The sequence below is a fragment of the Pseudomonas sp. RA_35y_Pfl2_P32 genome (assembly GCF_963970735.1).
Lineage (GTDB): Bacteria > Pseudomonadota > Gammaproteobacteria > Pseudomonadales > Pseudomonadaceae > Aquipseudomonas.
This window is the reverse complement of sequence record NZ_CAXAQF010000013.1, coordinates 113,070-168,324: the sequence shown is the minus strand read 5'-3', so window position 1 is coordinate 168,324 and position 55,255 is coordinate 113,070. Positions and strand designations below refer to the sequence as shown.

Sequence of the window (55,255 nt, the reverse complement as noted above, 5' to 3'; positions counted from 1 at the left end):
AGGCGACAATGGCCCTGAATACTGGATGGGCCTGAAGAATTTTTACGCAATCACGCGTTATAACCGCAGCGTGATGTACGCCATGGCCGTACATCAGTTGTCTGAACAACTGGTCCAAGCACGGGGCGTCAAGTAATGCCGGCATTGCCAATCCGCAAACCCCTGAAGCTGGTGGCGTTCACCGCGCTGTCGATGCTGGTGGTCAGTTGTTCGACCAGCCGTGCGCCGCAACCGCAGAAAGCCCCAACCGCTGTCCGCGCTACGCCGGGGCTGGACATCAACCGGGCCCACAAGGACGGCGCACCGTGGTGGGATGTCGATGTGTCGCGCATTCCCGACGCCACGCCCACCCTGCACACCGGGAATTACAAGGCCAACCCCTATACGGTGCTGGGCAAGACCTACTACCCGATGCCCGAGTCCAAGCGGTATGTCGAGACCGGGACCGCGTCCTGGTATGGCACCAAGTTCCATGGCCAGAACACCGCCAATGGCGAGGTCTATGACCTGTACGGCATGAGTGCCGCCCACAAGACCCTGCCGCTGCCTGCCTATGTTCGGGTGACCAACCTGGACAACCAGCGCACGGTGGTGCTGCGGGTCAACGACCGTGGGCCGTTCTATTCCGACCGCATCATCGACCTGTCCTACGCCGCCGCGAAGAAGCTCGGTTATGCCGAGACCGGCACCGCGCGGGTCAAGGTCGAAGGTATCGACCCGCAAGAGTGGTGGGCGGCCAAGGGCCGGCCGGCACCGTTGATGCTCAATGAGCCGCAGATCGCGCAAAACAGCGGGCCGGTGATCACGGCCTCGACCGGTAAGGTCGAACAATGGACCCCACCGCCACAGCAGCACGCGGCAGCGGTCGTGCCGATGCAGATCAACGCTAAAAAAAACGCTTCGGTACAAGCCTCTGGCCAGTATCTGCAGGTGGGCGCGTTCGCCAACCCGGACGCTGCAGAGCTCCTGAGATCGAAGCTCAGCGGGATGGTGAGCGCCCCGGTGTTCATCAGCTCTATCGTGCGTAATCAGCAGACCCTGCATCGGGTTCGCCTGGGGCCTATCGGTTCGCCGGGTGAGATTACGCAAGTGCAAAACAGCGTGCGCCTGGCCAATCTCGGTTCGCCGAGCCTGGTGACGGCCGAGTAAGTAACACCTGATTCAAGGTTCGCTTGCGGTATTGGGGGGTGAACCTGAGTTGTTGGCTCGTAGTACAACAAAAGCCCGGCAAGGGTCAGTGAGTGAACAACCGAACACGCGACACCCCCAAGGCCTCGTGCCGTCAGGGTTGTCAGATTAGTTTTGCCCGCAAGGGCAGTTTCCATTAGCGATTTCGAGAGACGGATGAACATCACCACCTTTGCCAAACGCCTGTGCCTGCTAGTCCCGCTGCTCCTCTCGCCGTCCGCTTTCGCGGCCGAGATGATGCCGTCGTCACCACAACTGGCCGCCAAGTCCTACGTGCTCATGGACGCCAGCAGCGGCAACGTGCTGGTCGAGAACAACGGTGACCAGCGCCTTCCGCCAGCCAGCCTGACCAAGCTGATGACCGCGTACATCGCGACCCTGGAAATCCGTCGTGGCCAGATCGGTGAAAACGATCCGGTGACCGTCAGCGAAAACGCCTGGCGTACCGGCGGTTCGCGGATGTTCATCAAGGTCGGTTCCCAGGTGTCGGTCAGCGACCTGCTGCACGGCATCATCATCCAGTCGGGCAACGACGCCAGTGTTGCGCTCGCCGAGCACATCGCCGGCAGCGAAGACGCGTTCGCCGACATGATGAACAAGACTGCCGCCGAACTGGGCATGACCAACACCCACTTCATGAATCCGACCGGCCTGCCAAACCCTGAGCACTACTCGTCGGCTCACGACATGGCTATCCTGGCCCGCGCGATCATCCACGAAGACCCGGCTCACTACGCGATCTACTCGCAGAAAGAGTTCTTCTGGAACGGCATCAAGCAACCGAACCGCAACCTGCTGCTGTGGCGCGACAAGACGGTCGACGGTCTGAAAACCGGTCACACCGACGAAGCCGGCTACTGCCTGGTGTCATCGGCCGTACGTGATGGTATGCGCCTGGTCTCCGTGGTGTTCGGCACCAACAGCGACACCGCCCGTGCAGCCGAAACCCAGAAGCTGCTGACCTATGGTTTCCGCTTCTTCGAAACCCAGACCTTCTACCAGAAGGGCGCCGAGCTGGCCCAGGCTCCTGTCTGGAAGGGCACCACCAACCAGGTCAAGGCTGGCCTGGCCCAAGACCTGACCATGACCCTGCCAAAAGGCCAGCTGAAGAAGCTCGCCGCCAGCATGACCATGACCCCGCAACTGATCGCGCCAATCGCCAAGGGCGACGTGATCGGTAAAGTCGAAGTCAAGCTGGATGACAAGGTGGTGCACAGCGCCGACCTGATCGCGCTGGACGCCGTCGAGGAGGGTGGTATCTTGCGCCGCATGTGGGATAGCATCCGTCTATTCTTCTTCGGCTTGTTCAACTGATTGAGTGTGGACCTGCATGGCCCCGTTCCGACTCGGAGCGGGGCCATGTCCGTTGCCACGGCTTACGAGGCCGTTACGCCATGACAGATACAGAAGTAAAGGCGCCAAAGATCGAATTCCCTTGCGCGGATTACCCGATTAAGGTGATCGGTGACACCGGGGTGGGCTTCAAGGACAAGATCATTGCGATCCTGGAGAAACACGCCAGCGTAGACCACAAGTCCCTGGCCGAGCGCCAGAGTACCAATGGCAAGTACACGACCATCCAGCTGCACATCATCGCCACCGGTCAGGAACAGCTCTACGACATCAACAGCGAGTTGCGGGCTACCGGTTTCGTGCACATGGTGCTGTGATGACCGCACCGCTGGGCTTTCGCGAACTCGGCCAACTGGCTTACGAGCCGGTCTGGCAGGCCATGCAGCGTTTCACCAATGAGCGTGGCAGCGAGCGTGCCGACGAGATCTGGCTGGTCCAGCACTCGCCGGTGTTCACCCAGGGCCAGGCCGGCAAGGCCGAGCACCTGCTGCTGCCGGGGGATATCCCGGTGGTGCAGGTCGATCGCGGGGGCCAGGTGACCTACCACGGTCCGGGGCAGTTGGTTGCGTACCTGCTGCTGGACGTGCGCAAGCTGGGGTTTGGCGTGCGCGACCTGGTCAGCCGGATGGAGCGCTGCCTGATCGAGTTGCTGGCCAGCTATGGCGTCACTGCCGTGGCCAAGCCGGATGCACCGGGGGTCTACGTCAACGGTGCCAAAATAGCGTCTCTGGGACTGCGGATCCGCCACGGTTGCTCCTTTCATGGCCTGGCCCTGAATGTGGACATGGACCTTGAGCCGTTCCGACGGATTAACCCCTGTGGCTACGCCGGGCTGGCAATGACTCAGCTGCGTGACCATACAGGGCCGATAGAATTTGCCGAGGTAAGTGCCCGGCTGCGCGCGCAGCTCGTCAAACACCTCGACTATGCTGAGCAGACGACCCTAACGGGCGGAATCGACTGATATGACTACTGATGCAGTGCAAACCATGATCCCGACGCTGGATGTCACCGAGCGTGCGGCCCCGCGTGCCAAGGTTGAAGCCGGCGTTAAGCTGCGCGGCGCCGAGAAGGTTGCACGCATCCCGGTAAAGATCATTCCGACCACCGAACTGCCCAAGAAGCCCGACTGGATTCGCGTGCGCATCCCGGTTTCCCCGGAAGTCGACCGCATCAAGGCCCTGCTGCGCAAACACAAGCTGCACAGCGTCTGCGAAGAAGCCTCCTGCCCGAACCTGGGCGAGTGCTTCTCCGGCGGCACCGCAACCTTCATGATCATGGGCGACATCTGCACCCGTCGTTGCCCGTTCTGCGACGTCGGCCACGGCCGTCCGAAACCACTGGACGTCAACGAGCCGCAAAGCCTGGCCATCGCCATCGCCGACCTGAAACTCAAGTACGTGGTGATCACCTCGGTTGACCGCGACGACCTGCGCGACGGCGGTGCCCAGCACTTTGCCGACTGCATCCGCGAGATCCGCAAGCTGTCGCCGAATGTCCAGCTCGAAACCCTGGTCCCGGACTACCGTGGACGCATGGACGTGGCGCTGGCCATCACCGCGGCTGAGCCGCCAGATGTGTTCAACCACAACCTGGAAACCGTGCCGCGCCTGTACAAGGCTGCGCGCCCGGGTTCGGACTACCAGTGGTCGCTGACCCTGCTGCAGAAATTCAAGCAGATGATGCCGCACATTCCGACCAAGTCCGGCTTGATGCTGGGCCTGGGCGAAACCGACGAAGAAGTCATCGAAGTCATGAAGCGCATGCGCGAACACGACATCGACATGCTGACCCTGGGCCAGTACCTGCAGCCGTCGCGCAGCCACTTGCCGGTGCAGCGTTTTGTGCACCCGGACACCTTCGCCTGGTTCGCCGAGGAAGGCTACAAGATGGGCTTCAAGAACGTCGCCTCCGGCCCGCTGGTGCGTTCTTCGTACCACGCGGACGAGCAGGCCAAGCTGGTCAAGGCCGAGCTGATGTCGTCCTGACCGCTGTGTGAAAGACCAAGGGCCCGCAAGGTTAGCGCTTTGCGGGCTTTTTTTTAATCGGGTCATTGGGAGGAATCACGGATGACCACTCGCTCTACCGCCATTGCTGCGCCCCATACCGCGGTCCCGGCATTGCCCGCCGCAGGCCGCATCGCAGTCATTGCGCCAGCAGGTCCGGCAGCGCTGGACACCGAACAGGCGCTGCACTGGATGCGCACGCGTGGCTACTCGCTGAAGATCTATCCCGGGGTGCTGGAGAAGGACGGCTACCTGGCCGGCAGCGATGAGGTGCGCCTCAATGACCTGCACCAGGCGTTCAGCGACCCGGCGATCGACGCCATCCTGTGCCTGCGCGGCGGTTATGGCAGCCCGCGCCTGCTCGACCAGATCGACTACGAAATGCTGCGCCGGCATGCCAAGCCATTTGTCGGCTACAGCGACATCACCGCCTTGCACCTGGCCATCAGCCGCTATGCGGGGTTTGTCACCTTTCACGGGCCGATGCTCAATGCCGACCTGCTGGGGGGCAAGCAAGCGCCGACCGAGGCCTCGTTGTTCAGCCTGCTTAGAGGGCAGGTGACGGCCGGCAGTCGGCTGGCGCACCCGGTGGCCTATCCCTTGATGACTATCGAGCCAGGCATCGCCCAGGGGCGTCTGCTGGGCGGTAACCTGTCGATGATCGCCGCTACCCTGGGCACACCGTTCGAAATCGACGCCGACGGGATCATTCTGTTCATCGAAGACATCAACGAGCCGCTGTATCGCATCGACCGTTTGCTGACGCACCTGCGCCTGGCCGGCAAACTCAGCCGCTTACGCGGGGTGCTGGTGGGGGATGTGGCGGGGGTTGAAAGCGATGCCTTGGCGCGCCTGGTCAAGCAGACCTTCGCGCCGTTCGCCATTCCGGTGCTGGCCGGCTGGCGCAGTGGTCATTGCGACCCGAACCTGAGCTTGCCGATGGGAGCACTGGTGACGCTCGATGCAGGGGGCAAGAGCCTGGTGCTGGAGCAGGATGTGGTGGTCAGGCGCTAGAGGCCGACCAGACCGGTGTAGGAGCGAGCGTGCTCGCGATGGCGGTGCCTCAGGCATAATCGATGCTGAATGTTCTTGCCTCATCGCGAGCAAGCTCGCTCCCACAGGGATTCTGGGTGGTCGCAGATTTTGCGTACACCCACGAGATCTGTGGGAGCGAGCTTGCTCGCGATGGGTTCAACGGCTGCGCAAGGCGTCCAGCAGCTTGTGCGTCGGGTAGCCGTCCGCCGGCCAGCCAAACGACTGTTGTGCCGCGCGGATGGCTTTGCGGGTGTTGGCGCCGATGATGCCGTCGGGGTTGCCGGCGTCGTAGTTGTGGGTGCTCAGCAGGTTCTGCAATTCAATGCGCTCGGAGCGGCTCAGTGGCAGGTCATCCTTGGGCCATTGGCCGTTGATCCGGCCGCCACCGCTGAAGCGCTGGGACAACAGGTTGACCGCCAGGGCGTAGGAGGATGAGTTGTTGTACTTGAGCACCGCGCGGAAGTTGTCGAGGATCAGGAACGCCGGGCCACGGTAGCCGGCCGGCAGCAGCAGGGCCGCGGACAGTTGCTCGGAGCCGGCTGACACGCTGGCGCCGTTGGGCAGCTTGACGCCCAGTTGCGTCCATTCGGCGACGCTTTTACGAATCGCCCCGTCGGCCAGCGAGTAGTTGAAGCTGCTCGGCACCTCGACTTCAAAGCCCCACGGCTGGCCTTTCTGCCAGCCGGAGCTTTGCAGGTAGTGGGCGGTGGAGGCCAGCGCATCGGCCGGGCTGCCCCAGATGTCGCGACGCCCATCGCCATCGAAGTCCACGGCGTGGGTGTTGTAGGTGGTCGGGATGAACTGGGTCTGGCCCATGGCGCCAGCCCAGGAGCCGAGCATCTTCTCGGGGGCGATATCACCTTGTTGCAGAATCTGTAGCGCGGCCAGCAATTGCGCATGGGCAAAACCCGGGCGCCGGCCTTCGTAGGCCAGGGTCGCCAGCGAGCGGATCACCGACTTGTCGCCCTGGAAGCTGCCGAAGTTGCTTTCCATGCCCCAGACCGCAACCAGTACCTGGCGATCGACGCCGTAGCGCTGTTCGATGGCCGTCAGAGTCTCGGCGTATTGCTCCAGCAGCGCCTGGCCGCGGCGCACGCGCAAGGCTGACAGCGCGCCATCGAGGTATTCCCATACCGGGCGGGAGAACTCTGGCTGGCTGCGGTCGGCGCGGATCACGCTCATGTCTGGCGTAACGCCGGCAAAGGCGCGGTCGAACAGGCTCGGGCTGACACCGGCCGCGAGGGCGTCCTTGCGGAAGTTGGCCTGCCATTGCTCGAATGTCTGGGTGGGCTGGATCTCGAGGTTGTCGCCGTTCGGCACCACCGGCGCGACCATGGCCGGTGCGGTCGGGACAGGAGCGGTCTGAAGCGGTTGGGCGTCGGCGGCGGTTGGTTTTTCCGCGCAGGCGACAAGCAGAACGAGGCTTGTGGCAGCGATCAGTTGGCGCAGGTGCCAACGACGGGAAATACTAAAGGGCATGCACAGGTCCAGAGAATACGAATCAGGTGCCGACCTTAACATGTCGAGGGGGTGCTGCGCTTCACGCGGCCAGAAAGTAAGAAGCCTCCCAGCTTTTAGACTGGAAGGCTTCGCGGCGGTAGCTGCCTTTGCCCTTGGCCGGTTGTTCCTGGCGGCTGCGGAACAATGGCTGGGCGACGATGGATTTGGCCTTGTTGGGCCGCTGTTTTCTGCTCATGGGCGATTGACTCCAAGGGTGGGGGGGACGAGGCGAATCATCGGCTGAAGTGAGGGATCTGTCTAGTCCCTACAATATGTAGGACCTTTCGCGCGTGATCGCAAGCAGGACCTTACTCGGCAGGTAAGTTCAGGCGCTGGCCGGCCATCAGCAAGGACAGGCGGCTGAGGCTCATCCACGGTGAGCCCGCGGCCTGGCCCTTGATCTGCGCGTCGATGCGCTGCGCTTCGAGCAGCAGTTGCGCCCAGCGAGGCGCCGAGTAACGTTGCAGGGCCTTGCTCATCAGCGGTTTGCGTTTGTCCCAGACCGGTGGTCGGGCCTGGCTGAAGGCTTTGTCCAGCGGTACGCCCTGACTGTATTGCAGTGACAGGTTGGCCAGCAGGCGCAGTTCACGGGCCAGGGCCCAGAGAATCACCGGCGGTTCGACGCCCTCGCCACGCAAGCCTTCGAGCATGCGCAGGGCGTGGGCGGCTTCGCCGTTGAGGATCGCATCGGTGAGTCCGAACACGTCGAAGCGCGCGCTATCGGCCACGGCCGCTTGCACCGTCTCGACCGTGATCTGTCCGCCCTCAGCCATCAGCTTGAGTTTTTCGATCTCCTGGGCGGCTGCCAACAGGTTGCCTTCGACGCGGGCGGCAATCAGTTCAACGGCGTCCTGGCTGGCGCTGAGTCCGGCCTGGGACAGGCGTTGGCGAATCCACTGCGGCAACTGATTGGCGTCCACCGGCCAGATCTGCACGAACTGAGTCTGTGCGCCTTCGACCAGGGCCTTGCCCCATTTGGTTTTCTGCGCACTGCCGTCGAGCTTGGGCAGGCTGATCAGCAGCAAGGTATCTTCGGCCGGACGCGAGCAGTACTCCATCAGGGCCGCGGCACCCTTGTCCCCCGGTTTGCCGGACGGCAAGCGCAGTTCCAGCAGGCGTTTTTCGGCGAACAACGACATGCTGGCGCCGGCTTGCAGCAGCGTGCCCCAGTCAAAGCTGGCATCGGCGCTGAACACTTGGCGTTCGTCAAAACCTTGCTGGCGGGCAGCAGAGCGGATGGCGTCGGCGGCTTCCTGGCACAGCAACGGGTCATCGCCGCTGATGATGTAGACCGGCGCGAGGGCACCTTGCAGGTGTTTGGCGAGATGGGCGGGGGCGAGTTTCATAGGGCGGGGCAAACGGGGCGCACAGGCGCCCCGTAAGACTTACTCGGCAGGGACTTGCAGCGGCGACTGACGCGGGGTGTTCGCTTCAGCTTTCTGTGCCGCTTCCAGCGCATCGGCTTCGGCCTTGGCGCGGGCGTCGGCAGTCTGCTGCAGTTGATCCAGTTGGGTCGGAGTCAGCTGCTGCAGGCGCAGCATCATGCGCTGTACCAGGTCGCGACGCATTTCCTTGCGCGCTTCGTCTTCTTCCTGCACGGAGCCGGTGATGTTGCTGCCATCGTGCATGACCACCTTCTGCACCTGCAGTTTGTCGCTGATCAGCGACAGGTTGTTCTGGCCAACGATCTGGTAGTTCAGCACCGTGGTCAGCTCGTTCTCGGCGGTACGCCCGGCACCGGAGTAGCTCAGGCTGCGCTGGGTGGTCTGTTCGTCGGTGAACACCAGTTTGTACGGTGCGCCGTTTACCACGTTGACGCCGCTGCTTTGCAGGACCTGGCGCATCATGACCACGGTTTCGCCATAGGCGTTGCGCGCGCTCAGGTCGAGTTCCTTGATTGCCAGTTCGGTGGTGCCGGTGCCGCGCAGCTGGAAACCGCAGGCGCTCAGCAGGACCGCGAGGCCCATCACCAGCAGATTGCGTTTGATCATCTTGTTGCTCCCCTTGAAACCATGTGGGCCGCTATGGCGCCCGAAAGGTTTTATTCGGTGCCAGGCCGGGCCTGGCACCTGCTCCAATTAGCTGGCGACGATGTTGACCAGTTTCCCGGGTACCACGATCACTTTACGAATGGTCAGGCCGTCGACAAAACGCAGTACGTTTTCGTTGGCGCGCGCCGCAGCTTCGACCTCTTCACGGGTGGCGCTGGCCGGCATTTCGATCTGGCCACGCAGTTTGCCGTTGACTTGGATAACCAGGGTCAGGCTGTCCTGGACCAGGGCGCTGTCATCCTGCACTGGCCAGCCGGCGTCGATCACAGGATCGGCGTGGCCCAGTTGATGCCACAGCTCGTGGCTGATGTGCGGGGTGATCGGAGCCAACAGCAAGGTCACGGTTTCCAGGCCTTCGTGAACCAGGGCGCGATCTTGTGCGGTGCCTTGCGGGGCTTTTTCCAGCACGTTCATCAGCGTCATCACCTGGGCGATGGCGGTGTTGAATTTGTGGTTCTGGCCGACGTCGTGGCTGGCCTGCCTGATCGCCAGGTGGATCGAGCGGCGAATGGCTTTCTGCTCGTCGTTCAGGCCCGCGACGTCTACTTTGCCCGGCAGGCCCTGAGTGATGTGCGCTTGCGCCAGGCGCCAGACGCGCTTGAGGAAGCGGTGCGAGCCTTCGACACCGGAGTCGGACCATTCCGCGCTCATGTCAGGTGGCGAGGCGAACATCATGAACAGGCGGCAGGTGTCTGCGCCGAACTGGTCAATCATCGATTGTGGGTCAACGCCGTTGTTCTTCGACTTGGCCATCTTCTCGGTGCCGCCGATTTCCACCGGCAGGCCGTCGGCAATCAGCTTGGCACTGATGACTTTGGCCTTGCTGTCGCGCTCAAGCTCGACGTCCGCCGGGTTGAACCAGGTGTAGGCGCCGTTCGCTTCGCGACGGTAGTACGTCTCGGCGATCACCATGCCTTGGGTCAGCAGGTTCTTGAACGGCTCGTTGGAGCTCACCAGGCCTTCGTCACGCATCAGCTTGTGGAAGAAACGCGCATACAGCAGGTGCAGAATGGCGTGTTCAATACCGCCGATGTACTGGTCGACCGGCAACCAGTGGTCGGCCGCGGATTTTTCTACCAGGCCACCTTCAAAGTGTGGCGAGGCGTAGCGGGCGTAGTACCACGACGATTCGACGAAGGTGTCCATGGTGTCGGTTTCGCGCTTGGCAGGTGCGCCGCATTTCGGGCAACTGCATTCGTAGAACTCAGGCATGCGCGCCAAGGGCGAACCGGCGCCATCCGGCACCACGTCTTCGGGCAGTACCACGGGCAGTTGATCTTCCGGCACCGGCACGTCACCGCAGGTATCGCAGTGGATGATCGGGATCGGGCAGCCCCAGTAGCGCTGGCGGCTGATGCCCCAGTCGCGCAGGCGGAACTGGGTGCGGGAGGTGCCCAGCTCTTTCTTGATCAGGGCCACTTCCATGGCGTCGAACGCACCCTGGAAATCCAGGCCGTCGAATTCGCCAGAGTTGATCAGCATGCCGTGCTCGCCGTAGGCGTCTTGCCACGGGGCCGGGTTGCTATCGCCAGCGCTGGTACGCACCACCGATTTGACCGGCAGGTTGTACTTGTGGGCGAATTCGAAATCACGCTCGTCATGGGCCGGCACTGCCATTACCGCGCCGTCGCCGTAGTGCATCAGCACATAGTTGGCGACCCATACCGGGAGTTTTTCACCGGTCAGCGGGTGCTCGACGAACAGGCCGGTTGGCAGGCCTTTTTTCTCCTGGGTGGCGACGTCGGCTTCGGCGACGCTGCCGCCTTTGCATTCAGCGATGAATGCTTGCAGCTCAGGGTTGTTCTGGGCAGCGAGGCTGGCGAGGTGGTGCTCGGCGGCCACGGCGACGTAAGTCGCTCCCATTAAAGTGTCCGGACGGGTGGTGAAGACTTTCAGGGTGCCGGCTTCGCCGATGGAGTCGACGTTGTACGGGAACTGCACTTCCATGCCGCGGGATTTGCCGATCCAGTTGCGCTGCATGGTCTTGACCTGTTCAGGCCAGCCAGTCAGTTCGTCGAGGCTTTCGAGCAACTCATCCGCGTAGGCGGTGATCTTGAAGTAGTACATCGGGATTTCGCGCTTTTCGATCAGCGCGCCGGAACGCCAGCCGCGACCGTCGATCACCTGTTCGTTGGCCAGAACGGTCTGGTCGATCGGGTCCCAGTTCACGGTGCCGTTTTTGCGGTAGATCACGCCTTTTTCGAACAGGCGGGTGAACAGCCATTGTTCCCAGCGGTAGTAGTCGGGCTTGCAGGTGGTCACTTCGCGCGACCAGTCCACCGCCAGGCCCAGGCTGCGCAGTTGGGTCTTCATGTAGGCGATGTTTTCGTAGGTCCACTTGGCGGGAGCCACGTTGTTCTTCATCGCGGCGTTTTCCGCCGGCATGCCGAAGGCGTCCCAACCCATGGGTTGCAGGACGTTCTTGCCGAGCATGCGCTGGTAGCGAGAGATCACGTCACCGATGGTGTAGTTGCGCACGTGCCCCATGTGTAGCTTGCCGCTGGGGTAAGGGAACATCGATAGGCAATAGAAAGTCTCCTTGCCTGGCTGTTCACTGACTTCAAAGGACTTTTGCTCGTCCCAGAATGATTGGGCGGCGGCTTCTATTTCACGGGGCTGATATTGTTCGTGCATGGCTACTTATGAACTGAATAGGGGTGGCCTAATCCTCTTCAATGCAACGCTGGACCCGGATTGCGCCAAATGTGGCGTTTTCGATGCCCAGCCGAGCTGGAAGTGGAGTTACAGGAAGCGCCGTAGCATACATGACCGTACTCGGCCTAGGGAAACCCTGATTGCGCAGCAATACCCACAGTTGGGGCCGTTGGTCGCGGCGCAGGGCCGGTTTGTGCGACGAAGCTAAGCTCTAGTTGGGGAGTAGGTCTTATCTTCAATGAGGTGAGGGATGGTTGAGTCGCAAACAAAAGTTACGCAACCCGAGTTGTACGAAAAACTGATAGACCGTCTGGGGGTGGCCTTGGACGCGGTAAAGACCGCCGGGCGGTTGCGTGATGCGCGTCCGCTGGAACTGGAACTTCGCGGGTTGAGCCGCGCAGAGTTCGATCTTATCAAGGCTTATCTGGACCGCAATGAACGTGAGGCGCTTGGAATCTCGTCAGCAGCAGTGAAGCACAACGATGCCCCTCGTTCGGCCAAAGTCATCTGGTTGAAAGACAAGGCACCTGGCAGTGACGCGGTAAAGGTCCGGTCCCTGCAGGTCAAGTAAGTGATCAGATACGTGTTTGTCGCCCCGAACGGGCACATGAAGTCACCGGTGATGGCTTTTTCATGAAAAGCGCCTTCACCTTGGTTGTCGCTTTACTTCAACCCACTTAGGCTTCGAGCATCTTTGGAGATGCTCGATGCCTTTTCGTTATTTCGTCAAACAACTGCTCATGCCCCCCGGCATTCTTTTGCTGCTGCTGGCCCTTGCCTGGTGGTTTCGTCGTTCCAGGCCGCGCCTGGCGACGCTGTGTTTTGTCCTGGGGGCCGGCGGTTTCTGGCTGATGAGCCTGCCAGTGGTGGTGCAGTGGGGCGCCAAGGCCCTGGAGCGTGAACCGGCGCTGGCGCGCAGTGAGTGGGCGAGCCTGGCCGAGCGCGCGGATGTGATCGTGGTGCTGGGCGCGGGTCGTGAACGGGGCGACCCGGCCTGGGGCTCCGACCAGCCCACGGGCGTGGCGCTGGAGCGTGAGCGGTATGCGGCACGCCTGGCCAAAGCCTCGGGCTTGCCAGTGCTGACCAGTGGTGGCCTGCATTACGGCACGCCGCCGACTGAGGCCAAGCTGATGGCCGATTCGCTGCAGGAGGATTTCGGGGTCACCGTGCGCTGGCAGGAAGGACGCAGCCGCACGACCTGGGAAAACGCCCAGTTCACCGCCGAACTGCTGCAGCCGTTGGGTTTGAAGCGGGTAGTGGTCGTGACCCAGGCCTGGCACATGCCGCGCAGTGTCTGGAGCTTTGAAGCCGCGGGGTTGAACGTGGTGCCGGCCCCGGTGGGCTTTTTGGGCACCGACCACGGCCATGCCGAGCCGCTGGGCGGCTGGCTGCCGACCTTCAAGTCGATCTGGCGATCCGGGCAGTTGTTGAATGAGGCAATGGGGCAGGCGGGGTATGCGTTGTTCTACCGATAACCCGATGCCCCTTGTCGGTGTTCGCTGGCAAGCCAGCGCCTACAAGGGGCGGGGAAGGGGTTAGACGGTCTTGGCCATCCGGCTCGCCAGCAGTGCCCAGCCAAACAGCAGCAGGCAGAGGACGATCAGCGGCCACGAGCGCCATTGCAGGTACGGTGTCAGGTTGTGCATCGGGACCACTTCACCATAGAGGATGCCGCGTTCGAACTGCGGGATCTGCACGGTGATCTTGCCGAACGGATCGATCAGCCCGGTGACGCCATTATTGGTCGCCCGAATCATCCAGCGTCCAGCTTCCAGGGCACGCATCTGGGCCATCTGCAGGTGTTGCAGCGGGCCGATGGAGGTGCCGAACCAGGTGTCGTTGCTGATGGTCAGCAGCAGGTCACTGCGGGCCGACAGGCTCGCGGCAAACTCCGGGTAGACCACTTCGTAGCAGATGAACGGGGCTATCTGGTAGCCCTTGGCTTGCAGCATCGGCTGGTCGGCCGGACCGCGGGCAAAGTCCGACATCGGCAAGTCGAAGAACGCAATCAGGCCGCGCAGCACGTCCTGCAAAGGCACGTACTCACCAAACGGCACCAGCTTTTGCTTGAGGTAGGTGCCGTCACCTTCGCCGACTACGGTAATGCCGTTGTAGAAGCGTTTCTCCTGGTGCACCACCTGGCGAATCGGTACGCCGGTGATCAGTGCTGAATTCCGCTCGGCAGCGAAGGTGCCCATCATGCTCAGGTAGCCCTCGGCGGACTCCTTGAGGACCGGCACCGCGGTTTCCGGCCAGATCAGCAGGTCGACGCGCTTGGCGCTCAGGCTCATGTCGCGGTACAGCGCCAATTGCGAGTTGAGCTGCGCCGGGTCCCATTTCATGCTTTGTTCGACGTTGCCTTGAATGGCCGCCACGCTCAGCGGCTCGCCGGACGGGCTGGTCCAGGCGTGACCCTTGAGCGCGATGCCCGCCGCCCATGGGCCGAGCAGCAGCACAATCCCGGCGGCGATGAAGCCTGGGCGGCGGTTGCGTAGCAGGCGAGGCGTGTTGCACAACAGCGCCGCGGTCAGGGCGATGGTGAACGACACCAGCCACATCCCACCCACCGGCGCCAGGCCGGACAGCGGGCCGTCGAGCTGACTGTAGCCGGAATAGAGCCAGGGGAAGCCGGTGAGGAACCAGCCACGGAATGCTTCCTGGGCGACCCACAAGGCGGCAAAGGCCAGGGCGTCGGCCAGCGGCGCTTCGTTACGGCGCAGCCAGCGCGCCCAGACCCAGGCAGGCAGGGCGAAAAACCAGGCGATCGCCGCGGTGAACAACAGCATCAGGAACCCGGCGAGCAGCATCGAGGCGCCGCCGAAGTGGTGAATGCTGTAGTAGATCCAGCTGGTGCCGGCGCCGAACAGGCCGAAGCCGAAACACCAGCCGCGTCCCAGTGCTTGGCGCGGGCTCAACTGGCGCAGGCCGGCATAGAACAACCCGGCCGTCAGCAGCGCCAGCGGCCAGATATCGAACGGCGCCAGCGCCAGGGTGGTGATTGCACCGGCCGCCACGGCCAGCAGGTTACCGGGCCAGCCGGGGCGGGTTATCCAGCGCATTTCGATCCTTAGGGGTTACCGGGCGATAGGTGTCAGGCGCAGCAAGTGGATACGACGGCTGTCGGCATTGAGGATGCGAAAGCGATAGGCGCCGATTTCCGTGATTTCGTTGCGTTTTGGTAGATGCCCGAACGCGCTCATCACCAGGCCGCCCACGGTATCGAACTCGTCGTCGGAGAATTCGCTGTCGAAGAACTCGTTGAAGTTCTCGATCGGCGTCAGGGCCTTGATCAGGAAGTCGCCGCTGGGCAGGGGCTTGATGTAGCTGTCTTCTTCGACATCGTGTTCGTCCTCGATGTCGCCGACGATCTGTTCCAGCACGTCCTCGATGGTCACCAGGCCCGCCACGCCGCCGTATTCGTCGATGACGATGGCCATGTGGTTATGGTTGGCGCGGAACTCACGCAGCAACACGTTCAGGCGCTTGGACTCCGGCACGAAGGTGGCCGGGCGCAGCAGGTCCTTGATGTTGAAGCTGTCGCCGTTTTCCTTGAGGATCAACGGTAGCAAGTCCTTGGCCAGCAACACGCCCATCACGTCATCGTGGCTTTCGCCGATCACCGGATAGCGCGAGTGAGCCGAGTCGACCACGGCGGGCAGGAACTCACGGGGCGTCTGGGTCGCCTTGATGCTGACCATCTGCGAGCGCGGCACCATGATGTCGCGCACTTGCAGGTCAGCCACCTGGATGGCGCCTTCGACGATGGCCAGCGCTTCGCTGTCCAGCAACTTGTTCTGATGGGCATCACGCAGCAGCTCCAGGAGCTCCTGGCGGTTCTTCGGCTCGTGGGCAAAAGCCTGGGTGAGCTTACCCAGCCATGACTTCTGCCCGTTGCTCGATCGATCTTCGCTCATAGCGATTACTCTGAATCCTTTGTTGTAACAGTAGGGGATGGTTCGGTTTCGTCGTCCGCATAAGGGTCCGGATGACCCAGTTCGGCAAGCAACGTTCGTTCCAGTGCTTCCATTTCCTCGGCTTCTTCGTCATCTATATGGTCGTAACCAAGCAGATGCAAGCAGCCGTGAATCACCAGGTGGGCCCAATGGGCGTCCAGTGCCTTGCCTTGCTCGGTGGCTTCACGCTCGACCACGGCCACGCAGATCACCAGATCGCCCAGCAGCGGGATGTCGAGAAACTCGTCGGGCACGTCGGCCGGGAACGACAGGACGTTGGTTGCGTAATCTTTCTGACGCCAGGTGTGATTGAGCTCACGGCCTTCGGCTTCGTCGACCAGGCGAATGGTCATTTCCGAGTCGGCCGTGCGCTGGCGCAGGGCCAGCTCGCACCATTGGCGGAACTGGGCTTCGCTGGGGGCGTTGCCCTCGCTTGCACGTTGCAGGTCAAGCTCAAGCATCGCGGCGGTTGTCCTTCGGGGAGTCGGGTGCGACGCGATTCTCGAAGCGCTCATAGGCTTCGACTATGCGCTGCACCAGCGGGTGGCGCACGACGTCTTTGGGCTTGAAGTGGGTAAAGCTGATACCCGGCACGTCCTCGAGCACTTCAATCACGTGGTTGAGCCCGGACTTGGTGCCCTTGGGCAGGTCGACCTGGGTGATGTCGCCGGTGATAACCGCCGTGGAGCCAAAGCCGATCCGGGTCAGGAACATCTTCATCTGTTCCACGGTGGTGTTCTGGCTTTCGTCGAGGATGATGAAACTGTTGTTCAGGGTACGACCACGCATGTAAGCCAGTGGCGCGACCTCGATGACCTGGCGCTCGATCAGCTTGGCCACGTACTCGAAGCCGAGCATTTCATACAGGGCGTCGTACAGGGGGCGCAGGTAAGGGTCGATCTTCTGCGACAGATCCCCGGGCAGGAAGCCGAGTTTTTCGCCGGCCTCGACCGCTGGGCGTACCAGCAGGATGCGGCGAATCTGTTCGCGCTCCAGAGCATCTACCGCGCAGGCGACAGCCAGGTAGGTTTTGCCGGTGCCGGCTGGGCCGATACCGAAGTTGATGTCGTTAGCGAGGATTTCCTTCACGTAGCGCTGCTGATTCAAGCCTCGCGGGCGAATCATGCCTTTTTTGGTGCGCAGGGCTACGGCGGGTTCGGCGGGGGCGTGATTGTCCAGCGCTTCGACGGCCGATTCCTGAAGGAACAGGTGAACCATGTCCGGCGACAGCTCGCTACCCTTGGTTTCCCGGTAGAGGCGGCGCAGCAGGTTTTCCGCGGAGGTGGTGTGCTTGAGCTCGCCGATCAGTTCGAACTGATTGCCGCGGTTGCGGATCACGATCGCCAGGCGTTGTTCGATCAAGCGCAAATGCTCGTCGAATTGCCCGCACAGATTGGCGAAGCGGTGAGCCTCAAAGGGCTCGAGGATAAAACGATGCGGTTCTATGGGAGCGTTCAAGGTTGTTTTCAGCCGCCCTTGGGCAATTAAGATGAAATCAAGGATAACGCCAGTGGCCTGGGTGCGAAAGCTCTTAAATAACCGAGCCTGAAACACCGCCCCTGTAGGAGCGAGCTTGCTCGCGAAGGGCTTGAATGCCCTTGCGTTCATTCAGGATGCACGTGTCATCGTTGACGACCTTCGCGAGCAAGCTCGCGCCTACACCAGCGAACCCCGCAGCGAGTGCGGCTGTGCGGCATCGATGTGGACGTCGGCGAACTGGCCGATCAGGGTCGGCGTGTCGCAGCGGAAGTTCACGATACGGTTGTTCTCGGTCCGGCCTTGCAGCTCTCCAGGGTCTTTTTTCGAGTAGTCGGTGACCAGGATTCGTTGGATCGAGCCGACCATTTGTCGGCTGATTTCGAAGCCTTGCTGGTTGAGGCGATGCTGCAGGGCGTTCAGGCGCTGTTTTTTCAGTTCTTCCGGCGTCTCGTCGGCGAGGTCGGCGGCGGGGGTGCCCGGGCGCTGGCTGTAGACGAACGAGTAGGAGAAATCGAAGCCGACGTCTTCAATCAGCTTCATGGTTTGTTCGAAGTCTTTCTCGGTTTCGCCCGGGAAGCCGACGATGAAGTCCGAGCTGATGCAGATACCTGGCACCGCGGCGCGCAATTTGCGCAGCTTGGACTTGTACTCGAGCGCAGTATGGTTGCGCTTCATGGCCGAGAGGATCCGGTCCGAACCCGATTGCACCGGCAGGTGCAGGTGCTTGACCAGTTCCGGCACGTCGGCGTGGGCCTGGATCAGGCTGTCGGAGAATTCCAGCGGGTGGGACGTGGTGTAGCGGATGCGGTCGATGCCGTCGACCGCGGCGACCACCCGGATCAGTTCGGCCAGGTCTGCCAGGCGCCCGTCGTGGGTGGTGCCGCGGTAACCGTTGACGTTCTGTCCCAGCAGGGTCACTTCACGCACGCCGTTCTCGGCCAGGTGAATGATCTCGGCGATGACGTCATCGAACGGCCGGCTGACTTCTTCGCCACGGGTATAAGGCACCACGCAGAACGTGCAGTACTTGCTGCAGCCTTCCATTACCGAGACATAGGCACTGGGGCCGTCGATGCGCGGCTCGGGCAGGTGGTCGAATTTTTCGATTTCCGGAAACGAGACGTCGACCTGCGGCAGCTTGGTGATGCGCGCGGCGTCGATCATTTCCGGCAGGCGGTGCAAGGTCTGCGGGCCGAAGACCACGTCGACATAGGGCGCGCGGTCGCGGATGGCGGCGCCTTCCTGGCTGGCCACGCAGCCGCCGACGGCGATCACCATCTCCGGGTTGGCCAGCTTCAGTTCGCGCCAGCGACCCAACTGGGAGTAGACCCGGTCCTGGGCACGTTCGCGGATCGAACAGGTGTTGAGCAGAATCACGTCCGCGTCTTCGGCACGGGCGGTCACTTCCAGGGCCTGGTGTTCACCCAGCAGATCAACCATGCGCGAGCTGTCGTACTCGTTCATCTGGCAACCGTGGGTTTCGATGTAAAGCTTCTTGGCCATGGACGGGTTCATCACGTGATTCAAAGAACCGCGCATTATAGGGAACAAGTCCGCAGGTTCCTACCGTCGTGCGTTCAGCGGCTATGCTATAGTTCGCGCCCTCATTTTTATCCCTCGATGTGTTACCCGCCCACCATGACCAAACGTGAAGCTCCAATCTACAAGGTGATTTTCCTCAATCAGGGCCAGGTGTTCGAAATGTACGCCAAGCAGATCTATCAAAGCGATCTGTGGGGCTTCCTGGAAGTGGAAGAGTTCGTCTTTGGCGAGCGCACGCAAGTGGTCGTCGATCCGAGCGAAGAGAAGCTCAAGGCGCAGTTCGAAGGCGTGGTGCGCAGTTTTGTGCCGATGCATTCGATTGTGCGCATCGACGAGGTCGAGCGCCTGGGCACGCCGAAAATCAGCGAAGCCCGTGGCGCGGTCGGCAATGTCATGCCGTTTCCGATGCCAATGCCTGAGAAGTAGGCCTTAATACCGAGTCGTCTGCTCGCGATGGGACAATTACGGCAGCGGTGAAAACGGCGTACGCCCATCGGCGCTTTGCAGTTCCATCAGGTACTTGCGGAAAATCTGCCCCAGCACCTGGGTGGCGAGTTCCAGTTCATCGCGTTGCATGTGCTCGGCGACTTCGTCGGCCGTGTCCAGCGCCTCTTCAGCGCCGTTGACCGCGGCCATTTTCAGCACGATGTAGGCCTGGACGTTGTTGGCGGGCACGCCTTCGCCGTGGAAGAACATGGTGCCGAGTTTGAATTGCGCCTGGGCGTGGCCTTGCAGGGACGCCTTTTCGAAGTAGCTCAGGGCTTGATTGAGGTCGCGCGGTGCATTTTTACCGTCGTAGTAGAACTCGCCCAACTCGTATTGCGCTTCCGCATCCCCGGCGTCCGACGCTTTCTGGCAGGCTTCAAGGGCCTCCTTCAGGTCTTCAGGCTGGGTATTGAGGGTGCAACGACCCATTGCCGGGATCAACAACGAGTTGCCGCCTGCTTGTGCGTGCGCGAGCAGCGGCTGAAGGAGCAACAGGCAGCCCAATGCAAGGGTGCGGCCGGTGCGGTTCATGGGAATCGACTTACCTCTGAAGGGCGCGCGGACCCATCGAGGGATCCAATAAGCGCGCATTATGAAATAAGCAGGACCATCCTTACAAAGTCTTTACTCGTTTTTCTGCCGCGCGGGAACTATATCTACCGCTTTTAACGGGAACTTGGATAGTCGTAGCAGCAAAAAGACAGCAATGTAGGATAAAGCTGACGTCGACCCAGGCCGACGTCAGCGGTTTTGGCTTACTTCAGCGCGGCAAATGCACGCTCGGCTGCGTCCAGGGTCAGCTGCAACTCGGCGTCGCCGTGGGCGATCGAGGTGAAGCCTGCTTCGAAGGCGCTTGGCGCCAGGTACACGCCGCCTTCGAGCATCAAGTGGAAGAAACGCTTGAACAGGTTGGCATCGCTGGCCATGACGTCGTCAAAGGTCACGATGTCGTCGGCACCACTGAAGTACAGGCCGAACATGCCACCTGCCTGGGTCGTGACGAACGGAATGCCCGCTGCGTCGGCACGCTGTTGCAGGCCATCGAGCAGGCGGCTGGTGTAGTCGCTGAGTTCGGCGTGGAAGCCTGGGCGGCTGATCAGGCGCAGGGTGGTCAGGCCGGCCGCCATGGCCAGCGGGTTACCCGACAGGGTGCCAGCCTGGTAGACCGGGCCCAGCGGGGCAATGTGCGACATGATTTCGCGCTTGCCGCCGAAGCAACCCACCGGCATGCCGCCACCGATGATCTTGCCGAAGGTGCTCAGGTCTGGTGTCACACCGTAGTGCGCCTGGGCGCCGCCGAGTGCCACGCGAAAGCCGGTCATCACTTCGTCGAAAATCAGCACCACGCCGTGCTGGTCGCACAGGCTGCGCAGGCCTTCGAGGAAACCGGGAGCCGGCGGTACGCAGTTCATGTTACCCGCAACCGGCTCGACGATGATGCACGCCACCTCCTGACCGACTTCGCCGAGCATCTTGGCCACTGCATCGATGTCGTTGAACGGCAGGGTCAGGGTGTGCTTGGCAAAATCGGCGGGCACCCCGGCAGAGCTCGGCACACCTTGGGTCAGCAGGCCCGAGCCGGCCTTGACCAGCAGGCTGTCGGAGTGGCCGTGGTAGCAGCCTTCGAACTTGATGATGCTGTCACGACCGGTGAAACCGCGGGCCAGGCGAATCGCGCTCATGGTCGCTTCGGTGCCGGAGCTGACCATGCGCACCATTTCCATCGACGGCACGATCGAGCAGACCAGGTCGGCCATTTCGGTTTCCATCGCCGTCGGGGCGCCGTAGGACAGGCCGTGTTCCAGCTGCTTGCGCACCGCGTCCAGCACGTCCGGGTGGCTGTGGCCAAGAATCATCGGGCCCCAGGAGCCGACGTAGTCGACATAACGCTTGTCGTCTTCGTCCGTCACGTACGCGCCTTCGGCGTGCTTGAAGAACAGCGGAGTGCCGCCCACGCTCTTGAAGGCACGTACAGGCGAGTTCACACCGCCGGGAATGTGTTTCTGGGCATTGGCAAACAGGGTTTCGGAACGAGACATAGTAGGGCTCTCAAAAATTCAGGAATTGAACAATGCGTTGAAGGCGCGCGCACGGCGGGTCACTTCGCTGGTGCTGTCGGCGCCGAACAGGCCATGGACCACGGCCAGCAGGTCGACCCCATGGGCCACCAGCGGGGCGGCGTTGTCCAGGGTGATACCGCCGATCGCGCAGATCGGCAGGTGCAGCCGGGCGCGAGCCTGGTCGAGCAGCTCGAGGCTGCAGACCGGTGCGCCGGGCTTGGTGTTGGAGTTGAAAAAGCGGCCGAAGGCGACGTAGCTGGCGCCTTCCTTGGCCGCTTGTTCGGCCAGCTCGATCTGGGCGTGACAGGTCGAACCGATGATCGCCTGGCGACCCAGCAACGCGCGGGCCGGGGTCAGCGGGCCGTCGGTTTGCCCCAGATGAACGCCGACACCCAGGCGCGCGGCCAGTTCGGCGTCGTCGTTGATGATCAATTGGGTCTTGTAGCGCTCGCACAGGTCGCGCAGGACTTGGGCTTCGCGCAAGCGGCGCGCCTCGTCGCTGCTTTTGTCGCGATACTGCAGCAAGGTCACGCCACCCTCCAGCGCTGCTTGCACGTAGGGCAGGAACTTGCCGGCCAGTAGCTGACTGTCGGTAATGGCGTACAGACCACGTAGTTTCATCGGGCAAGCCTCATGGCGTTACGAGCAAAAATCCAGCGGCAGGCGGCGCGGAACAAACTGGCCCTTGCCCAGTTGTTCGGCGTCACGCAGGGTGCGCCAGGTGTAGTCCAGTGCTGACTTTACCGCGCTGGCAAGGTGTTCGCCCTGAGCCAGGCGACCGGCCAGGGCGCTGGCCAGGGTGCATCCGGAGCCGTGGTAGCTGCCGGGCAGGCGCTGACAGGTAAAGGTTTCGCGGTGACCATCGCGGCTATAGAGGCGATTGTGTACTTGATGTTCGTCGCCATGCCCGCCAGTGATCAGCAGGTGCTTGACGTAGGGCAGGAGTTTTTCTGCGCACTCATCGGCGCTGCCGTCTGGCAGTTCAGCCAAAATCCGGGCTTCAGGAAGGTTGGGGGTGGCGATGATCGCCAGTGGCAGCAGGCGCTCGCGCATGGCGTAGCCGACTTCGTCCTTGCCCAGGCGTCCGCCACCGCCAGCGCGCAGCACCGGGTCGCAGACCACGGGCAGGTGCGGATGCGCCTGGAGCAGTTCGACCACCGTGTCGACCATTTCCAGTGAGCCGAGCATGCCCAACTTGACCGCCGCAACCTGCGAGTCGTTGAGGACGGCATTGGCCTGGGCCAGTACCCACTCACGATCGAGGACGCGGAAATCACTGACATTGACGGTGTCTTGCACGGTCAGGGCAGTGACGGCCGGGGCCGCATGACAACCCTGAGCCAGCAGGGCTTCGATATCTGCCTGCAAGCCGGCGCCACCACTTGGGTCGTGGCCGGAGAGACAGAGGACAACGGGGCGAGAGCTGTAGATATTCATGGTGCGCGAGCTTACCACCAAACAGATTTTTCCGGTGCGCCAGGCGGCACGCCAGGACTTGCTGCGTGCAGCATCGGCCTGTGGCAGCGCCGGCCGGTGAAGGATGATCCTTGTAATCTGACCGCATCTTCAGTTATTGATCGCTATGGTCAGCCGAGAAGCCCGTGCTAGAGCCTTCAAACTAAAAATTTCAATGGTGTTCAAACGCCACCAACGGCTATGCTAGAGTGGATCCAAACCAATAACAGGTTGTACCGGTTCGACGTCTGCTCAAAAGGAAATGGGGGGCTTCCTGATGCACCGGACAGGCCATGCTGGGGCTTTATGCGCTATTTGCTGATGTTGCTGTTGAGCTTGCCCATATTGGCGAGCGCAACGGAGTTCGATGAGTTCACCCAAAAGCTCCCCTTGGGTCGAATCATGCAGGTGTACGAGGATGTCGCCGGCACTGCGAGCATCAAAGACGTCCAGGCACAAGCGGCGGCCGGCCATTTCCAACCCCACCACAAAGCCACCCTGAACGCCGGTTACTCCCATTCGGTGTTCTGGTTGAAGATCGACCTGGAGTATCGCCCGAGCAATCCTGACGCCCTGCGCACCTGGCTGCTGGAATTGGCGTACCCACCCCTGGATCACGTCGACCTGTACCTGGCCGATGGCGCCGGGAATTATCAGCTCAAGCAGCGCACCGGCGACGCCTTGCCGTTCGCCAGCCGGGAAATCCGCCAGAACAACTACCTGTTTGACCTGCCCTTCGTGGCCAATGAACAGAAGACCGTCTACCTGCGCCTGCAAAGCCAGGGGTCGATCCAGGCGCCGCTGGCGCTGTGGTCGAGTACGGCCTATCTGGAAGACCAGCCAGTGCGCCTGTATATCCTCGGACTGATTTACGGGGTCCTGCTGGGGATGCTGGTCTACAACCTGTTCATCTACCTCAGCGTGCGCGACACCAGCTACCTCTATTACATCTTCTATATCGCCTCGTTCGGCCTGTACCAGCTTTCGGTGAACGGGGCGGCGGTGGAGTACTTCTGGCCGGACAATCCTTGGTGGGCCAACGCCTCGACGCCGTTTTTCATCGGCTGCGCGGCACTGTTCGGCAGTCAGTTCGCCCGTAGCTTCCTGCAGACCTCCAGCCACAGTCGCAGGCTCGATCGCCTGCTATTGACGCTGGTGGCGTGCAGCGCGGTGGTGGTCGGCCTGTCGTTGATGACCAGCTACGCCCTGGCCCTGCGCCTGGCCACGGCACTGGCGCTGGTCTTTACCGTGGTGATTTTCTCGGCGGGGATCTTCGCCTGGTGGCGTGGCCTGCGGGTGGCACGCTATTTCATCATCGCCTGGTCGGCGTTCCTGCTGGGCGGCATCGTCAATACGCTGATGGTGCTGGGCTACCTGCCCAACGTATTCCTGACCATGTACGCCAGCCAGATTGGTTCGGCAATTGAAGTCGCGTTGCTGTCCCTGGCCCTGGCTGATCGCATCAACACCATGCGCGAGCAGCAGGCACAGACATTGTTCGACGCCGGGAAGGAGCTGGAAGTGTTGAACCAGCAACTGGCCCACAGTAACCAGCTCAAGGATGAATTCCTGGCAACCCTGACCCACGAACTGCGCACGCCGATGAATGGGGTGATCGGTTCACTGGAGTTGATGCAGACCGTCGAGCTCGACCCGGAGCTGGAGCAGTATCAGCAGACCGCCGCCGGTTCGGCGCGGGACATGATGCGCATGGTCAACGGCATCCTGACCCTGACTGAATTGCAGGCCGGGCGCCTCAAGGCTTACCCCGAGCCGTTCAGCCTGCGTTCCGTGGTCGATGGCCTGCACCAGCAGTTCGCCGCCAATGCCACGAGCAAGGCCCTGGATTTCAAGGTCGAGCTGGCCCAGGGCCTGCCGGATCGCCTGCACGGTGACAGCGCCAAGCTGGTGCAGTGCCTGGAGTGCCTGCTGGACAATTCGGTCAAGTTCACCCACGTCGGAGGGTTGGCGTTGCGGGTCAGCGGCAAGCCGGTTGAAGCCGGACGACAGGCGTTGTCCTTTGCGGTGATCGACACCGGTATCGGCTTCACTGACCTGGGCGAGGCGACCATGTATCAGCGCTTTTTCCAGCTCGACGGATCCATGACGCGCGAGTACGGCGGCCTGGGAGTGGGGTTGGCGATCTGTCGGCAATTGGTCGAGTTGATCGGCGGGCGCCTGACGCATCGTTCCGAGCCCGGGCATGGCAGCCGGTTTCAACTGGATGTCGAGTTCGAGGTGGTCACGGTGCAGCCGAGCGTCGCCACTGCGCGCCAGGGCCATGGCCTGGTGAGCATGCGTGATCCCCAGGATTGCAGGGTGTTGCTGGTCGACGACGACAGCATCAATCAACTGGTGGTGCGCGGTATGCTGCTCAAGCTCGGCTATCGGGTGCGCAGTGTCGACAGCGCCCCAGCCGCGCTGGAGTGCTTGCGCCGCGAGCGTTTTGACGCGGTGCTGCTGGACAGTCCCTTGCCAGCGCTGGCGGGGCAGTCGATGTGCGAGCAGATCCGCGCGCTGCCGGGGTATGCCAATGTTGTAGTGCTGGCTGCAGTGACCTGCGCCCACCCGGACTTCGTGGCGGGGCTGACCGATTGCCTGAGCAAACCGGTGAAATTCGAAGAGCTGCAGGCGGTGCTCTATCGTCGGCTACTCTGCCAGCAGCAAGGTGAAAGCGCCGGTATTTAGGCGTATATGCCACTTTTTCAGGGGGTGGCAGGGTGCTTAACTGGGGTCTTCGCTGACCCAAGGAGGCCCGCCATGAACCTGCACCAGTTCGCCGAAACCCACGAAGTCACCAATCAGCCGCCCTCGCTGGATGGGGTCAACCTGTACCGGATCGATTTGCCGTTGCAAGCGTGGTCGCGGCGTTTCGGGGCGGGTTGGGCCGAGTCGCGAATCGACGCCTATGGTGCCTTGGCCGGGGGGCCGTTGATGGCCGCGGGGTTCCTGGCCAACCAGAACAAGCCGCTGTTCTCCAGTCACGATCGTTATGGTCATCGTATCGACCTGGTGGAGTTTCACCCGGCCTACCATGAGTTGATGCGGGCTGCGGTCGAGCACGGGCTGACGTCCTTGCCCTGGACCGACCCGCAGGCCGGCGCCCACGTCGCCCGGGCCTCCATGACGTACCTGCACAGCCAGGCTGAAGCCGGCAGTGGCTGCCCGCTGACCATGACGTTCGCCAGTGTGCCCGCCTTGCGACTGCAGCCGGACATCGCCCGGCAATGGCTGCCGAAAATCCTCGCCCGCGAGTATGACCCGCGCAATGTCGGCATGGCCCACAAGGCGGGCGTCACCATAGGCATGGCGATGACCGAGAAGCAGGGCGGTACCGACGTTCGGGCCAATACCACCAAGGCGTATCCGGTCGGTGCCGCCGGGCCGGGCCAGGCCTACGAATTGGTGGGCCATAAATGGTTCTGCTCGGCACCCATGTGCGACGCCTTCCTGACCCTGGCCCAGACCGACAAGGGCCTGACCTGCTTCCTGCTGCCGCGCCATCGTCCGGATGACACGCGTAACCAGTTCTACATCCAGCGCCTGAAAAACAAACTGGGCAACTGCTCCAACGCGTCCAGTGAAGTCGAGTTCCGTGGGGCGCTGGCGTGGATGATCGGCGAAGAGGGGCGTGGCGTACCGACTATCATCGAAATGGTCGCCATGACCCGTTTCGATTGCATGGTCGGCTCCAGTGCCTTGATGCGCCAGGCGCTGACCCAGGCCAGCCACCACTGTGCCCATCGCCAGGTGGGCGGCAAGTTGCTCAGCGAACAGCCGCTGATGCAGAACGTGCTGGCCGACCTGGCACTGGAAAGCGAGGCCGCCCTGGCCTTGAGCCTGCGCATGGGGCAGGCGCTGGATCAATTGGATGACGCCCAGGAAGCCAAGTTCGCCCGGCTGGTGACCGCGGTGGGCAAGTACTGGATCTGCAAGCGCGCCCCGGCCATGATCAATGAAGCCGCCGAATGCATGGGCGGTGCCGGTTATGTCGAGGAAAGCATCCTGCCGCGCCTGTACCGTGAGGCGCCGGTGAACTCGACGTGGGAAGGTTCCGGCAACGTGCAGTGCCTGGACGTGCTGCGCGCCCTGTCCAAAGAGCCCGGCGTGCTTGATGCGCTGTTCAGCGAGCTGGGCGACGGTCATGGTGACAAGCGCCTGGCCGCGCATATCCAGCAATTGCAGGCGGCGTTCAAGGACACCAGCGACATCCAGTACCGCGCCCGCCAGTTGACCGAAGACATTGCCCTGGGCCTGCAGGCCAAGTTGTTGCTCGAGGCGGGCAATGCCAGCGTCAGCGACGCCTTTATTGCCAGTCGATTGGGAGCGGCTGGGCGAGTGTATGGCACCTTGCCGCGGGGCGTCGATGTGCAAGCCATCGTCACCCGCTCGACCCCGCAAGGCTTCTGAGCACTGACTGACGAACACCACAAACCTTGTGGGAGCGGGCGCCCGCTCCCACATGGGATGTAGAGGGTTGATGGATTCAGGAATGACACGCACACGACGGTTCCCGTGACGCGGTGTTGCAGGCAAGATAAAGGCCTGCAAGCCAGAACACAGGAAGCTGATCGTGACCGAAGACTTTATTGTCGTTCAAACCGCTGAACAAGCCGTGGACCGGCTCGCCGCGCTGCACGAGCGAGCCACTACGGCGTTGAACCAGGCGCTCAAGCGTTATCTCAAAGACCGCATTGAACCTGATGCCGAACAGCGTGCGATGTTCCGCTACCCGGAATTGCGCCTGACCTACCTGTGCCAGGGGGAGGTCCCACAGACCACTCGGGCTTACGCCAAGGTGCAGTTGCCGGGGACCTACAGCGTCACCGTTACCCATCCTGCAGCGTTTCGTAAGTACTTGCTGGAGCAACTGGTGCCTTTGATGCACGACTTCACCGTGACGGTGGAAGTGGGTGTCAGCCAGCAGAATATCCCGTACCCCTATGTGGTCGAGCAGGGCGATGAGCTGGCCGGCTCCGGCGTGACCGCGGCCGTGCTGGCGCGGGTGTTTCCGAGCACCGACCTGTCGGCGGCCACTGATGGCATTGCCGATGGCCTGTACGATTGGGAAAACACCGATCCGCTGCCACTGGCCCTGTTCGACGCCGCGCGGGTCGATTTCTCCCTGCGCCGCCTGGTGCATTACACCGGCAGCGACTGGCGGCATGTGCAGCCGTGGATCCTGCTGACCAACTACCACCGCTATGTCGACCAGTTCATCGTCCATGGCCTGGAGCAGTTGCGAAACGACCCGCGGTTTGTACGCATGGTGCTGCCGGGCAACGTGATCATCGAAAAGAGCATGGATCACGGCGAAGCTTCGGCCATAGCCGCAGGCGTGGTCTGGCACCGTTACCAGATGCCGGCCTACCACTTGCTGGCGTCCGACGGCCATGGCGTGACCCTGGTCAACATTGGCGTCGGCCCGTCCAACGCGAAGAACATCACCGATCACCTGGCCGTGCTGCGTCCGCACTGCTGGCTGATGATCGGGCACTGCGGCGGCCTGCGCCAATCCCAGACCATCGGCGACTACGTGCTGGCCCACGCCTACATGCGCCGCGACGGGATTCTCGACCGAGTGGTGCCGCCGAATATACCGATCCCTGCGCTGGCCGAAGTGCAAATGGCGCTGCAACAGGCGGCGGCCAACGTTACCGGCGAGAAGGGCGATGACCTGAAAAAACGCCTGCGCACCGGCACCGTGCTGACCTACGACGACCGTAACTGGGAGCTGCGCTGGGCCCAGGAACGACCGTTGATCAACCTGTCGCGGGCCGTGGCGGTAGACATGGAAAGCGGCACCATCGCCGCCCAGGGTTACCGTCTGCGGGTGCCCTATGGCACGTTGTTGTGTGTCTCGGACAAGCCGCTGCACAGCGAAATCAAGCTGCCGGGCTCGGCCAACGCGTTTTATGAGCGCGCGGTCAGCCAGCACCTGAAAATCGGCATCGCCGCAGTGGACCTGCTGCGCACCGAGCTCAACTCGTTGCACTCGCGCAAACTGCGCAGCTTCGACGAGCCGCCGTTCCGCTGATTGTTATCGTGGTCATTTGACGGTCGGGGCACTAGCATGGGCGGCCCTGACCGTTAGATGTTGTGTGTGCCATGTCCCGTTCTCGTCCTCCTTCCCGCCGCCCAGGTGCTGCACCCACAGCTCCGCGCCGCGTGGCCAAAGCGCCCCCGGCCGAACCGAAACTGATTCTGTTCAACAAACCCTTCGATGTGCTGACGCAATTCAGTGATGGCGAAGGGCGGGCGACGCTCAAGGATTACATCGAGATTCCCGGGATCTACCCGGCCGGACGGCTGGATCGCGACAGCGAAGGGCTGCTGTTGCTGACCAACGATGGCCAGTTGCAGGCGCGGATTGCCGACCCCAAGCACAAACTGGCCAAGACCTATTGGGTGCAGGTCGAGGGCGAGCCGACGGCCGAGCAGTTGCAGCGCTTGCGTGACGGTGTCGAACTCAATGACGGCATGACCTTGCCCGCCGAGGCGCGTCAGCTGGAAGAACCCGAGCTGTGGCCACGCAACCCGCCGGTACGCTTTCGGAAAAGCGTGCCGACCAGTTGGCTGGAGTTGGTGATTCGGGAGGGGCGCAACCGCCAGGTGCGGCGCATGACCGCGGCAGTGGGCTTGCCGACCCTGCGCCTGGTGCGCGTGCGAATCGGCGACTGGACGATCGAAGGGCTCGACCAAGGCCAGTGGAAGGAAGTGCCGGCGCGCTTATAAAGTGCCGGATTCGATCAGGCCAATCACCACGCTCTTGATGATGAACGCCGCCACACCCAGGCCCAGCACAAAGAACAGGATGAACGAGCCGAAACGTCCGGCCTTGGATTTCTTCGCCAGGTCCCAGACGATGAAACCCATGAAAATGATCAGGATGCTGACCAGGCCGGTCATCATCCACTCTTCAAACAGTGCAGGATCCATCGAATATCTCCAGCGCGGGCAGGGCAAAAAAGGCCGGCGGAGTATACGCCAAGGGCACACGGCGGGGCATTGACCTGCGTCGGTGTGCCGCAGCTGTTCGTCGCCGCCATAGTTGCTCGCACCCTAGGAGCAAGGCTTGCCCGCGACGACCTGCTCAGCCGCGCAAGTGCGTCAACGGCAACTCGGTACTGTTCAATACCTGATTGAGCACGAAGCTGGAGCGCACACTGGTCACCCCTTCAATCCGGGTCAGGTGGCCGAGCAGCAGTTTCTGGTAATGGTCCATGTCGGGCACCACCACCTTGAGCTGGTAGTCGGCGTCCATCCCGGTGACCAGGCTGCACTCGAGGACTTGGGGCAGGGTGCGTATCGCGGCCTCGAAGTTTTCGAAGCGCTCAGGGGTGTGGCGGTCCATGCCGATCAACACGTAGGCAGTCAGGCTCAGGCCGAGCAGCTTGCGGTCGAGCAAGGCGACCTGGCGGCTGATGTAGCCATCGTCCTCCAACTGTTTGACCCGCCGCGAACACGGCGAGGGCGACAGGCCGATGCGCTCGGCCAGCTCCTGATTGGAGATGCGTGCATCGCGCTGCAATTCCGCCAAAATGCTCAAGTCGTATCGGTCGAGTTTGCTCATGAAACAGGCCTTTGTCATAACTATTGCGGCGGATTATCTATCAGGGGTGAAAAATTGCGCAAGTCATGTTTATTTGAGCAATCTTCGCAATCCTCTGTCGTGGCCTCAGGCCTATTCTTATTACCAGAATCACTGCCCGGACAAACAGTCCACAGCGGCCCGCCGAATCAGGCCAGCCGCGGCCACCCCTCCCACAGGAGGCGAGTTGGCCCCCGGGCTACACACTGTCCAGAAGACGGAGTGAGGTGAGCCGGCGTCAAAAGCGTCGAGCACGGACTAAGTTCTCAAGGGGAGGCCGACGGGCCTCCCTTTTTTAATGCCTGCGAAACAGGCCTGGTCAGCTACAAGCGTTGAGCTTAAAGCTTGCCGCTTGCCGCTGCTCCAATCGGATCAGCGTGCACCAGCACTTCGGCTCGCGGGTAGGCGGCGTGAATGGCGTCGGCCGCCTGGTCGCTGATGCCATGGGCGACGGATAAGGTCAGCTCTCCCGGCAATTCCAGGTGCAGTTGCACAAACCAGTGGCTGCCGGAAACCCGGGTGCGCAAGTCGTGTGCCCCCAGGACGCCGGGCACGCTGCAGGCCAGCTCGAGCATGTGCTGGCTGACCTCGGGCGGCAGTTCCTCGTCCATCAGCACGGTAAAACTTTCCCGGGCGATCTGTACCGCACTCCATAGAATGTAGGCGGCAATGGCCAGGCCGAACCAGGCGTCCAGTTGGTGCCAGCCCAACCCGGCCAGCACCAGGGCAAGCAGGATGCTGCCATTGAGCAGCAGGTCGGAGCGGTAGTGCAGTGAGTCGGCGCGCACCGCATTGGAGCCGGTTGCGCGAATCACCCGGTGTTGCAACAGCAGCAGCGCCGCTGTCAGGCCGAGGGAAAACACGATCACTGCGATACTGAGCAAGGGGGCCCCCACCGGCTCCGGATGCTTGAGCCGTTCGACGGCCTGGAAGGCGATCAATATCGCACTGCCACCGATGAACAGCGCCTGGGCCATGCCCGCCAGGGATTCGGCCTTGCCATGCCCATAGCGGTGATCCTCGTCCGCCGGGCGCAGGGCGTAATGCACCGCCAAAAGGTTGAGCAGCGAGGCCACGCCGTCGAGTGCCGAGTCCGTCAAGCCGGCGAGCATGCTCACCGACCCGCTCAACCACCAGGCAATCGCCTTGGCGATAATCAGGATACTGGCCACCGCTACCGACGCGCGGGTGGCCAGGCGTAACAGGCGAGCGTGTTCCGGGCTGCTGGTCATAGGTGCATCGTTCCTTCGGTGCCCGCCATCAAGCGGCGGGTTGCAGCCCTAGCGATGCCAGTTGCTGGGCGCTGCCCTTGTGCTGGATCAGGCGTGGGTCGTCCAGCGGGAAGCTGCGACCCAACTCGGTTTGCAGGATGCTTTGCAGCTTGGTGTTGTCGACCTGGCCGTCGGCGCCGATGGCTTGCTGGAGTTTTTCCGGGGCCACCTGGGCGGTCTTGCCTGGCTCGAAATAAATCGCCCCGGTGGTGAAGTCCACGGCAAATGCAATCAGCCCGGGGATCACATAAAACAGCAGGCCCACGGCATCGAGCACGGCAATCGCCGGGTCGATCTTGCCGTCGATCTGGCCACGGCGATCGGGGTAGAAAATCGAGCCGCACGCGGTCAGTTGGGTCAGCAGGGACGCTACCAGCACACCGCCAATCAGACGAGACGGAACACGCATAAGAATTCTCCTGGGCAAACTTGAGACGAAACGTCGTCGCTGTAAATTAGGACCGTGACGAACGCAAAGCAGTTCGCCGTTATACTCGCCGCTCTGTTTTGGAGCCAGCATGATTTCTTTGCCGATTGATGAAGTTTTACCCGCGCTGCGTGAAGCCCTGGCGACACGCCATGAAGCCGTGCTCGAAGCACCGCCCGGCGCCGGTAAGACCACCCGCGTGCCCTTGGCACTGCTCAACGAGCCGTGGCTGGCCGGGCAAACCATTCTCATGCTGGAACCGCGCCGGCTGGCGGCGCGCGCCGCCGCCGAGCGCCTGGCCAGTGAGCTGGGGGAAAAAGTCGGGGAAACCGTCGGCTACCGGATCCGCCTGGACAGCAAGGTCGGTCCCACCACCCGCATCGAAGTCGTCACCGAAGGCATCCTCACCCGACGCTTGCAGGAAGACCCGGCGCTGGAAGGGGTGGGCCTGCTGATTTTCGACGAGTACCACGAGCGCAGTCTGGATGCCGACCTGGCGCTGGCCCTGAGCCTCAATGGCCGGGAGCTGTTTCGCGACGAACAGCCGCTGAAGATTCTGTTGATGTCGGCCACCCTTGAAGGCGAACGCCTGGCCGGCTTGTTGGGTGACGCGCCGATCCTGCGCAGCGAAGGCCGCATGTACCCGGTGGCGATGCGCTGGGGCCGGCCGTTCCAGCCGGGCGAATTCATCGAGCCACGGCTGGTGCAAACCGTGCTCGAAGCCTTGAATGATGAGACCGGCAGCCTGTTGGTGTTCCTGCCCGGACAAGCGGAAATCCGCCGCGTGCACCAGCAATTGGCCGATGCGTTGGGCGAGCGCTCCACGGTGCTGTTGTGTCCGTTGCACGGCGAACTTGACCTGGCGGCGCAGCGGGCGGCCATCGATCCGGCGCCAGCGAGGCAACGCAAAGTGGTGTTGGCCACCAACATCGCCGAGACCAGCCTGACCATCGACGGCGTACGGGTGGTGATCGATGCCGGGCTGGCGCGGGTGCCGCGTTTCGACCCCGGCAGCGGCATGACGCGTCTGGATACCCAGCGTATTTCCCGCGCCAGCGCCACCCAGCGCGCCGGTCGAGCCGGACGTCTGGAGCCCGGGGTGTGTTATCGGCTGTGGTCCCAGGATCAACACGAACAACTGGCCGCCTACGCCAGCGCTGAAATACTTTCGGCGGACCTCGCCGGCCTGGCGTTGCAATTGGCGCGTTGGGGCGTGACCCCGGGGCAGTTGGTGTGGCTCGATGTGCCGCCGACGGCGGCCTATGCCCAGGCCCAGGATCTGCTCGAACGCTTGGGGGCGCTGCAAGACTGGCAACTGACCCGGCATGGACAAGCCATGGCCGAACTGCCGGCCCACCCGCGAATTGCTCATCTATTGCTGCGCGGCCAGGCGCTGGGCCTGGCGCACATGGCTTGCGATGTGGCGGCGCTGCTCGGCGAACGGGATATTCTGCGCGGCGCCGGCGCCGACCTGCACAGTCGCCTGGTGCTGCTGTCGGGCGAGGAGCGTGCGGCCCGGGGCGCCCAGGGGGGTGTGCAGCGGGCTCGGCAACTGGCCCGGCAGTATCGCGGATATCTGCGCGGCAAAGCCGAGCAACCGGTTCCGGACCCGCAACATCCACGCTGGCTCGGTGCATTGCTGGCCCTGGCCTACCCGGACCGCGTGGCCCAGCAGCGCCGCCCCGGTGGCGCGGAGTATCGGTTGGCCAATGGGCGCGCGGCCTTGTTTGCCGAGGCCGACAGTCTGATGAAGCAGGGCTGGCTGGTCATCGCCGACCTGGGCAGTCGCCAGGGGCAACGGGAAGAGCGGATTTACCTGGCCGCGGATTTTGACCCGGCGCTGTTCGACTCGGTATTGACCGAGCAGGTGCGTTGCGTCGATCAGCTGGATTGGGACGAGCGCGAAGGCGTGCTGCGGGCCGAGCGCCAGCGCAAGGTCGGTGAACTGGTGTTGAGCCGTGAACCGTTGACCGGCCTGGATGAAGCCGCGCGCAGCCAGGCGCTGGTCAACCTGGTGCGGCGCAAGGGCCTGGAACTGCTGCCCTGGACCCCGGAGCTGCGGCAATGGCAGGCCCGGGTGGCGCTCTTGCGCCAGCTCGACCTCCACCAGCAGGGCGAAAGTACCTGGCCGGACGTCAGCGATGGTGCGCTGCTCAAGGGCCTGGAACACTGGCTGATGCCCTATCTGGGGCGGGTGTCGCGGCTTAGCCACTTTGCCAACCTGGACCTGTCGAGCATTGTGCATAACTTGCTGCCCTGGCCGTTGCCCCAACGCCTGGATGAACTGGCGCCCCATCACCTGAGCGTGCCTTCGGGGTCGTCGATCCGCCTGGACTACAGCGAACAGCCACCGATTCTCGCGGTGCGCCTGCAGGAATTGTTTGGCCTGGCCGAGACCCCACGCATTGCCGGCGGCCGGCAGGTGGTCAAGCTGCACCTGCTGTCACCGGCCCGCCGCCCGGTGCAGGTGACCCAGGACCTGGCGAATTTCTGGCGCAGTACCTACGCCGAAGTGAAGAAGGACCTGAAGGGCCGATACCCCAAGCACTACTGGCCCGATGACCCACTGGTGGCAGAAGCCACGGCGCGGGCTAAACCGCGCAAGTCCTGATGGTTGCGTGGTCGTATGCACAATCGGCGAGCACCCAAAACCAGGGTGGGAGCGGGCGCCCGCTTGCGGCTTGCCCGCGATGGGGCCTGGCACAAAAGCCCCGGGGTTACGGCGTTGCCGGCAACAGAAACCGCGCAATCACCGGTAAGTGATCGGAGATGCGCAGCGTATCGTCCTGCCGGACCTCGGCTTGCACCCGTTTGATCCGGGGGCTGTAGAACAGGTAGTCGACCGTCCGGTCCGGGCCATTGAGCCCGGGGTCGTTGGGGTAGTGGGTCAGCCAGCGGGCGCGGTCGATGCCGCTGGCTTCGTTGTTGGTCGGGATCATCGGGTACTTATCCCACAGCGTGTGCAGGGCGCTGTCGGCGGTGTAGGGCGTGCGCTGTTCGGGGGGCAGGCGCTGGAACTGGCCGAGGGGCAGCAGGTTGAAATCACCCCCGATCAGCCACGGAGTGCCGCGCGCTTCGAATTTGTCCAACACCTTGGCCACGGCCGCGACCTTGTGTTGCAGGCTGTCATCCGGCTGGCGCACCCAGTCCAGGTGAGTATTGAGCAGCGCCACCTGGCCGCCGTCTCTGAGGGGCAGGTAGCTCACCAGCAAAGCGTTTTTCGGCTGGAACTGGCGGCTGATGACGTTGAGCGACGGCTCGGGCAATTGCTGGCGTTCGGCGTGTTCGATCTGGTAGCGGCTCAAGGTGGCCAGTTGCCGGCCGACGCTGCCGAAAATATGCAGGTCCGGCACGAAGTCGGCCTTCCAGTCGAAGGCCTGGGTGCTGCAGGGGTAGAGGTCCGCCAGGCGCTCGCGCAGCAGATTGAGCTGGTCCTGATAGTCGCTGGCCTTGGCCCCGTCATCCAGCTCCTGCAACAGCACGGCATCCGGCTGCTCATCGCGGATCACCCGCGCCACTTCATCCAGGCTGAAGGCTATGTCTTCGGGGGTAGGGGATTCGTCGGTGCCTTGGGCCAGGTCGTTCCAGAACACATAACGCTTGCCCGCCAGGTACTGCACGTTCCAGGTCATGACCTTCAGCGCCTGGCCCGGTACCAGCGAGGGGGCCGGGCCGCTGCACTGCACCGTCAGGGACTCCTTGGCCTCCGGGCGCCAGGTCAGGCTGTAGGTCGAGGCCAGCAACAGGCCTGCAAGGAGCAGAAGGCCCAGCAGGGTGTAGCGCAGTAGGCGGGTCATGGGCTCGGCTTATGGCGTCACAAAAGTGGGTCCCGAGCATAACCGAGAGCAGGGCCAGAGCCCAAGGGGCTGCTGTCAGGCGTTGCCCTGGGTTTTGTCAGGCGCTTCGCTGATCAGCATGAACAGGCGAAACAGCACCACGCTGGTGAACAGTTGCAGAAAACTGTGACCACTTTCGATCAGCACCGACAGCACCGGGTTCTGCGGTGGTGGGTAGAGGGAAACGCTCACGCCCTTGAGCAGCCACAGTGGTCCCATCACACAGAGAATGCACAGCAGGATGCGCAGGAAATTACCCCGGGCCAGGCGCATGCTTTCGCGGATCGCGGCCAGTGGCGCCAGGTTGCGCAGCACCAGCAGGTATTCGGCGAATGCCAGCATCACCATCAGCCAGATGCCCGGCAGAAAGTACAGCGACAGGCCCACCAGAATCATCAAGGTGTTGACGGCCGTCAGCAAGGCGAAGCGCGGCCACAAAGTGGCCGATGCCGCCAGCAGGTCGCGGGTACGCGGCGACTCGCCTCGGCTGCGGGCATCGAGAAACAGGATCAGTGCGGCGGTGTACAGCGGGTAGACCAGCAACCCGACAATCACGCTGTAGCCGGGAAACGCCTCGGGTCCCTGGGTGTGATCGACCAGTTGTTGCAGCAGGGCCTCGATCACCACCAGCGGCAGGCACAGCGCCACGATGCCGCCCAGGTTGCGCTTGAAGAAATACAAGGAGTCGCGGAGTACGTCTAACGGATTCATCGGTCGCTTTCGCAGGTTGCAAAGTATGGCGACACTGTAACCGATGGGAGCGGTACCTGAACAAAGGTAAACGTTAGGTAAAGCGCATTGAAACAGCTGGCATCGGCCCCATTACTGCCGGGCACCTTATCCACACGGGATCAGGGCACAGATTTCTCCGGCAATCTATGAGGTCGCCATGAACAGCGAAGAGCAAACTCTGATCGATGACCTGTTTGCACGCTTGCAGCAGGCCCACACCCAGGCCGCCCCGCGCGACGCCCAGGCTGAAAACCGAATCAACGAGCACCTGGGCCGCCAGCCCGCCGCCGGTTACTTCATGACCCAGGCGATCCTGGTGCAAGAGGCGGCGCTCAAGCGCCTCGACGAGCAAAACCAGGCGCTCGCGAAACAGGTCCAGCACTTGCAGAACCAGTTGTCGCAGACCCCGACAGCGGCACAGAGCGGCGCTGGCGGGTTCCTTTCCAGTCTCTTTGGCGGACCTCGTGAGCCGCAGCCTGCCGCACCCCAGGCGCCGTCGGCATTCGGCGGCAATGGCTGGCGCGAACCCGGACGCTCGGCCCCCAAGGCGCAGCCCGGCGCGCAGAACTTCACGGCCCCGGCGCAACAGGCGCCGGCGGCTGGTGGCAGCTTCCTCGGGGGGGCTCTGAAGACCGCGGCTGGGGTCGCGGGCGGGGTCATGCTGGCGCAGGGTATCAGCAGCCTGTTCCACAGTAACCAGGCACCCCAGGAAGTCGTCGAAGTGATCAAGGAAGAGCCCGCGCCGGTCAACGACACCGGCAACGGCTGGGGTGATGCGCCGCGCATGGCCGGTAACGACAGCTACGGCAACGACCAGGGCGGGTTTGCCGACGCCGACTACAGCGACGACGACAGCTTCGTCTGATCCGCCATTCGTCCGGGGCGCTCCGCCGTCCCGGACGGATGATTCGCCCATCCTTCCCTGCGACTGGCATACTGGGCGACTTTTCGGACCCTGGGTCCGAACAATCGCCAGCGCCTGTGCGCGCCAAGAGGATGTGCGGTGAAGAAGATCGCAGTGTTCGCCGATGTCCAGAACCTCTATTACACCGTGCGCCAGGCCTACGGTTGTCATTTCAACTATGCCGCCTTGTGGGCGGACATCAGCCAGCACGGGCAGATTGTCGAGGCCTATGCCTACGCCATCGATCGCGGCGACAGCAAGCAGCAGCAGTTCCAGCAGATCCTGCGCAACCTCGGTTTCACCGTGAAGCTCAAGCCCTACATCCAGCGCAGCGACGGCTCGGCCAAGGGTGACTGGGACGTGGGCATCACCCTGGATATCATGGACGCCGCCGACCACGTCGACGAAGTGGTGCTGGCCTCCGGTGACGGCGATTTCGACATGCTGCTCGAACGCATCATCAACAAGCACGGGGTGGCCGCCGTTGCCTATGGCGTGCCGGGTCTTACCGCCAATTCGCTGATTCGCGCAGCCACCCGCTACGTGCCGATCGAAGGCGCGTTGCTGCTCAAAAACTGATTATTGAACGCAAGGAACAGGTTTGGAACGCATAGCCGTCATCGACTTTGAAACCACCGGAATCTCCCCCAGCAGCAGTTGCCGGGCCACGGAAATCGCCGTGGTGATCCTAGAACAGGGGCGCATCGTCGAGCGTTACCAGAGCCTGATGAATGCCGGCGTGCGCGTACCGGCGTTTATCGAACAACTGACCGGCATCAGCAACGCCATGCTGCGCACCGCACCCAGTGCGCAGCAGGTGATGAACGAGGTCAATGAATTTGTCGGGACTACGCCGTTGCTGGCGCACAACGCGGCATTCGACCAGAAGTTCTGGGACTTCGAACTGGGGCAGATCAAGCGCACGCGCTTGCAGCACTTTGCCTGCTCGCTGTTGCTGGCCCGCCGCCTGATGCCGGCGGCGCCCAACCACAAGCTGGGCACCCTCACCCGCTTCGCCGGGTTGCCTCATACCGGCCAGGCTCACCGGGCCATGGCCGACGCCGAAATGGCCGCCAACCTCACAACCCACCTGGCGCAGGAGTTGCAGCACACGCACGGCGTGCGCGAGCTGTCCCATGACCTGCTGCGCAGCCTGCAGAAAGTCCCGGCGGCCAAGATCAACGAGCATCTCAAGCGCCACCGCGGGTTCTGACGTTCGGGTAGTCCACTAGGCCCTTATGCGCCGTGCTTGCCGTTGCCTTCGAGCTGCCCCAGGGGCACGCGTTTTTCGAAGGCGCTGGAAAGCACGATCGAGGTCTTGCTGGAGCCGAACCGGGCGACACGATTGATCAAGTCTTCCAACTCGATCATCGAGGCCACCGCGCCCCGCATGATCACGCAGGAGTCGCCGGTGACGCGATGGCACTCGGTGAGCTGGGGGATCTTGATCATTTCGTCATAGGCTTTCTGGTTACCGTGCTGGGTCAGGCGCAGTTCGATCAGGCATTGGATCGGCAGGCCGACCTTGGCCAGGTCGACGGTGGCCTGGTAGCCGGTGATCACGCCGCTGGACTCCAGCTTAGCCACTCGCTCGGCGACGGCGGGGGCCGACAGGTTCACCTTGCGCGCCAGTTCGGCATAGGACGCCCGCCCGTTTTCCATGAGGGCACTGAGCAGCATGCGGTCGTATTTATCCATAAACAGGCTCCCTGAACAGCTGACTTTCGAAAGTACGGCTTATAGCCGTTATCTCCGTGTTTTGAAAAGTGTACGGGCCTTATAAACAGGTTTTGTAACTTAAGTTCCGTCTGTCGGCTTTCTAGAATAACGCTCCACTTGTCCTGCCTTAGAGCGTCCCATGCCTGGTCTTCGCCGTTTCCCGTTACCGCTGATTGGAGCCTTTTTTGCGCTGTATGTGATCTGGGGGTCGACCTACCTGGTGATCCGCATCGGCGTCGAATACTGGCCACCGCTGATGCTGGGGGGCGTGCGCTTCATCATTGCCGGGACCCTGCTGTATGCCTTTCTGCGTTGGCGCGGGGTGCCGGCACTCACGTGGCCGCAGTGGAAAGCGGCCGCGGCGATCGGGGTGCTGTTGCTCAGCTGTGGTAACGGCGCGGTGACGGTTGCCGAGCACGCGGGTGTGGCCTCGGGCGTGGCGGCATTGGCGGTGGCCACGGTGCCGCTGTTCACCTTGCTCTGCGGCTATTTCTGGGGCGCGCGCAATACTCGCCTGGAGTGGGCGGGGATTGTGCTGGGCCTGATCGGGATCGCCATGCTCAACCTCGGCTCCAACCTGCAGTCCAGTCCCTTGGGCGCGGCCTTGCTGATCTTTGCCGCGGCGGCCTGGGCCTTTGGTTCGGTGTGGAGCAAACATTTGCCGTTGCCCCAGGGGGCGATGGCCAGTGCCGCCGAGATGCTGGTCGGTGGCGTGGTGCTGATGATCGCCAGCGCACTGTCCGGCGAACGCCTGCACAGCCTGCCACCGATCGAGGGCTGGGCGGCGCTGATGTACCTGGTGCTGCTCGGTTCGATCGTCGCGTTCAACGCCTACATGTACCTGCTCAAGCACGTGCGTCCGGCAGCGGCCACCAGCTACGCCTACGTCAACCCAGCCGTGGCCGTGTTGCTGGGGATCGTTTTTGCCGGTGAAACCATTGGCCTGGAAGAAGCCCTGGCGATGACGGTGATCATCAGTGCCGTGGTGCTGATCGGCTTGCCGCAGTGGCGTAAGCAGAAACCGCAGTGATTTAAGGTAAACTGCCGCGCATTGCCCACGTGCGCTGATTTTTTCCTACGGTATCCCAATGACTTTCGCCACTCTTGGCCTGATCGAACCCTTGCTGCGCGCCCTTGATACGCTCGGTTACCAGACCCCGACCCCGGTCCAGGCGCAAGCCATGCCGGCGGTACTGGCCGGTCGCGACCTGATGGCCGCGGCCCAGACCGGTACCGGCAAGACCGCCGGCTTTGCCGTGCCGCTGTTGCAGTTGCTGGCCATGGAAGGGCCGAAAGTCACCAGCAACTCGGTGCGTGCGCTGATCCTGGTGCCGACCCGCGAGCTGGCCGAACAGGTGCATGAAAGCCTACGCCAGTACGCCGAGCATCTGCCATTGAGCACCTACGCGGTGTACGGCGGCGTCAGCATCAACCCGCAGATGATGAAGCTGCGCAAAGGCGTCGACCTGCTGGTGGCGACGCCGGGGCGCCTGCTGGACCTGTTCCGCCAGAACGCGCTGAAATTCAATCAACTGCAGACCCTGGTGCTCGACGAAGCCGACCGCATGCTCGACCTGGGCTTCTCCGAAGAGCTGTCGAACATCTACCGGGTGCTGCCGAAAAAGCGCCAGACCTTGCTGTTCTCCGCGACCTTTTCGGATCAGATCCGCCTGCTGGCCGGGCAAATGCTCAATAATCCGCTGAGCATCGAAGTCAGCCCGCGCAACGTCGCCGCCAACACGGTCAAGCAATGGCTCTACACCGTCGACAAGAAGCGCAAGCCAGAGCTGTTCGTGCATTTGCTGCGCAAGCACAAGTGGAAGCAGGTGCTGGTATTCGCCAAGACCCGTAACGGCGTGGACGCGCTGGTGGAAAAACTCCAGGGCCTGGGCGTCAATGCCGACGGCATTCATGGCGACAAACCCCAGGCGACCCGCCAGCGGGCGCTGGACCGTTTCAAGGCCAGCGAGATCCAGATCCTGGTGGCCACCGACGTCGCGGCCCGTGGCCTGGACATCGAAGACCTGCCGCTGGTGGTCAACTTCGATCTGCCGATCGTGGCCGAGGACTACATCCACCGGATCGGCCGTACCGGTCGTGCCGGGGCCACCGGTGAGGCGATTTCGCTGGTGTGTGCCGATGAAGTGAACCTGTTGTCGGCGATCGAGACGCTGACCCGTCAGGCCCTGAATCGCCATATGGAGCAGGACTTCGAGCCGGAGCACCGGGTGCCGGACACCGACGCCAGCGGCCAGGTGATCAAGAAGCCGAAAAAACCGAAGAAGCCCAAGGCTTCCGGTGGCGGCAAGCGGAACCTGGGCAAATGGGTGGACAGCGGCGAGACCGTGGCCGATGTGCCGGTCAAGCCGGTGCGCAAGGTGCCGGTGTTCAACACCGGGCCGCGCAAAAAGAAGTGAGGCGTTGTAAGCCGCAAGCTTGAAGCGTGCGGCTTACAACGGGTAGCTGCTCCTCAGCCACTGCACCATCCCCAACCCCGCCGCACGCCCACTGGCAAAACAGGCGGTCAGCAGATAGCCGCCGGTCGGCGCTTCCCAATCGAGCATTTCGCCTGCGCAGAACACGCCGGGCAATGCCTTGAGCATCAGTTGTTCATTCATCGCTTCGAACGTCACGCCGCCGGCGCTGCTGATGGCTTCGTCCAGCGGCCGGGTCTTGACCAGTGTCAGCGGCAGGGCCTTGATGGCGTGGGCCAGCGCCAATGGATCGGCGAAGGACTCACTCGGTGTCAGTTCGCGCAGCAGCGCGGCCTTGACGCCATCCAGGCCCAACTGGCTGTGCAGGTGCTTGGCCATGGAGCGTGAGCCACGGGGCTTGCTCAACGCCGCGTGGATTTTATCCACAGGGCGCCCGGGCAGCAGATCCAGGTGCACAGTGGCTGAGCCTTGTTGTTCGATGGCCTCGCGAATCGGCGCAGACAAGGCATAGATCAGGCTGCCTTCAACCCCGGTGGCGGTGATCACGCATTCCCCCAGTCGCGGAACATCGTCATTCAAGCCGATGGCGATGTTTTTCAGCGGCGCTCCGGCGAATTTGCTGAGCATCAACTCGCTCCAGGCCGTCACTTCAAATCCGCAGTTGCTCGGTTTCAGCGGCGCCAGGGCCACCCCTCGTTGTTCCAGGGGCAACATCCAGGCGCCATCGGAGCCCAAGCGCGCCCAACTGCCGCCACCCAGTGCCAGCAACAGGGCGTCGGGGCTGATCGCCTGTTCGCCGTCGGGGTTGGCGATGCGCAGGCTGCCGTCCGGGTTCCAGCCCAGCCAGCGGTGGCGGGTGTGGATAACGACACCGTTGTCACGCAGGCGCTTGAGCCAAGCGCGCAGCAGTGGGGCGGCTTTCATGTCGGTGGGGAAGACGCGGCCGGAACTGCCGACGAAGGTTTCTATCCCCAGGCCGTGAATCCATGCACACAACGCTTGTGCGTCGAAACCGCGCAACAGCGGGGCGATGTGCGGCGCGCGTGCGGCGTAGCGTGCAAGGAAGGCCAGGTAGGCTTCGGAGTGGGTGATGTTCATGCCGCCGACCCCGGCCAGCAGGAACTTGCGGCCCACCGACGGCATGGCGTCGTAGAGGTCGACCTTGATCCCGGCCTGGCTCAACACCTCGGCGGCCATCAGCCCGGCGGGGCCGCCCCCGATGATGGCGACGTGCTGGGGAGGGTGGGCGGCGGGTTGGCTCATGGCGTGCACTGCGATTCGGCTCGAAAGGCCGCGTATTCTAGCAGCACCGCAGGTCCCCCGTAGCAGCTGCCGAGCCCGCGAGGCTGCGTTCGAGGACGCAGTCCTCGCCAGGTGCTTGGATCTGGCGACTGCTGCGCAGCCGAACGCAGCCGAACGCAGCCTCGCAAGCTCGGCAGCTGCTACAGGGGGAGTCATAGGGCGATGGAGCTGGTTGAAAAGTGATCAGTGCCTCGTAAGGCATAGGGAGCAGGCCTTGCAGGTCCTTTCACTCAGGTTATCCACAGGCCGTTCCACAGGCATTGTGGGTAAAGCATCCACAACTCAATGACAGCCTGATGACTGCCAGACTCGCTGCGCACTGTGATGGAGGATGCCGTGGCGCCGGGCCAGGGCCTGGCGGTCCTTGCTGTAGCCACCGCCAATCACCCCCATCGCCGCGATGTCGCGGCCCAGGCAGTGGCGCAGTACGGCTTCATCGCGGGCGGCGACGCCGGCATCGGTCAGCTTCAGATAGCCGAGGGCGTCGTCCTTGTGCACGTCGACCCCGGCGTCGTACAGCACCAGGTCTGGCTGGTAGAGCGGCAGCAGGTAGTTGAGTGCATCATCGACCACCTTGAGGTACTCGGCATCGCCCATGCCCATAGGCAGCGGAATGTCCCAGTCGCTGTCGGCCTTGCGTGCGGGAAAATTCTTTTCGCAATGCAGGGAAACCGTCACTGCATCCGGGGTATGTTGCAGAATCCGCGCCGTGCCGTCGCCCTGGTGCACGTCACAGTCGAAGATCAGCACCCGTGAAACCCGCCCGCTGGCCAGCAGGTATTGGCTGATCACCGCCAGGTCGTTGAAGATGCAGAAGCCGGCGGGGTGGTCGTAGTGGGCGTGGTGAGTGCCGCCCGCCAGGTGGCAGGCCATGCCATGCTCCAGCGCCTGTTCGGCGGCCAACAGGGAGCCGCCGACTGCCCGCACGGTGCGCCGGGCCAGGGCTTCGTTCCAGGGCAGGCCGAGGCGCCGCTGGTCTTCGCGGGACAACTCGCCGCTCATGTAGCGTTCGATATAGCCGGGGTCGTGGGCCAGGGCCAGAATGTCCGCCGGGCATATTTGTGGACGCAGCAGGTGCTGGTCCTCGGTCAGGCCACTGTCCACCAGGTGATCGCGCAGCAGCCGGAACTTGTCCATGGGGAAGCGATGTTCCGCTGGAAACTCGGGGCTGTAGTCTTCGTGATAAATCAGCGGCAGGGGCATGGTCGGTTCGTGGCGTGGTGTGACGAAGTGAAGGATCCTACCAGCGATCTAGACTTGTTTGCAGGGAAACGGAGGGGAGCGATGGAGCCGATACTGGAACTTGAGAGCGCGCGGCTGCTGATGCGCCAGTGGCGTGATGAAGATTTGCCGGAATTTGCCGCGATGTGTGCCGACCCGCAAGTCATGCGCTATTTCCCGGCACCCTTGAGTCGTCTGGAAAGCGCTGCATTGATCGGGCGAATCCGCGGACATTTTGCTGAGCACGGTTTTGGAGGATGGGCGCTGGAGCGCAAGGACAGCGGTGCATTCATCGGATTCACCGGCTTGGGGGTGGTCGGGTTCGACGCTCCGTTCACGCCCGCCACCGAAATCGGGTGGCGCCTGGCCCGCGAGCACTGGGGCCTGGGGTACGCCAGCGAAGCGGCCTGGACCGCTCTGCGCTGCGGCTTTGACCGCTTGCAGCTGGATCAGGTCGTGGCCTTTACCACCGTGACCAACCTGCCGTCACAGAAAGTCATGCAAGCCATTGGCATGCACCCTGATCCGGCAGGCGATTTCCAGCATCCCAGGCTGGAACCCGGTCATCCGCTGCGTAGCCACGTGTTGTACCGCATCACCCGGGAGCAATGGTTGGAAACCTTGCATGGATAAGCTGGCCGGGATGTTTACAATGTGCGCAATGTTGGCCCGGGCCAACACCTGAATTGACCGCCGCAGCCAAGACTGCGCGGCATTGCTCTGTGTGAGGAGAGTCTGAATGAGCCAAGTGCTGGAAGATCTGGTCGACCTGCTGACCCTGGAACCGATCGAAGAAAACCTGTTTCGCGGCCGTAGCCAGGACCTGGGTTTTCGTCAGTTGTTCGGCGGCCAGGTGCTGGGCCAGTCCCTGTCGGCGGCCAGCCAGACCGTAGAAGAAGCGCGTCACGTGCATTCGATGCACGGTTATTTCTTGCGTCCGGGCGACGCCGGTTTGCCGGTGGTCTACCAGGTGGATCGGGTACGCGACGGCGGCAGCTTCAGCACTCGCCGGGTGACTGCGATCCAGAAGGGCCACCCGATCTTCACCTGCAGTGCTTCGTTCCAGTACGACGAAGAAGGGTTCGACCATCAGAGCGCGATGCCCCAGGTGGTCGGCCCGCAAAACCTGCCGTCGGAACTGGAACTGACCCAGCAACGGGCGCACCTGATCCCCGAACACATGCGCGAAAAACTGTTGTGCCCCAAGCCGATCGAGTTTCGCCCGGTGACCGGCAGCGACCCCTACAATCCGCAGCCGGCCGACCCGGTCAAGTACGTCTGGTTCCGCGCCGACGGTGCGCTGGCCGACTCGCCGGCGCTGCACAAGTATCTGCTGGCCTACGCCTCTGATTTCGGCCTGCTGGTCACTTCATTGCTGCCCCACGGCAAATCGGTCTGGCAAAAAGACATGCAGGTGGCCAGCCTCGACCACGCCTTGTGGTTCCACGCCGACGTGCGTGCCGATGATTGGCTGCTGTACGCCATGGACAGCCCATGGGCCGGTAACTCCCGGGGTTTTTCTCGCGGCAGCGTGTTCAACCGCGCCGGCAAACTGGTGGCCTCGGTCACTCAGGAAGGCCTGATTCGCCACCGCAAGGATTGGGCGTGAGCCTGGCGCAGGTACGCCATTGGGTGTTCGACATGGACGGCACCCTGACCGTGGCCGTGCATGATTTTGCGGCGATTCGCCAGGCCCTGGCGATTCCCCCCGAACACGACATCCTGACCCATCTTGCCGCGCTGCCAGCCGCCGAGGCCGCGGCCAAGCATGCCTGGCTGCTGGAGCACGAGCGGGACCTGGCGCTGGGTTCGCAGCCGGCCCCTGGCGCCGTCGAGCTGGTGCGTGAGTTGGCCGGGCGGGGGTATCGCCTGGGCATCCTCACCCGCAATGCCCAGGAACTGGCTCACATCACGCTCCAGGCCATTGGCCTGGCGGACTGCTTTGCGGTCGAGGATGTGCTGGGCCGCGACGACGCGCCGCCCAAGCCCCATCCCGGTGGATTGCTGAAGCTGGCCGAGGCCTGGGATGTGGCCCCCGCCAATATGGTGATGGTCGGTGACTACCGGTTTGACCTCGATTGCGGCCGCGCGGCGGGCACGCGCACGGTGCTGGTGAATCTACCGGACAACCCGTGGCCGGAGTTGACCGACTGGCACGCCGCCGACTGTGTGGCACTGCGTGATCTGCTGTCGGTCCCAGGCGCCTGAGGGCGTTGTATTCACCAGCGAAACAGCGCTTGCTGGCCCTGCGGCGAGGTGAACATCTTGTCACCGTTGTGCCCGACCCCGGGCACTTGCACCAGGTGCTGTTTGAGCCCTTGTGGGTGGCGCTGGGTCAGGTAGTTGAAACAGTTGAGCCCGCGCTCCTGGCGTGACGGACCCTGGGCCAGGGCGGCGCAGGTCTTGTCCAGGGCCGGTTGGATCGCATTGGTGTCCAGTTGGCCGAGCAGATAGGTGATGTCACGCTCGATGTAGCGCTGCTCCAGTGACTGCACCGTCTGGCCCTTGGCGTAGGCCGGCAGTTTGTCCAGGCCGTCCTTCCAATCGTTGAAGTCGGGGCATTTCTTGCGGTCCACGGACACCCGCCGCTGTCGATCGAAGTAGGTGTAGGACGAGGGGTTGGCGATCACGTAGCGGACCTTGACGCCGGCCTGGCGCAGGGCCGGCTGGTCATCCCCGAGCAAGGCAAAACGCTGCACCACTTGCCCACCACCGGAGTGTCCGGCAATCACCACTTCCTTGAGGGTCGGGTACTCCCGGCGATTGCTCAGGCGGGTCAGCAAGCGGTCGAGCACGGCATAGGCGCTCAGCGCCTGGGGGCCTGTGGACAAGTCGCCGGCCATCCATTCGTTGCCACGCCAGCGCAGTACGCTGTCGGCCAGTTGATGCCGCGTTATGTCGGACTCATTGAGAAACTGCGGAGCGATCACCAGGGTGCTGGCACTCTGTCCGGCCTGCGCCGCAGCTTTCTCGACGCTTTGCCGGTAGGTTTCGGCATTGCGCAAACGCCCATGGAGGATGATCAGTACCCGCTGGATCTTCGGTGACGTCTGGCTGACGCCAACGGCCAGTTCCCCTACGCCCAGGTCCAGGCGGCCGGGGCTGATGTCTTTCACCCCGTGGTCAGCCGCTTATAGCGGGGTACACCCCCAAGAGCAGAACGAATACCGCCAGCCAGCGTTTTTCCATTTAGAGACTCTTCGAGGCAAAGGTGTCGCATTGACTGATCTGGCCCTGGGCGAAGCCGGTCTTGAACCAGCGTACGCGTTGCGCCGAGGTGCCGTGGGTGAATGAGTCCGGGACCACACGACCCTGACCCTGTTGCTGCAAACGATCGTCGCCGATGGCGTTGGCGGCGTTCATGGCTTCTTCAATATCACCGGGCTCAAGCCAGTTCAAACGCTTCTGCGCATGGTTGGCCCAGACCCCGGCCAGGCAATCGGCCTGCAGCTCCTGGCGCACCAGCAGTCCGCCATCGCCTTCCATGCGTTGCCCTTGCTGGCGCGCGGCCTGGATTTTGGCAGACACCCCCAGCAGGGTCTGTACGTGGTGGCCGACTTCGTGAGCGATCACATACGCCTGGGCGAAGTCGCCGGCGGCGCCGAACCGCTGGGACATTTCCTGGAAGAAGCTCATGTCCAGGTACACCTTTTGATCTGCCGGGCAGTAGAACGGCCCGGTCGCCGCCGAGGCGCCGCCGCAGGCCGAGCTGACTCGGCCGCTGAACAGCGTCAGCTTGGGCGCCGCGTACTGGCGCCCAGCCTGCTGAAAGATCGGGCCCCAGGTGTCTTCGGTGTCACCGAGGATCCGCGCCACAAATTCTGCCTGTTCGTCATTGGCCGGTGGCACCTTGCGGGTTTGCGTGGTGGCGGGGGCTGATTGCGGGTCCATTTGCCCGGCCAGTTGCCCGAGAATCTGCATCGGGTCCTGCCCGGTGATCCAGCCGATCCCGATGATCAGCACGATGGCCGTGAGGCTCAGCCCCTTGCCCCCGCCGAAACGCATGCCACCGCCACCGCCCCCCTCACCGCGGGCATCCACCACGTTGTCACTGCGGCGGCCTTTTTTCCATAACATGTGGGAATCCTCTGATTGCGCGTGGTGTGAGTGTTGCTGGTGAGTGGGATAGTCGCCAGTCCGGTCGTCAGACGATGGCGGACGAAAGGTAGTATGGCATTCGAAGTACGACGCTGCCGGGCTACAGCACCGTGGCCGAGAAGGTGTCGCATTGCTCGATGCGACCTTGCTCGTAACCGCGCTCGAACCAGCGCACCCGCTGCGCGGAAGTACCGTGAGTGAAGGTCTCAGGCATCGGCCCGCTCGTTTGGTTCCCGCGCCGGTAATCGTCGCCGAACACCGCGGCCGCTTCCAGCGCGGCGTGCAGGTCCCCGGGTTCGAGCCAGTTCAGGCGCTGCTGGGCATGGTGCGCCCAGACGCCCGCCAGGCAATCGGCCTGCAATTCCGCGCGCACCTCCAGGCCGTGGTCACCGGCCGTGGCTTGGCCGGCATTCAGGGCTTCGTCGAAGGGCCGGGATAATCCCAGGCGGGTTTGCACGTGATGACCGACTTCATGGGCGATGACATAGGCCTGGGCAAACTCGCCGAAGTGGGGCATCTGCTGGGCCATCTTGCGGAAAAAACCCAGGTCCAGGTACAGCGCCTGATTGTCTGGGCAATAGAACGGCCCGACCGCCGACGAAGCGTAACCGCAGGCGGAAGTCACGCCCTGCTCGAAGAGGGTCAGGGTGGGTTCAGGGTAGGGTTGGTCCAGGGCTAGAAACAGGGCTTTCCAAGTGTCTTCGGTATCCCCGAGCACCGCGCGCACGAACGCCAGGTCGAGGTCATCGGTGTTTTCCGGCGTGACTTCGCTCACGGGCGGCGATGCCGGGCCAGCCTCCTGGGGGGCGGTCAGGCTGCCCAGCGCCACGACCCCCGAGAGGGCGGCAGCACCGAGGGCGATCACGAGTTTCTTGCTCGGGGGGACGCGGTTGGAGGGGGATTGGCGGGTATCGGTGACGTTATCGCTGGGACGGGCTTTGTTCCATAGCATGTCGACATTCCTTGTGAGTTGAGCGGCATTCATTGCCTGGTGTCTGCATACCAGCTACGGCGCGAAAAGTGACGGTCAATGTGTAAACGCAGGTGAGCGACAGCGCCGCAGAGTGCCGGGACAAGTTGTATTGAAATCGTAAGCGGGGGGGCTATACGCGGTAGCGATACTTCCTTCGCTGCATCGCGCGGCCCATAATCGCCGGCGTATACAGCGTTGGCCAAGAGCCTGGAATGAGAATGCCCTCAGACCTTCCCGTAGCGCCCGAAGCGTCCACGCTCGAGCCGCGCAAGAGTCGCAAGAACAACCCGGAAAAGACCCGCGAGAACATCCTTCAAGAAGCGATTGTCGAGTTCGTCCAGCAGGGGTTGTCCGGGGCGCGAGTGGATGCCATCGCCGAACGAATCCAGACCTCCAAGCGCATGATCTATTACTACTTCGGGAGTAAGGAGCAGCTCTATGTCGAGGTGCTGGAGAAACTCTACGGGGATATCCGCAGTTCCGAGAACCACTTGCACCTCGCCGAGCTCGCACCGCGCGAGGCGATTCGGCGGCTGGTGGAGTTCACCTTCGACCACCATGATCGTAATGTCGATTTCGTACGCATCGTCAGCATCGAGAACATCCACAACGCCGAGTATGTGAAGCAGTCCCAGACGATCAAGGCGATGAACAACACCCTTCTCGATTCCCTGGGGACGATTGTGCATCGCGGGGTCGAGGAGGGGGTGTTCCGCGATGGGATCAACCCGCTCGATGTGCACCTGTTGATCAGGTCGTTCTGTTTCTACCGGGTGTCGAACCGTCACACCGTCGGCGAGATTTTCCACATCGACCTGCCCGATGTGGCGGTCAAGCAGCGTCATCGGCAGATGATTTGTGAGGCGGTGCTGCGCTACCTGCAGGCCTGAACCGGGCACCCACAAAAAAGCCGTCCCTCGGGACGGCTTTTTTGTGGGCCGTGATCAGCGATCAACGGCGGGTCAGCAAGACCCCGGATTCCATGTGGTGGGTCCACGGGAACTGATCGAACATCGCGCAACGGGTGATGCGGTGCGTGTCGTGCAACTGGGCGATGTTGGCCGCCAAGGTCTCTGGGTTGCACGAGATGTACAGGATGTTGTCGAAACGCCGGGTCAGCTCGCAGGTGTCCGGGTCCATGCCGGCGCGCGGCGGGTCGACGAACACGCTGCCGAATGCGTAGCTCTTCAAGTCGATACCGTGCAGGCGGCGGAACGGGCGCACTTCATTCAAGGCTTCGGTCAACTCTTCGGCGGACAGCCGCACCAGGGTGACGTTATCCACCGCGTTTTCGCTGAGGTTGCTCAGCGCGGCATTGACCGAGGTCTTGCTGATTTCCGTGGCCAGTACTTTGCCTACGCGGGTCGCCAGGGGCAGGGTGAAGTTGCCGTTGCCGCAGTACAACTCCAGCAGATCGTCCGGGCGCTCGCACAGGGCGTCATACGCCCAGTTGAGCATCTTCTGGTTCACCGTACCGTTGGGCTGGGTGAACGCACCTTCGGGCTGGCGATAGCTGAAGGTCCGCCCGCCGACTTCCAGTTTCTCGACCACATAATCCTGGCCGATCACTTCGCGCTTGCCCTTGGAGCGGCCGATCACACTGACATTCAAGTCGGCAGCCAACTGGCTGGCCGCCGCATGCCAATGCTCGTCGAGCGGGCGGTGGTAGCACAGGGTAATCATCGCGTCGCCGGCCAGGGTGGTCAGGAACTCCACCTGGAACAGCTTGTGGCTCAAGGCGGCGCTGGCCTGCCAGGCGGCCTTGAGCTGCGGCATCAATTGGTTGATGCGCAGGCTGGCGATCGGGAACTCTTCGATCAGGATTGGCGTGCGCTTGTCTTCCTGGGAAAACATTGCGTAGTGCCGCTCGCCGGCTTCGCGCCACAGGCGGAATTCGGCGCGCAGGCGGAAGTTGGCCAGCGGCGAGTCGAACACCTCAGGTTGCGGGGCGTCGAACGGGGCCAGCAGGTCACGCAGGCGCGTGACCTTGTCTTCGAGCTGAGCGGCGTAAGCCTGGGAATCGAATGTCATGCGTTGAACCAACCCAACTTGATCACGAACAGAATGGAGAGAATCACCAGCGCCGGGTTCAGCTCGCGGCCACGACCGGACAGCAGTTTGATTGCGGTCCAGGCGATGAAACCGAAGGCAATGCCGTTGGCGATGGAGTAAGTGAAAGGCATCGCCAGGGCGGTGATCACCACGGGCGCAGCCACGGTGATGTCATCCCAGTCTATTTCCGCCAGGCCGGAAGTCATCAGCACGGCGACGAACAGCAGGGCCGGCGCGGTGGCGAAAGCCGGAACGCTGGCGGCCAGTGGCGAGAAGAACAGTGCCAGCAGGAACAGGATGGCCACGACCACGGCGGTGAGACCGGTCCGGCCGCCGGCAGAGACGCCCGCTGCCGATTCGATGTAGCTGGTGGTGGTCGAGGTGCCCAGCAGGGAGCCGGCCATGGCCGCCGTACTGTCGGCGATCAGCGCCCGGCCCATTTTCGGCATGTGGCCGTCCTTGCCCATCAGGCCGGCGCGCTTGGCGACGCCGATCAGGGTGCCGGAGTTGTCGAACAGGTCGACGAACAGGAAGGCGAAGATCACGCTGACCAGACCGATGTCCAGGGCACCCTTGATGTCCAGTTGCAGGAAGGTCGGCGCCAGGGAGGGCGGCATCGACACCACGCCACCGAACGGGGTGAAACCCAGGGCGATGGACGCGATGGTCACGGTCAGGATGCCGATCAGCACCGCGCCGCGCACTTTCAGGGCCTCCAGGGCCACGATCAGGGCAAAGCCCAGGGTCGCGAGGATCGGTGCCGGTTGCTTCAGGTCACCGAGGCCGACCATGGTCGCTGGGTTACTGACCACGATGCCGGCGTTGTGCAGGGCAATCAGGGCCAGGAACAGGCCGATACCGGCGGCAATCGCCGAACGCAGCGGCAGCGGGATGCTGTTGATGATCCATTCGCGGATGCGGAAGATCGACAGCAGGAAGAACAGCACTGCCGAAATGAATACCGCGCCCAGCGCCACTTGCCAAGTGTGGCCCATGTGCAGGACCACGGTGTAGGTAAAGAAGGCGTTCAGGCCCATGCCCGGTGCCAGCGCGATCGGGTAGTTGGCAATCAGGCCCATCACGGCGGAGCCGATGGCGGCTGCCAGGCAGGTCGCGACAAACACCGCGCCCTTGTCCATGCCGGTCTCGCCGAGGATGCTCGGGTTGACGAACAGAATGTAGGCCATGGCCAGGAAGGTCGTGACGCCCGCAAGAATCTCGGTGCGCACGTTGGTGTTGTGTGCCTTGAGTTGAAACAGCCTTTCCAGCATGTCTGCTCCCCGTGGCGCATCGTGCGCCGTGAATGTATCGACTTGAACAGCAAAGCACAGGCCACCGCAGGCGCCCGGGATTTTTCTGTCGGTCGGAAAAAGCCGCGCATCATACCAGCAGCTTGGGGCTATGGCTGCGATCGTCGGCGATGTTTTGCCATTGAGACGAGTGGGGCATACTGCGCGCTGGTTTCGGGAGCGGTCATGTTTTCTAAAAAGCGCAGGTTGAGTCTGGTGGTGGGCGTGTGTGGCACCCTGTTGTCCGGCATGCAGGTGGCCGAGGCGGCTTCCGCGCCGCCGCTGAGCGAAATCAAGGTGCTCAAGGTCCAGTCGCCGACCTGCGGCATGGAGGACATCAGTCCCGGGCAGGCGCAAACCCACTGTGATCACGAAGGGCCGAACATCAAGATCTACGTGCTGGAGGTCGGTTATGGTCGTTCGCCCCAGGTCGGGCTGGATGGCGCGGACATCGACGGCGAGCGCACCCGGGTGTGTGCCTCTGACAACGGTGACCTGACGGATTGCGCCGGCATGGTCAGCAAGATCGTCGGCTACCTCTATATCTTTGATATGGCCGGCAAGCAGCGTGGCACTTTCACGTTCCGCAATACCTCGATCAACGCGCCCGCCAACAGCCTGTCGACCCAGATCTACATCAAGTAGTGGGCGCTGCTGGGCAGGGGACTTGAACGCCTGTCGGTAAAGGTGACTACGCTTTAAGGATCACCCTGTGGACACTGACCATGACCTTTAGAGCCCTGATTACCCTTGCCGAGGGCATCGACGACCTGCAAAGCGTCACCCTGATCGACGTGCTGCGCCGGGCGAACGTCGAAGTGGTGGTGGCCAGCATCGAGGCGCGGCGCATGCTGACGTGCGCCCGGGGCACACGCCTGACTGCCGATGCGATGTTGGTGGATGTGCTGGCGCAACCCTTCGACCTGATTGTCCTGCCCGGCGGTGCCGTCGGTGGCAAGCACCTGGCCGCCCATCAGCCGTTGCAGCAGTTGCTCAAGGACCAGGCCGCCGCTGGCCGGTTGTTCGCCGCCATCGCCGAATCACCGGCACTCGCCCTTCAGGCTTTCGGCGTGTTGCGCCAGCGACGCATGACCTGCCTGCCCGCTGTCAGCCAACAACTGCTGGGCTGCACCTTCGTCGATCAGCCGGTGGTGGTCGACGGCAACTGCATCACGGCCCAGGGTTCGGCAGCGGCCCTGGCCTTTGCCCTGCAGCTGGTGGAGCAACTGTGCGGCAGGGCGGTCAAGGTTGCGGTGGCGCGGGAACTGCTGGCTTAGCGGCGCTCGTCGAGTCCTTGGGCGCCTCCACTGGCACATGCATGCGATCACGCTGGGCCAGGGTGGGGAACAGCTTGATCCAGGTCCCGGTGACCAACAGCGTGCCGACACCACCCATCACCACCGCCGGCACGGTGCCGAACCAGTGCGCCGTCAGGCCGGACTCGAACTCACCCAACTGATTCGACGCGCCGATGAACAAGCCGTTCACCGCGCTGACCCGGCCGCGCATTTCATCCGGGGTTTCCAGTTGCACGAAAGACGCGCGGATCACCATGCTGATCATGTCCGCCGCCCCCAGCACCACCAGCACCGCCAACGAGAACCAGAATGACGTCGACAGGCCAAAGGCTATGGTCGCCACGCCGAACACGCCGACGGCGGTAAACATCACCCGCCCCACTTGGCGCTCCACGGCAAACCGCGCCAGCCAGAGTGACATCAACAGGGCGCCCACTGCCGGTGCCGAGCGCAGCAACCCCAGGCCCCATGGCCCGGTCAGCAGGATGTCCTTGGCGAACACCGGCAGCAGCGCGGTGGCGCCGCCCAGCAGTACGGCGAACAGGTCCAGGGAGATCGCCCCGAGAATGTCCGGGCGACTGCGGATGAAGCGAACACCGGCCAGCAGTGAATCCAGGGTGGCCTTGCCTTTGTTCAGCGGGGTTTGCCGCGCGGGCAGGTTGAGCATCAGGGTGCAGGCGATGACGTACAAGAGCACCGTTGGCCCGTAGACCCAGACGCTGCCAAAGGCATAGAGCAGGCCGCCGAGGGCCGGGGCGACGATGGTGGCCGACTGTTGCGCCGACTGGGCGGCCGCCACCGCGCGTGGGAACAGGGCGGTGGGCACGATGCTGGGCAGCAGGGCCTGGGTGGTGGGCAACTCGAACGAGCGGGCGGCCCCCAGCAGGAACGCGAGGATGAAGATCAGTTCACGGGTCACCTGGTCGGTGGCGCTGCCGATGGTCAGGGCCAGGGCAATCAACGCCTGCAAGGACTGGCAGAGGGCGGCGACCTTGCGCCGGTCATAGCGGTCCGCCACATGCCCGGTGTGCAGCATGAACAGCACCCGCGGGGCGAACTCCACCAACCCGACCAAGCCCAGGTCCAGCACGTTGCCAGTGAGTTGGTAGAGGTTCCAGCCAATGGCCACGGTGAGCATCTGGAAACCGCTGGCGGTGAAAATCCGCGCCAGCCAGAACCCAAGGAAAGGGCGCTGATGGCGTAACAGCAAAGGCTCTGGGTTGGGCATCGGCGGACAGGTCCGGTGGGGAAAGGCCTGAGCCTATCATCAAGCTGTAACAAAAGGTTGCGGAGGTCGCCAGGAAGGGAGCGCCAGGGTCCTGAGGCAACCTGTCACGCGGCAAT

Annotated in this window: 55 protein-coding genes (1 of these 55 running past the window's edge); 26 read left to right on the top strand and 29 right to left on the bottom strand. The window is 62.9% G+C overall.

Features of this window, described 5'->3' with window-relative positions; translation table 11 throughout:
• From mltB to AACY45_RS15175, 7 genes are all read left to right on the top strand, one after another.
• Nucleotides 1–136 carry the end of a lytic murein transglycosylase B gene (gene mltB / locus AACY45_RS15205; protein WP_339546218.1) on the top strand. It extends 875 nt beyond the left edge of the window, so only the last 136 of its 1,011 coding nucleotides appear in the window; its start codon lies off the left edge, out of view; it ends in the stop codon at nucleotides 134–136.
• Nucleotides 137–192: 56 nt separating this feature from the next.
• Nucleotides 193–1,149, top strand: a complete 957-nt coding sequence (locus AACY45_RS15200) for a septal ring lytic transglycosylase RlpA family protein (RefSeq protein WP_445261188.1) — start codon at nucleotides 193–195, stop codon at nucleotides 1,147–1,149.
• A 195-nt stretch (nucleotides 1,150–1,344) separates the two neighbouring features.
• Nucleotides 1,345–2,502 carry a D-alanyl-D-alanine carboxypeptidase family protein gene (locus AACY45_RS15195; RefSeq protein ID WP_339546216.1) on the top strand — a complete coding sequence of 386 codons (1,158 nt, stop codon included), beginning with the start codon at nucleotides 1,345–1,347 and terminating at the stop codon, nucleotides 2,500–2,502.
• Nucleotides 2,503–2,582: 80 nt separating this feature from the next.
• Entirely contained in the window at nucleotides 2,583–2,858 is a 276-nt protein-coding gene (locus AACY45_RS15190) for a DUF493 domain-containing protein (RefSeq protein WP_339546215.1), read from the top strand.
• A complete protein-coding gene (gene lipB, locus AACY45_RS15185; protein WP_339546214.1) occupies nucleotides 2,858–3,505 on the top strand; it encodes a lipoyl(octanoyl) transferase LipB in 648 nt (215 codons plus the stop codon). The genes AACY45_RS15190 and lipB overlap by 1 nt, the downstream gene beginning before the upstream one ends.
• Nucleotide 3,506: 1 nt before the next feature.
• Complete coding sequence (gene lipA / locus AACY45_RS15180; RefSeq protein ID WP_445261187.1) at nucleotides 3,507–4,529, top strand: lipoyl synthase; 1,023 nt, start codon at nucleotides 3,507–3,509, stop codon at nucleotides 4,527–4,529.
• 81 nt (nucleotides 4,530–4,610) lie between these two features.
• A complete protein-coding gene (locus tag AACY45_RS15175) occupies nucleotides 4,611–5,561 on the top strand; it encodes a S66 peptidase family protein (protein WP_339546213.1) in 951 nt (316 codons plus the stop codon).
• Nucleotides 5,562–5,738: 177 nt separating this feature from the next.
• On the opposite strand, the gene AACY45_RS15170 is transcribed toward AACY45_RS15175, so the two are convergent.
• The 5 genes from AACY45_RS15170 to leuS form a co-directional block, all read right to left on the bottom strand.
• Nucleotides 5,739–7,061 carry a lytic murein transglycosylase gene (locus tag AACY45_RS15170; protein ID WP_339546212.1) on the bottom strand — a complete coding sequence of 441 codons (1,323 nt, stop codon included), beginning with the start codon at nucleotides 7,059–7,061 and terminating at the stop codon, nucleotides 5,739–5,741.
• A gap of 61 nt (nucleotides 7,062–7,122) precedes the next feature.
• A complete protein-coding gene (arfA, locus tag AACY45_RS15165) occupies nucleotides 7,123–7,278 on the bottom strand; it encodes an alternative ribosome rescue factor ArfA (protein WP_095166318.1) in 156 nt (51 codons plus the stop codon).
• 112 nt (nucleotides 7,279–7,390) lie between these two features.
• A complete protein-coding gene (holA, locus tag AACY45_RS15160) occupies nucleotides 7,391–8,428 on the bottom strand; it encodes a DNA polymerase III subunit delta (protein WP_339546211.1) in 1,038 nt (345 codons plus the stop codon).
• 39 nt (nucleotides 8,429–8,467) lie between these two features.
• On the bottom strand, nucleotides 8,468–9,073 hold the full coding sequence (locus AACY45_RS15155) for an LPS-assembly lipoprotein LptE (protein WP_339546210.1): 606 nt from the start codon (nucleotides 9,071–9,073) through the stop codon (nucleotides 8,468–8,470).
• An 87-nt stretch (nucleotides 9,074–9,160) separates the two neighbouring features.
• A complete protein-coding gene (gene leuS / locus AACY45_RS15150; protein ID WP_339546209.1) occupies nucleotides 9,161–11,767 on the bottom strand; it encodes a leucine--tRNA ligase in 2,607 nt (868 codons plus the stop codon).
• 271 nt (nucleotides 11,768–12,038) lie between these two features.
• Between leuS and AACY45_RS15145 the strand changes: the two genes are divergently transcribed.
• Both AACY45_RS15145 and AACY45_RS15140 read left to right on the top strand, forming a co-directional pair.
• Nucleotides 12,039–12,359 carry a hypothetical protein gene (locus AACY45_RS15145; protein ID WP_339546208.1) on the top strand — a complete coding sequence of 107 codons (321 nt, stop codon included), beginning with the start codon at nucleotides 12,039–12,041 and terminating at the stop codon, nucleotides 12,357–12,359.
• A gap of 136 nt (nucleotides 12,360–12,495) precedes the next feature.
• Nucleotides 12,496–13,263 carry a YdcF family protein gene (locus AACY45_RS15140; protein WP_339546207.1) on the top strand — a complete coding sequence of 256 codons (768 nt, stop codon included), beginning with the start codon at nucleotides 12,496–12,498 and terminating at the stop codon, nucleotides 13,261–13,263.
• A gap of 60 nt (nucleotides 13,264–13,323) precedes the next feature.
• Here the strand turns inward: AACY45_RS15140 and lnt are convergent, their stop codons facing one another.
• From lnt to miaB, 5 genes are all read right to left on the bottom strand, one after another.
• Nucleotides 13,324–14,847, bottom strand: coding sequence for an apolipoprotein N-acyltransferase (gene lnt / locus AACY45_RS15135; protein WP_339546206.1), 1,524 nt, complete (start codon nucleotides 14,845–14,847; stop codon nucleotides 13,324–13,326).
• Between the two features lie 15 nt (nucleotides 14,848–14,862).
• The gene (locus AACY45_RS15130) at nucleotides 14,863–15,702 is read right to left on the bottom strand and encodes an HlyC/CorC family transporter (protein WP_016773041.1); all 840 of its coding nucleotides are present in this window, start codon (nucleotides 15,700–15,702) and stop codon (nucleotides 14,863–14,865) included.
• Between the two features lie 5 nt (nucleotides 15,703–15,707).
• Nucleotides 15,708–16,202: an rRNA maturation RNase YbeY gene (gene ybeY / locus AACY45_RS15125; protein WP_339546205.1), complete on the bottom strand. Its 495-nt coding sequence runs from the start codon at nucleotides 16,200–16,202 to the stop codon at nucleotides 15,708–15,710.
• On the bottom strand, nucleotides 16,195–17,199 hold the full coding sequence (locus tag AACY45_RS15120) for a PhoH family protein (protein WP_339546204.1): 1,005 nt from the start codon (nucleotides 17,197–17,199) through the stop codon (nucleotides 16,195–16,197). The genes ybeY and AACY45_RS15120 overlap by 8 nt, the downstream gene beginning before the upstream one ends.
• Nucleotides 17,200–17,397: 198 nt before the next feature.
• Nucleotides 17,398–18,723 carry a tRNA (N6-isopentenyl adenosine(37)-C2)-methylthiotransferase MiaB gene (miaB, locus tag AACY45_RS15115; RefSeq protein WP_339546203.1) on the bottom strand — a complete coding sequence of 442 codons (1,326 nt, stop codon included), beginning with the start codon at nucleotides 18,721–18,723 and terminating at the stop codon, nucleotides 17,398–17,400.
• A gap of 135 nt (nucleotides 18,724–18,858) precedes the next feature.
• Between miaB and AACY45_RS15110 the strand changes: the two genes are divergently transcribed.
• Nucleotides 18,859–19,188 (top strand): DUF1820 family protein, encoded by a 330-nt coding sequence (locus AACY45_RS15110; RefSeq protein ID WP_003185742.1) that lies wholly within the window; start codon nucleotides 18,859–18,861, stop codon nucleotides 19,186–19,188.
• A gap of 36 nt (nucleotides 19,189–19,224) precedes the next feature.
• Here the strand turns inward: AACY45_RS15110 and AACY45_RS15105 are convergent, their stop codons facing one another.
• The 4 genes from AACY45_RS15105 to AACY45_RS15090 all read right to left on the bottom strand — a co-directional run bounded on the left by AACY45_RS15105 (nucleotide 19,225) and on the right by AACY45_RS15090 (nucleotide 22,745).
• Complete coding sequence (locus tag AACY45_RS15105; RefSeq protein ID WP_339546202.1) at nucleotides 19,225–19,779, bottom strand: tetratricopeptide repeat protein; 555 nt, start codon at nucleotides 19,777–19,779, stop codon at nucleotides 19,225–19,227.
• A gap of 224 nt (nucleotides 19,780–20,003) precedes the next feature.
• Nucleotides 20,004–21,287 (bottom strand): glutamate-1-semialdehyde 2,1-aminomutase, encoded by a 1,284-nt coding sequence (gene hemL / locus AACY45_RS15100; RefSeq protein WP_339546201.1) that lies wholly within the window; start codon nucleotides 21,285–21,287, stop codon nucleotides 20,004–20,006.
• Nucleotides 21,288–21,305: 18 nt separating this feature from the next.
• Nucleotides 21,306–21,929, bottom strand: a complete 624-nt coding sequence (gene thiE / locus AACY45_RS15095) for a thiamine phosphate synthase (RefSeq protein ID WP_339546200.1) — start codon at nucleotides 21,927–21,929, stop codon at nucleotides 21,306–21,308.
• A gap of 18 nt (nucleotides 21,930–21,947) precedes the next feature.
• Nucleotides 21,948–22,745: a hydroxymethylpyrimidine/phosphomethylpyrimidine kinase gene (locus tag AACY45_RS15090; protein WP_339546199.1), complete on the bottom strand. Its 798-nt coding sequence runs from the start codon at nucleotides 22,743–22,745 to the stop codon at nucleotides 21,948–21,950.
• Nucleotides 22,746–23,069: 324 nt separating this feature from the next.
• On the opposite strand from AACY45_RS15090, the gene AACY45_RS15085 reads away from it, so the two are divergent.
• From AACY45_RS15085 to AACY45_RS15070, 4 genes are all read left to right on the top strand, one after another.
• Nucleotides 23,070–25,451 carry a 7TM diverse intracellular signaling domain-containing protein gene (locus tag AACY45_RS15085; RefSeq protein ID WP_339546198.1) on the top strand — a complete coding sequence of 794 codons (2,382 nt, stop codon included), beginning with the start codon at nucleotides 23,070–23,072 and terminating at the stop codon, nucleotides 25,449–25,451.
• 72 nt (nucleotides 25,452–25,523) lie between these two features.
• Entirely contained in the window at nucleotides 25,524–27,173 is a 1,650-nt protein-coding gene (locus AACY45_RS15080) for an acyl-CoA dehydrogenase family protein (protein ID WP_339546197.1), read from the top strand.
• Between the two features lie 163 nt (nucleotides 27,174–27,336).
• A complete protein-coding gene (amn, locus tag AACY45_RS15075; protein WP_339546196.1) occupies nucleotides 27,337–28,800 on the top strand; it encodes an AMP nucleosidase in 1,464 nt (487 codons plus the stop codon).
• 131 nt (nucleotides 28,801–28,931) lie between these two features.
• On the top strand, nucleotides 28,932–29,498 hold the full coding sequence (locus AACY45_RS15070) for a pseudouridine synthase (protein WP_339546195.1): 567 nt from the start codon (nucleotides 28,932–28,934) through the stop codon (nucleotides 29,496–29,498).
• On the opposite strand, the gene AACY45_RS15065 is transcribed toward AACY45_RS15070, so the two are convergent.
• From AACY45_RS15065 to AACY45_RS15050, 4 genes are all read right to left on the bottom strand, one after another.
• Nucleotides 29,493–29,702 (bottom strand): DUF2788 domain-containing protein, encoded by a 210-nt coding sequence (locus AACY45_RS15065; protein ID WP_166590419.1) that lies wholly within the window; start codon nucleotides 29,700–29,702, stop codon nucleotides 29,493–29,495. The two genes, AACY45_RS15070 and AACY45_RS15065, sit on opposite strands and share 6 nt — an antisense overlap.
• 154 nt (nucleotides 29,703–29,856) lie before the next feature.
• Entirely contained in the window at nucleotides 29,857–30,336 is a 480-nt protein-coding gene (locus AACY45_RS15060; protein ID WP_095166364.1) for an Lrp/AsnC family transcriptional regulator, read from the bottom strand.
• A 356-nt stretch (nucleotides 30,337–30,692) separates the two neighbouring features.
• Nucleotides 30,693–31,586, bottom strand: coding sequence for a cation diffusion facilitator family transporter (locus AACY45_RS15055; protein ID WP_339546194.1), 894 nt, complete (start codon nucleotides 31,584–31,586; stop codon nucleotides 30,693–30,695).
• A 28-nt stretch (nucleotides 31,587–31,614) separates the two neighbouring features.
• Nucleotides 31,615–32,034, bottom strand: coding sequence for a polyribonucleotide nucleotidyltransferase (locus AACY45_RS15050; RefSeq protein ID WP_339546193.1), 420 nt, complete (start codon nucleotides 32,032–32,034; stop codon nucleotides 31,615–31,617).
• 109 nt (nucleotides 32,035–32,143) lie between these two features.
• On the opposite strand from AACY45_RS15050, the gene hrpB reads away from it, so the two are divergent.
• Nucleotides 32,144–34,663 carry an ATP-dependent helicase HrpB gene (hrpB, locus tag AACY45_RS15045; protein ID WP_339546192.1) on the top strand — a complete coding sequence of 840 codons (2,520 nt, stop codon included), beginning with the start codon at nucleotides 32,144–32,146 and terminating at the stop codon, nucleotides 34,661–34,663.
• A gap of 106 nt (nucleotides 34,664–34,769) precedes the next feature.
• Here hrpB and AACY45_RS15040 read toward each other — a convergent pair whose 3' ends face one another.
• Complete coding sequence (locus AACY45_RS15040) at nucleotides 34,770–35,849, bottom strand: endonuclease/exonuclease/phosphatase family protein (RefSeq protein ID WP_339546191.1); 1,080 nt, start codon at nucleotides 35,847–35,849, stop codon at nucleotides 34,770–34,772.
• Between the two features lie 75 nt (nucleotides 35,850–35,924).
• Entirely contained in the window at nucleotides 35,925–36,599 is a 675-nt protein-coding gene (locus tag AACY45_RS15035) for a YciC family protein (protein ID WP_339546190.1), read from the bottom strand.
• A 178-nt stretch (nucleotides 36,600–36,777) separates the two neighbouring features.
• Here AACY45_RS15035 and AACY45_RS15030 point away from each other — a divergent pair, with 178 nt between their 5' ends.
• From AACY45_RS15030 to AACY45_RS15020, 3 genes are all read left to right on the top strand, one after another.
• The gene (locus tag AACY45_RS15030; RefSeq protein ID WP_339546189.1) at nucleotides 36,778–37,485 is read left to right on the top strand and encodes a DUF2076 domain-containing protein; all 708 of its coding nucleotides are present in this window, start codon (nucleotides 36,778–36,780) and stop codon (nucleotides 37,483–37,485) included.
• Between the two features lie 138 nt (nucleotides 37,486–37,623).
• Entirely contained in the window at nucleotides 37,624–38,103 is a 480-nt protein-coding gene (locus AACY45_RS15025) for a LabA-like NYN domain-containing protein (RefSeq protein WP_166590412.1), read from the top strand.
• Between the two features lie 22 nt (nucleotides 38,104–38,125).
• Complete coding sequence (locus tag AACY45_RS15020; RefSeq protein ID WP_339546188.1) at nucleotides 38,126–38,737, top strand: 3'-5' exonuclease; 612 nt, start codon at nucleotides 38,126–38,128, stop codon at nucleotides 38,735–38,737.
• 23 nt (nucleotides 38,738–38,760) lie between these two features.
• On the opposite strand, the gene AACY45_RS15015 is transcribed toward AACY45_RS15020, so the two are convergent.
• The gene (locus tag AACY45_RS15015; RefSeq protein WP_339546187.1) at nucleotides 38,761–39,222 is read right to left on the bottom strand and encodes an Lrp/AsnC family transcriptional regulator; all 462 of its coding nucleotides are present in this window, start codon (nucleotides 39,220–39,222) and stop codon (nucleotides 38,761–38,763) included.
• A 160-nt stretch (nucleotides 39,223–39,382) separates the two neighbouring features.
• Here AACY45_RS15015 and yedA point away from each other — a divergent pair, with 160 nt between their 5' ends.
• Together yedA and AACY45_RS15005 are read left to right on the top strand one after the other, a co-directional pair.
• Nucleotides 39,383–40,273: a drug/metabolite exporter YedA gene (yedA, locus tag AACY45_RS15010; protein WP_339546186.1), complete on the top strand. Its 891-nt coding sequence runs from the start codon at nucleotides 39,383–39,385 to the stop codon at nucleotides 40,271–40,273.
• Between the two features lie 58 nt (nucleotides 40,274–40,331).
• Complete coding sequence (locus AACY45_RS15005; protein ID WP_339546185.1) at nucleotides 40,332–41,660, top strand: DEAD/DEAH box helicase; 1,329 nt, start codon at nucleotides 40,332–40,334, stop codon at nucleotides 41,658–41,660.
• A gap of 33 nt (nucleotides 41,661–41,693) precedes the next feature.
• Here AACY45_RS15005 and AACY45_RS15000 read toward each other — a convergent pair whose 3' ends face one another.
• Together AACY45_RS15000 and AACY45_RS14995 are read right to left on the bottom strand one after the other, a co-directional pair.
• Nucleotides 41,694–42,941 carry a TIGR03862 family flavoprotein gene (locus AACY45_RS15000; protein ID WP_339546184.1) on the bottom strand — a complete coding sequence of 416 codons (1,248 nt, stop codon included), beginning with the start codon at nucleotides 42,939–42,941 and terminating at the stop codon, nucleotides 41,694–41,696.
• Between the two features lie 321 nt (nucleotides 42,942–43,262).
• Nucleotides 43,263–44,183: a histone deacetylase family protein gene (locus AACY45_RS14995; protein WP_339546183.1), complete on the bottom strand. Its 921-nt coding sequence runs from the start codon at nucleotides 44,181–44,183 to the stop codon at nucleotides 43,263–43,265.
• Between the two features lie 81 nt (nucleotides 44,184–44,264).
• Between AACY45_RS14995 and AACY45_RS14990 the strand changes: the two genes are divergently transcribed.
• From AACY45_RS14990 to AACY45_RS14980, 3 genes are all read left to right on the top strand, one after another.
• A complete protein-coding gene (locus tag AACY45_RS14990; protein WP_339546182.1) occupies nucleotides 44,265–44,834 on the top strand; it encodes a GNAT family N-acetyltransferase in 570 nt (189 codons plus the stop codon).
• 106 nt (nucleotides 44,835–44,940) lie between these two features.
• Entirely contained in the window at nucleotides 44,941–45,810 is an 870-nt protein-coding gene (gene tesB / locus AACY45_RS14985; protein WP_339546181.1) for an acyl-CoA thioesterase II, read from the top strand.
• The gene (locus tag AACY45_RS14980; protein WP_339546180.1) at nucleotides 45,807–46,409 is read left to right on the top strand and encodes an HAD family hydrolase; all 603 of its coding nucleotides are present in this window, start codon (nucleotides 45,807–45,809) and stop codon (nucleotides 46,407–46,409) included. Before tesB ends, AACY45_RS14980 begins: the two co-directional genes overlap by 4 nt.
• Nucleotides 46,410–46,420: 11 nt before the next feature.
• Here the strand turns inward: AACY45_RS14980 and AACY45_RS14975 are convergent, their stop codons facing one another.
• The 3 genes from AACY45_RS14975 to ypfJ (AACY45_RS14965) form a co-directional block, all read right to left on the bottom strand.
• The gene (locus AACY45_RS14975) at nucleotides 46,421–47,317 is read right to left on the bottom strand and encodes an alpha/beta hydrolase (RefSeq protein WP_339546179.1); all 897 of its coding nucleotides are present in this window, start codon (nucleotides 47,315–47,317) and stop codon (nucleotides 46,421–46,423) included.
• A 73-nt stretch (nucleotides 47,318–47,390) separates the two neighbouring features.
• Complete coding sequence (ypfJ, locus tag AACY45_RS14970) at nucleotides 47,391–48,278, bottom strand: KPN_02809 family neutral zinc metallopeptidase (RefSeq protein ID WP_339546178.1); 888 nt, start codon at nucleotides 48,276–48,278, stop codon at nucleotides 47,391–47,393.
• Nucleotides 48,279–48,399: 121 nt separating this feature from the next.
• On the bottom strand, nucleotides 48,400–49,251 hold the full coding sequence (gene ypfJ, locus AACY45_RS14965; RefSeq protein ID WP_339546177.1) for a KPN_02809 family neutral zinc metallopeptidase: 852 nt from the start codon (nucleotides 49,249–49,251) through the stop codon (nucleotides 48,400–48,402).
• Nucleotides 49,252–49,484: 233 nt separating this feature from the next.
• Between ypfJ (AACY45_RS14965) and AACY45_RS14960 the strand changes: the two genes are divergently transcribed.
• Nucleotides 49,485–50,162: a TetR/AcrR family transcriptional regulator gene (locus AACY45_RS14960; RefSeq protein ID WP_339546176.1), complete on the top strand. Its 678-nt coding sequence runs from the start codon at nucleotides 49,485–49,487 to the stop codon at nucleotides 50,160–50,162.
• Nucleotides 50,163–50,223: 61 nt separating this feature from the next.
• On the opposite strand, the gene trmA is transcribed toward AACY45_RS14960, so the two are convergent.
• Both trmA and AACY45_RS14950 read right to left on the bottom strand, forming a co-directional pair.
• Nucleotides 50,224–51,303, bottom strand: a complete 1,080-nt coding sequence (gene trmA, locus AACY45_RS14955; RefSeq protein WP_339546175.1) for a tRNA (uridine(54)-C5)-methyltransferase TrmA — start codon at nucleotides 51,301–51,303, stop codon at nucleotides 50,224–50,226.
• Complete coding sequence (locus tag AACY45_RS14950; RefSeq protein WP_339546174.1) at nucleotides 51,300–52,595, bottom strand: NCS2 family permease; 1,296 nt, start codon at nucleotides 52,593–52,595, stop codon at nucleotides 51,300–51,302. The genes trmA and AACY45_RS14950 overlap by 4 nt, the downstream gene beginning before the upstream one ends.
• A gap of 204 nt (nucleotides 52,596–52,799) precedes the next feature.
• Between AACY45_RS14950 and AACY45_RS14945 the strand changes: the two genes are divergently transcribed.
• Nucleotides 52,800–53,258 (top strand): DUF4879 domain-containing protein, encoded by a 459-nt coding sequence (locus tag AACY45_RS14945; RefSeq protein ID WP_339546173.1) that lies wholly within the window; start codon nucleotides 52,800–52,802, stop codon nucleotides 53,256–53,258.
• 80 nt (nucleotides 53,259–53,338) lie between these two features.
• Entirely contained in the window at nucleotides 53,339–53,890 is a 552-nt protein-coding gene (locus tag AACY45_RS14940; protein ID WP_166591532.1) for a DJ-1 family glyoxalase III, read from the top strand.
• Here the strand turns inward: AACY45_RS14940 and AACY45_RS14935 are convergent.
• The gene (locus AACY45_RS14935; protein WP_339546172.1) at nucleotides 53,856–55,139 is read right to left on the bottom strand and encodes an MFS transporter; all 1,284 of its coding nucleotides are present in this window, start codon (nucleotides 55,137–55,139) and stop codon (nucleotides 53,856–53,858) included. The genes AACY45_RS14940 and AACY45_RS14935 overlap by 35 nt on opposite strands.
• Between the last annotated feature and the right edge of the window lie 116 nt (nucleotides 55,140–55,255).

Bases quoted from the DNA above. Each gene is read 5' to 3' on its own strand.
- AACY45_RS15030 (WP_339546189.1), top strand. From the start codon at position 36,778: ATGAACAGCGAAGAGCAAACTCTGATCGATGACCTGTTTGCACGCTTG.
- AACY45_RS14995 (WP_339546183.1), bottom strand. From the start codon at position 44,183: ATGCCCCTGCCGCTGATTTATCACGAAGACTACAGCCCCGAGTTTCCA.
- leuS (WP_339546209.1), bottom strand. From the start codon at position 11,767: ATGCACGAACAATATCAGCCCCGTGAAATAGAAGCCGCCGCCCAATCA.
- lipA (WP_445261187.1), top strand. From the start codon at position 3,507: ATGACTACTGATGCAGTGCAAACCATGATCCCGACGCTGGATGTCACC.
- AACY45_RS15145 (WP_339546208.1), top strand. From the start codon at position 12,039: ATGGTTGAGTCGCAAACAAAAGTTACGCAACCCGAGTTGTACGAAAAA.
- holA (WP_339546211.1), bottom strand. From the start codon at position 8,428: ATGAAACTCGCCCCCGCCCATCTCGCCAAACACCTGCAAGGTGCCCTC.
- AACY45_RS15080 (WP_339546197.1), top strand. From the start codon at position 25,524: ATGAACCTGCACCAGTTCGCCGAAACCCACGAAGTCACCAATCAGCCG.
- arfA (WP_095166318.1), bottom strand. From the start codon at position 7,278: ATGAGCAGAAAACAGCGGCCCAACAAGGCCAAATCCATCGTCGCCCAG.
- AACY45_RS14935 (WP_339546172.1), bottom strand. From the start codon at position 55,139: ATGCCCAACCCAGAGCCTTTGCTGTTACGCCATCAGCGCCCTTTCCTT.
- trmA (WP_339546175.1), bottom strand. From the start codon at position 51,303: ATGACATTCGATTCCCAGGCTTACGCCGCTCAGCTCGAAGACAAGGTC.
- AACY45_RS15035 (WP_339546190.1), bottom strand. From the start codon at position 36,599: ATGAATCCGTTAGACGTACTCCGCGACTCCTTGTATTTCTTCAAGCGC.
- lnt (WP_339546206.1), bottom strand. From the start codon at position 14,847: ATGCGCTGGATAACCCGCCCCGGCTGGCCCGGTAACCTGCTGGCCGTG.
- AACY45_RS15015 (WP_339546187.1), bottom strand. From the start codon at position 39,222: ATGGATAAATACGACCGCATGCTGCTCAGTGCCCTCATGGAAAACGGG.
- AACY45_RS14990 (WP_339546182.1), top strand. From the start codon at position 44,265: ATGGAGCCGATACTGGAACTTGAGAGCGCGCGGCTGCTGATGCGCCAG.
- AACY45_RS15105 (WP_339546202.1), bottom strand. From the start codon at position 19,779: ATGAACCGCACCGGCCGCACCCTTGCATTGGGCTGCCTGTTGCTCCTT.
- lipB (WP_339546214.1), top strand. From the start codon at position 2,858: ATGACCGCACCGCTGGGCTTTCGCGAACTCGGCCAACTGGCTTACGAG.
- AACY45_RS15000 (WP_339546184.1), bottom strand. From the start codon at position 42,941: ATGAGCCAACCCGCCGCCCACCCTCCCCAGCACGTCGCCATCATCGGG.
- AACY45_RS15130 (WP_016773041.1), bottom strand. From the start codon at position 15,702: ATGAGCGAAGATCGATCGAGCAACGGGCAGAAGTCATGGCTGGGTAAG.
- AACY45_RS15005 (WP_339546185.1), top strand. From the start codon at position 40,332: ATGACTTTCGCCACTCTTGGCCTGATCGAACCCTTGCTGCGCGCCCTT.
- thiE (WP_339546200.1), bottom strand. From the start codon at position 21,929: ATGAAACTACGTGGTCTGTACGCCATTACCGACAGTCAGCTACTGGCC.
- yedA (WP_339546186.1), top strand. From the start codon at position 39,383: ATGCCTGGTCTTCGCCGTTTCCCGTTACCGCTGATTGGAGCCTTTTTT.
- AACY45_RS15110 (WP_003185742.1), top strand. From the start codon at position 18,859: ATGACCAAACGTGAAGCTCCAATCTACAAGGTGATTTTCCTCAATCAG.
- ypfJ (WP_339546178.1), bottom strand. From the start codon at position 48,278: ATGTTATGGAAAAAAGGCCGCCGCAGTGACAACGTGGTGGATGCCCGC.
- AACY45_RS15190 (WP_339546215.1), top strand. From the start codon at position 2,583: ATGACAGATACAGAAGTAAAGGCGCCAAAGATCGAATTCCCTTGCGCG.
- AACY45_RS14960 (WP_339546176.1), top strand. From the start codon at position 49,485: ATGAGAATGCCCTCAGACCTTCCCGTAGCGCCCGAAGCGTCCACGCTC.
- AACY45_RS15155 (WP_339546210.1), bottom strand. From the start codon at position 9,073: ATGATCAAACGCAATCTGCTGGTGATGGGCCTCGCGGTCCTGCTGAGC.
- tesB (WP_339546181.1), top strand. From the start codon at position 44,941: ATGAGCCAAGTGCTGGAAGATCTGGTCGACCTGCTGACCCTGGAACCG.
- AACY45_RS15195 (WP_339546216.1), top strand. From the start codon at position 1,345: ATGAACATCACCACCTTTGCCAAACGCCTGTGCCTGCTAGTCCCGCTG.
- hrpB (WP_339546192.1), top strand. From the start codon at position 32,144: ATGATTTCTTTGCCGATTGATGAAGTTTTACCCGCGCTGCGTGAAGCC.
- AACY45_RS15060 (WP_095166364.1), bottom strand. From the start codon at position 30,336: ATGAGCAAACTCGACCGATACGACTTGAGCATTTTGGCGGAATTGCAG.
- AACY45_RS14950 (WP_339546174.1), bottom strand. From the start codon at position 52,595: ATGCTGGAAAGGCTGTTTCAACTCAAGGCACACAACACCAACGTGCGC.
- ybeY (WP_339546205.1), bottom strand. From the start codon at position 16,202: ATGCTTGAGCTTGACCTGCAACGTGCAAGCGAGGGCAACGCCCCCAGC.
- ypfJ (WP_339546177.1), bottom strand. From the start codon at position 49,251: ATGCTATGGAACAAAGCCCGTCCCAGCGATAACGTCACCGATACCCGC.
- AACY45_RS15055 (WP_339546194.1), bottom strand. From the start codon at position 31,586: ATGACCAGCAGCCCGGAACACGCTCGCCTGTTACGCCTGGCCACCCGC.
- miaB (WP_339546203.1), bottom strand. From the start codon at position 18,723: ATGGCCAAGAAGCTTTACATCGAAACCCACGGTTGCCAGATGAACGAG.
- AACY45_RS14945 (WP_339546173.1), top strand. From the start codon at position 52,800: ATGTTTTCTAAAAAGCGCAGGTTGAGTCTGGTGGTGGGCGTGTGTGGC.
- AACY45_RS15085 (WP_339546198.1), top strand. From the start codon at position 23,070: ATGCGCTATTTGCTGATGTTGCTGTTGAGCTTGCCCATATTGGCGAGC.
- AACY45_RS15090 (WP_339546199.1), bottom strand. From the start codon at position 22,745: ATGAATATCTACAGCTCTCGCCCCGTTGTCCTCTGTCTCTCCGGCCAC.
- AACY45_RS15040 (WP_339546191.1), bottom strand. From the start codon at position 35,849: ATGACCCGCCTACTGCGCTACACCCTGCTGGGCCTTCTGCTCCTTGCA.
- AACY45_RS15065 (WP_166590419.1), bottom strand. From the start codon at position 29,702: ATGGATCCTGCACTGTTTGAAGAGTGGATGATGACCGGCCTGGTCAGC.
- AACY45_RS15140 (WP_339546207.1), top strand. From the start codon at position 12,496: ATGCCTTTTCGTTATTTCGTCAAACAACTGCTCATGCCCCCCGGCATT.
- AACY45_RS15175 (WP_339546213.1), top strand. From the start codon at position 4,611: ATGACCACTCGCTCTACCGCCATTGCTGCGCCCCATACCGCGGTCCCG.
- AACY45_RS15170 (WP_339546212.1), bottom strand. From the start codon at position 7,061: ATGCCCTTTAGTATTTCCCGTCGTTGGCACCTGCGCCAACTGATCGCT.
- hemL (WP_339546201.1), bottom strand. From the start codon at position 21,287: ATGTCTCGTTCCGAAACCCTGTTTGCCAATGCCCAGAAACACATTCCC.
- AACY45_RS15050 (WP_339546193.1), bottom strand. From the start codon at position 32,034: ATGCGTGTTCCGTCTCGTCTGATTGGCGGTGTGCTGGTAGCGTCCCTG.
- AACY45_RS14940 (WP_166591532.1), top strand. From the start codon at position 53,339: ATGACCTTTAGAGCCCTGATTACCCTTGCCGAGGGCATCGACGACCTG.
- AACY45_RS15200 (WP_445261188.1), top strand. From the start codon at position 193: ATGCTGGTGGTCAGTTGTTCGACCAGCCGTGCGCCGCAACCGCAGAAA.